Below are 56069 nucleotides of genomic sequence, written 5' to 3' on the forward strand. Positions count from 1 at the left end.
GAGGAGCGCACCGTCGAAGCCTGCTGGAAGCGCATCGGAACCCTCCTCGACTGCTTCGACCCCGTCGAATGCGCAAACTACCTCGCAAACAGCGGATATGCTTCAGTCTAAGATGATCATGCTCTAGCTCGTGGCCGAGGGGACGGCGCGCTCCGTCAGGGAATCGAGTTTCTCTCGACCTGCATCGCCCGCCGCTCTGAGCTCCAGTTGCGGATGTTCATGTTCCAGCAGCCGGTCTGGCCCCAGCTGCCGACGACCGAACAACTGTTCGGCCGCGTGTAACGGGTCGCTTCCTCCAGTTGGTCGAAGCGCGCGCCCCAGGCGACCGATCCGCGCTCGTCCTTGTTCTTCCGGAATTCCTTGGGAATGCGATAGCGTTCCGTCTCCGGCCGCCGGGCGCAGACCACGATCTCCTCTTCATCCTGGGCCTTGGGGCAAGGATCGTCGCCATAGACCACGAGGCTGGTGGCACGCTCGGGCAGATCTGGATCGGCATCCTGGGCGACGGCCGCGGCGGAGACGAGAAGAAGGGCGGCGGCAATTCCGAACGGCAGGCTCACGAAAATCCCTTCTCTCCACGTCGGCTCGATCCGATGGATCGATCTCCAGGCACCAGGCTCTTCAAGGAATCGCCTCGTTGGTGACAGTCTGTGTCGCCGTGGATGAACGTAGCCGGTCCGACGCGGTGCCACGGACAAACGGCAGTAACAAACAGAATTCGGGTCTTCTCTTCCGTGGGCGGGATCAATGGCGCCGGCATGGCCGCTTCATGCTACTCCCGCTTAGCCACGATTCTCTCCGATCGACGGAGTCCGACACAAAGCGTGTTCGGGGGACCTAGGGCCAGGGGAAAGCCTGACGAGAAGGATCCCTAAGCATATCTCCGTTCGGGCTGAGCTTGTCGAAGCCTTCTCTTTCACCCCTCCAGCAAAGGAACATGAGGGCTTCGACGGGCTCAGCCCGAACGGGGCTTCCGCTTGGTAGTCCGTGCTTTTTGGATGCGCACAAGAAGGGCCCCGGAGCAAAAGCTCCGGAGCCTCTCGCTTGCGGGCGGAAGACAGGGCGAGGGCAAGCCCGACCCGTCTGGCGCCCCTTCCTTGCGCCTCGATTTCGCATCCGTATCGCACCGCCTCGGCGGCGCCACGAACGCGCCACGCTCAGTCGTCGCCGCTGCCGGGCTCCGCCTGGGCACGGTGCATGGCGGCCGAAACGCCGCCTCCGAGCACGCTTGCGCCGGCGACCTGGAGCTTGTTCTTGAGGCCGTAGATGACGCTGCGGTCGCCCTTCATCAGCGCGTCGTAGCCGGTTTTTGCAACGTCGGCCGGGTCGTCCTTCTTCGCTTGACCGACCTTGGTGTCTTCCATGCCGGCGCGCTCGAAGAATTCGGTTTCGGTGGCGCCGGGCTTCAGACAGGTGACCGTGACATTGGTGTCCTTGAGCTCGTTGACGAGCGCGTCGGAGAAGCTGTCGATGAACGCCTTGGTGCCGTTATACACCGCCTGGAAGGCACCGGCGATGTGGCCGGCGATCGAACCGGTGATCAGGATACGGCCCTCGTCGCGCGCCACCATCTGTTTCGCCACCTTCTGGATCAGATAGACGGTGCCGGTGATGTTGGTGTCCACCACATGGCGCCATTCGGCCGGATCCTGATCGAGGAAGGCGTGGCCGAGGCCGTGCCCGGCATTGGCGAACAGCGCGTCCACCTGGCGGCCGCCGGTCGCGGCGAGCAGGCGGTCGACGCCTTCGAAGGTCGACAGATCGGCTTCGACATTCTGGACCTGGACGCCGTAGCCGCTCAAGGACGACGATGCGTCGACCAGCGGCGTGTCGGCGGCGATGACGAGGTCGTAGCCGTCCTGAGCTGCCAGTTTGGCGAGTTCTAGGCCGATGCCGGTCGAGGCGCCGGTGACGATGGCGAGCTTAGGCTGGCTCATGGATCTTCTCCTGCTGGGTTTGCACCGCGCCCTTTTCGAGGCCGGGTTTCAAGATGATCTTGGTGTAGGTGTCCTGGTGATCGTGCCAGTGACGGTACATGTCCGGCCCGTCTTCCAGGCTGGCATGGTGCGAGATCATGAAGGTCGTATCGATCTTTCCTTCCTCGATCATGCGCAGCAACTGGCCGGTATATTTCTGCACATGGGTCTGGCCGGTCTTCATCGTCAGCCCCTTTTCCATGAAGGCGCCGATCGGGAACTTGTCCATCATCCCGCCATAGACGCCCGGCACGGACACGCGGCCGCCCTTGCGGCACGACAGGATCGCCTGACGGAAGGCGGCCGGGCGATCGGTGCCGAGGAAGGTGTGCGCCTTCACGGTGTCCAGGATGTTGTCGATGCCGAGGCCGTGCGCCTCCATGCCGACGCAATCGATACAGGCATCCGGGCCGATTCCGCCCGTCATTTCCCACAAGGCTTCGCGGACGTTGACCTCGCGGAAATGCAGGATCTCGGCGCCGAGCTGCTTGGCAAGCTCCAGCCGCCGCGGGAAATGATCGATCGCAATCACCCGGTGCGCACCCATCAGGAACGCCGACTGGATCGCGAACAGGCCGACGGGGCCGCAGCCCCACACGGCGACGGTGTCGCCCGGCTCGATCTCGGCATTCTCGGCGGCCATCCACCCCGTGGGAAGGATGTCGGACAGGAACAGCACCTGATCGTCCGAAATGCCGTCCGGAATGACGACCGGGCCGACATCGGAATAGGGGACGCGCAGATATTCGGCCTGGCCGCCGGCATAGCCGCCGGTGAGGTGGGCGTAACCGAATGCGCCGCCCATCGGATAGCCGTAGAGCGTCTCCGACATGTCGGAGGTGGTGGCCGGGTTGGAATTGTCGCAGGCGGAGAATTGCTGCTTGCCGCAGAAATAGCAGCTGCCGCAGCTGACCGTGAACGGGATGACGACGCGCTGGCCCTTCTTCAGCGGGCTCTTGGCGCCGACCTCGACCACTTCGCCCATATTTTCATGGCCGAGAATGTCGCCGGCGCGCATCGTCGGAATGTAGCCGTCGAACAGATGGAGGTCCGATCCGCAGATCGCGGTCGAGGTGATCTTGATGATCACGTCGCGCGGATTGACGATCTCGGGATCGGGAACGGTGTCGACGCGGACGTCGTGGCGCCCATGCCAGGTGAGTGCACGCATGCGGGTCTGCTCCTGATTACAGATATTGCTTGGTCGGGTCTTCCGAGCGGCGGCCGGACGGGCTTGCGGAACTGGTGACCTCGCCGGTTTCCATCAGCTGCTTGAACCGGCGAAGGTCGCGGCGCGCCTGGACGTTCGGCTCCCGCTGCAGGACCTTGGCGACCGCACGCCCGATCGCGCCGGCCGGCGGATCGTAGGTGATCGTCGCGCGCACCATCGTGCCCCGGCCGGGCGCGGCATCGATGAACTCGATCCGGCCGGTGTTGCGAACGTCGGCGCCTTCCTCGGATTCCCAGGCGATCACGCGTCCGGGCTGATCCTCGGTGATCCGGCTGACGAACTTCACCTCGGTGCCCGCAGGGCCGGCGATCGTCCAGTGCGAGCGTCCGCCGTCGAGCGTCTCGACCGAGCGGACATTGTCCATGAACTGAGTCAGATTCTCGAAGTTTCGCCAGAAATCGTAGAGCTCCTGGGCGGAGCGGTTGATCGTCACCGTTCGTCCGACCAGCGCCGGATCCGGTTTGCGTCCGCCGCGAAGGGTGGACGCGGGTGCATCGCTGAGCAGCGGACCTTCGGGCGCCCCGCTGAGCTTGCGCCCAACATAGAGAGCGACGCCTGCCGCAGCGGCGACTGCAGCCGCACCGATCAGGGTGCGTTGCAAAGTATCGCCGTCACGTCCTTGATTGTCTCCGCTGAGTAGAAAGCCTGCCAATTGCTCCTCCTCATGTTCCTGGGATCGTTCATCACCACGGCCTTTGTGCTGTACGACTTCACATTTTCGGGCTGGTGCATGGTGTTGCGAAGTGAACCAAGGTGCGGCTGGTAGGTTCCTCTCCGGCGGACAGCATTTCGCCTCCGCACTTGTGATTGGCAGATGCAGACTCTTCAGCGCGCGATCCAGGGCCAGGTGCAACGACTGGTCGGTCCGACGGAAACCCAGGCGAGGCCCGCGCCGCCGCCGAGTGGCCCGTCCTTCCTTGCCCCGCACGCGGTGTCCCGCGAGGTGCACGGCGATTTCACCACTATGCTGGTGGGCGGCATATCGGGTCTGCTGCTGCAGATGCTGCACCCGGGCGCTCTCGCGGGCGTGTGGGACCATTCGAATTTCAGGGCCGACATGTCGGGCCGCCTGCGCCGCACCGCCCAGTTCATCTCGGTGACCACCTATGGCATGCAGAGTGAGGCCGAGCAGATGATCGGACGAATTCGGTTGATCCACGATCATGTGCATGGCCGATTGCCGGACGGTCGCACCTATTCTGCGAACGACCCCGATCTTCTCACCTGGGTCCACGTCGCCGGTGCGAGCAGCTTCCTTGCCGCTTATCTTCGCTACCGGAATCCCGGGATGTCCGGTGCCGCGCAGGATCTTTATTATGTCGAATCCGCGCGCACTGCGGAGCGCCTTGGCGCCGGGCATATCCCGCAAAGCCGGCGCGAGGTGGCGCGCTATCTCGAGCAGGTTCGGCCTCATCTGCTGTTCGATCACCGCACCGACGATGTCGCCAGGGCGATCCTCGGCCAGCCGGCGCCTTCCTTGGCGCTGGTGCCCTATCGTGAACTGGTCACCCGCGCGAGCATCGACCTGCTTCCGTCGTGGGCGGCGCGGATGCATCGGCTGTCCGTTCCGGAGCACCAGCGTCCCGCGGTGCGGGCGGGCCTTCGCAGCGTCGCCGCGATCACCCGCTGGGCGCTCGACAGCGGCCGCGAACCGCCGCGCAGCTGAGCGCCTGTTCGGCGGCCCGCACGCCGGCCTCGAAGGCGCCGTGCGCGGTGGAGAAATCTTCCGCCGAGCAGGCCTCGCCCGCGAAGAACAGGCGGTCGTCGACCGGCGCCGCAAGGATCGTGCGGGCGGCGGCATGGCCGGGCAAGGCATGGCTGTAGGAGCCGCAGGCAAGGCGCTCGGCGCCCCACGCCGACGCGGCAAGCGGTCGCAGCCGGGCGCCGAACCCGCTTCCGAACAGAGCCGTCAATTCCTCGACCGCAAAGGCGGCCATCGCGCGGCCGCGTCATCCTCGAGCGTCTCCGCGCCGACTCCGCCGTAAAAGGCTTCGATCAGCGGACGGCCGAACGGACGGAGATAATAGCTGCCGGTTTCCGCGCGGTGCGGGTTGCCGAGCAGGTGGCAATCCGCTGGAACGTCCTCGCTGCCGTCGAGGGCGAGAAACAATTTGTTGGCGAGGCCGAGCGGCAGGCGCGCGGCTGCGTCCAACATGTCGTCCAGCGCAGGAGCGAATGCAATGTCGCCCCGGGCGAGGATCGAGGTCGGTACTGCGACGATTGCGGCCCGGGCCGACAGGTCACCTCTGGACGTGGAAATGTGCAGGCGCGGCCCGCCGCGATCGATCCGGGTCACCGCAGTATCGAGAGCGATCGGAAGGTCCGCGGCGGCGCTCGCGATCAGAGTGGCGTAGCCGTCCGGCAGCCGCCAGTTCACGCCGGTGTCCGCGGCCTCGTAAGCGAGGTAATCGCTGACGGAGAGCCGGGCGAGGCCAACCCCGTTGATGTAGCCGCTGAGCGCCTCGATATAGGCGTTCCACGGACAGTCCGGGTCGAGTGCGTCCGCTGCGCAATCGCTCGCCGGCGGCGCTTCCCGGAGGCGACGGTCGAACGTTTCGAAGGCCGCGCCCGCCGCCTCCTGTTCGTGGGGCGTGAAGCCGAGATCGGCGAATTGGCGCCCCCAGGCGGAGGGCGTCCGGTCGATGACGGCGCCCCGGTCCTGCGCCAGGCGGGTCCACGGGTTGCGGTCTCCCGAATGGAGCCAACCACACCCCAGGTCGAGCCTCACTCCCTCCGCGTCTACGGTCAGCGCCCGCCCGCCGACCCGCGTGCCGGCCTCGGCGATCAGGAAATGCAGCCCGCTGCCCGCCAGCCGCCGCCCAGCCGCGATCCCCGAGGCACCCGCCCCGACGATCACCACATCCACTTCGTCCGTCACGCGCATCCTTTCCTCACGGTGCCGGCTCAACCGTCCGCCGTGCGTCAGGTTCATGCCGGCTTGGCGCGGGCACGCCACTCGGGACGGGCGGCGCGGCGGCACGCTGAAACGCTCATGCCCGGCAGGAGAGGAAGACCATCGCATAGGATCGCAAACCGGTTGCCGTGATTACCGGCGGATGCAGCGCAACAGGCCTTGGAACTCGCCCGCAATTCCGCTCGTGACGGCAATGATCTCGTCATTGGCGGTCAAGGCGAACGAAGCGCGCCGGAGTCGCGGCGAGCGCGCCGAGGTGGACGATCTCGGCCACCTCAGTCCGAGCGCGGGTCCCCGGTCGCTAAGGTCACAGCGTCTCGACGGCAGCGCGGCAGTCGCGGGCGGTCTCGCGGCACATCTCGGCGCAGAGCCGGCAATGCTCGTCCTCGTGGCGCGCGCACTCCTCGGCACAGATGTCGCAGGCGGTGATGCAGAGCTGGAGCATCTCGCGCAGCACGATCTCGTTGCTGCCGGTGCGCCGCGTCGCCACCCGGGCCGTGGCCGTGCAGATGTCGGCGCAATCGGAGCAGGTGCGGATGCACTGGCGCATGTGGGCGACCATCTCCTCGGCCGCGCAGGCATCGGCGCAGCTCGTGCAGATCGCCGAGCAGAACAAGGCGTGGCGCACCGCCAGCGCGAGCGGTTCGTTGACGTTGCCGCCGACATCGGGGTGCATCGAGATCATCTTGGCGATCGACATTGCGCTCTCCTGTTCGGGTGGTCGTTCAAGCGGCGTGGGCCATGCCGCCGCGCCTCAGCTTTGCGCGATGCGCCAGAGCTCGGTCGGGGTCGTCGGGCCTGCCTCCGGGTCGAACCACGCATTGTCCATGATGTGGGAGGAGGTGACGTAGATCGTCCCGTCGGGGCCCTGGGCGAAGCTGTCCGGCCAGCGCAGCCGCTCGTCCTGGACGACCGTCTCGATCGTTCCGTCGGGGAGCCGGCGCTTCACTGCGTCTTCCTCCGCCGCGGAGAGATAGAGCCGGCCCTCGGCATCCATCCAATAGCCGTCCGAGACTCCGGTCTTGCCCACTTCCTCCACCGCGTCGCCGAGCGCGTCCGGCGACAGCGCCCGATCGTCGAGCGCCGACGTCGCGATCCGGTAGAGCGTGTAGCCGGTCAGGGCCTGCCAGTAGACGTAGTCGCCGTCGGGAGAGAGCTCGATGCTGTCCGCCGCGAATTCCGCACCGCGTCCGTCAGAGCGGCGCAGCGGCCGCCCGTGATGGGTGACGACGATCTTCTCGGGCTGGGTGCTCGGATGGCCATGGAGAAGCCGGCGGGCGCTGCCGCTCTCAAGATCGAGCGCGATCAGCGCGCCGGTTGCGCCCGAATCGGTCAGATAGGCGCGCCGCCCGTCCGGGTGGAAGCGATGTCGTTGAGGTAGCTTCCCTCCGGTGCGATGTCGGTGCCGAAGGCAATGACCTGCGCGACCGTGTCCGTGTCGAGGTCGATGCGGACCAGCTTGGCCCCGCCGGGGACGAGATGAGCCGTCGCCGGAGCTGCGGGATCGAGCACCCACAGGGATCCACGCCCGTCGCAGACCACCGACTGGACGCAGACGAAATGGTCCTTCGGGCTGATCTCGTTCTTCCTGGCGTTGCGCCAGCTGTTCCACGCCGCGTCGGGATAGGGGCGAGGCTCGCCGTCGACCAGTTCCGCCACCGAGACCTCGTTATCCTCCGTCCAGCGCGGAAAGTTGACGAAGATCCGTCCGGTCTCCGCAACCGCGACTCCGGTGACCTGGTGTTCGAACCGCGCTACGAGTTCGAGCCGCGCCTGATCCGTCATGGGTGCCTCTCCCGAATGCTGTCGGGAGGGCTAACCGGAAAGCCGTCAGACTGTTCCGATCAGGGTCGTGCTATTCGAAAGCCCTTGATGCAGGTTGCGGAGTTGGCGCGAAGCGCTTCAGTGGCCGCGTGCCAGCACGGGTGCGCCGGGCGCGACCACTGGCTCCGCCCCTTCGGACAGCTGCTCGCGCGTCGAGACGATCAGCGGCACCAGGATCTGCCCGGCGACGTTGACCGCGGTCCGGCCCATGTCGAGGATCGGATCGATCGCGAGCAGAAGGCCGGCGCCTTCGAGCGGCAGGCCGAGCGTCGAAAGCGTGAGGGTCAGCATCACCGTCGCGCCGGTCACGCCGGCGGTGGCGGCGGAGCCGAGCACGGAGACGAGGGCGATCAGCAGATAGTCGGTCGGGCCAAGCGCGACGCCGTAGAATTGAGCGACGAACAATGCGGCGATCGCCGGATAGATCGCGGCGCAGCCGTCCATCTTGGTGGTCGCGCCGAGCGGCACTGCGAAGCTTGCATAAGCGCGGGGCACGCCGAGCCGTTCGATCGTCACCTCCTCGGTCACCGGCAGGGTGCCGATCGAGGAGCGGGTGACAAAGCCGAGCTGGATCGCGGGCCAGGCGGCAGCGAAGAAGCGGCGGATCGGGATGCCGTTCAGGCGCAGCAATGCCGGATAGACCGCGAACAGGACGAGGGCGAGGCCGAGATAGACGGCGAATGCGAACCAGCCGAGCCCGGCAAGCGCGGTCCAGCCGTAGCGTGCAACGGCGGTGCCGATGAGGCCGGCCGTGCCGACCGGGGTCAGGCGAATGATCCACCACAGGATCTTGCGGACGATGACGAGGGCCGACTGGACGAAGGCGAGGAACGGGGCGCCGGCCTCACCGCTCTTCACCGCCGCGAGGCCGATCGCGACCGAGATGACGAGCAGTTGGAGGACGTTGATGCCGAGCGTGGTCGTCGGGCCATGATCGCCGATGCTCGTCGTCGCAGTGAGGCCGAGGAAGTTGGCGGGCACGATCCCCTTCAGGAAGTCCGTCCAGCCGCCCTGGCTCGCGGGCGCGGCGGCAAGGCTGGCGGCGACCGCGGCGTGCTTGCCGGGCGCGATCAGGGTGCCGAGAAGGAGGCCGATCGCCACCGCGATCGCGGCGGTGATCGCGAACCAGAGCAGGGTCTTCCACGCAAGCCGCGCCGCGTCGGCGACCGCACGCAGATTGGCGATGCTCGCGACGATCGCCGTGAACACGAGCGGCGGCACGATCGCCTTGAGCAATTGCACGAAGATGGCGCCGATCGTCGCCAGCGTCTCCGTCAGCCACGGCGCGCCGGTGCTCCGCGCCGCGAGTCCCAGCGCCAGGCCGACGATCATGCCGAGCAGCACCTGGCCGCCGGTCGTGCCGATGCCGAGGCGCCAGGAGGCTGGAGCGTTGAGGGACGTGTCGTGCATCGATCGGTTCCTCAGAAGGCCGGAAGCACCGCGCCCTGGTACTTCTTTTCGATGAAGCTGCGGACATTCGGCGCGCGCAGCGCCGCGATCAGCTTCTGCACGCGCGGATCCTTTTCGCTGCCGGGGCGGCCGACGATGAAATTGGTGTAGGGCGAATTGCCGTCCTCGATGAACAAGGCGTCGCGCACGGGATTGAGCTTGGCGTCGAGCGCATAATTGGTGTTGATCAGCGCCAGGTCGACCTCGCCGAGCACGCGCGGAAGGGTCGCGGCCTCGAGTTCCTTGAACTTCAGCTGTCGCGGATTGGCCTTGATATCCTTGAGGCTGGCCAGCGGATTGGCCGGATCGGCAAGCTGGATCAGTCCCGCTTTCTGGAGCAGCAGCAGGGCACGGCCGCCATTGCTCGGCTCGTTGGGGATGGCGACGCTGGCGCCGGCCGGCAGTTCCTGGCCGCGCTTCCACCTGCGGGAATAGGCGCCGAGCGGCTCGACATGGACGCCGGCGATCGGGACCAGCTTCGTGCCCTGAGAGGCGTTGAATTCATCGAGATAGGGCTTGGTCTGGAAGAAATTGACGTCGATCTGCCCCTGATCGACCTGCCGGTTGGGCTGCACATAATCGTTGAACACCCGGATATCGAGCCGCAGCCCCTGCTCGGCGAGTTCGGGTTTCACGAATTCGAGGATCTCGGCATGGGGCACCGCGGTTGCGGCGATGCTGAGCGCGTTGGGATCGGCCTTGTCGTTGCCGCCGCCGCAAGCGGCGAGCAGGGCGCCGGAGGCGAGGGCGATCAGGGTGCGGCGGCTGAACATGATGAACCTCAACGATGATCGAAATGGCGGGCGAGACGATCGCCGGCGAACTGGATGAGCTGGACGAGCAGGACCATCAACGCGACGGTGACCAGCATCACGTCGGTCTGGAAGCGCTGATAGCCGTAGCGGATGGCGAGATCGCCGAGGCCGCCGGCGCCGACCACGCCGGCCATGGCGGTGAACGACACCAAAGCCACGGCGGTGACGGTCGCGCCCGCGATCAGCCCGGGCAGCGCTTCCGGAAGCAGCGCCTTGACGACGATCTGAAGCCTGGACGCGCCCATCGCCTGGGTCGCCTCGACGGTCACGCGCGGCACTTCGCGCAGCGCGCCTTCGACCAGCCGCGCGTAGAAGGGCGCGGCGCCGACGACCAATGGCGGGATCGCGCCGGCAACACCGAGCGACGTGCCCATCACCAGCAGGGTGAGCGGGATCATGACGATCAGCAGGATGACGAACGGCACCGAGCGCAGGACGTTGACCGCCATGCCGATCAGCCGATTGAGCAGCCGGCTCTCGGCGAGCTGCCCGGTGCCGGTGAGGAACAGCAGCACGCCGAGCGGGATGCCGAGCGCAATCGTCAGCGCCAGCGATGCACCCAGCATCACCAGCGTATCCAGCGTCGCCTGCCAGATATCGCTCCAGACGATGTTGGCGAACAATCCGCTCATCGGCCCGCCTCCCCGAGCAGGCGGAGCGTGGCGTCGTGGCGGGCGCCGCCGAACACGCTCGCCACCGGTCCGGTCTCGACGATCCGGCCGGCCTCGAGCACCGCGACCTGATCGCAGACCGCGCGTACCACCGCCATTTCATGGGTGATCAGCACGATCGTCAGCCCAAGCTCGCGATTGAGCGCGCCCAGCAGGGCCAGGATCGATCGGGTGGTCTCCGGATCGAGTGCGCTGGTCGCTTCGTCGCAGAGCAGGATGTCGGGCCGGGTGGCGAGCGCGCGGGCGATGCCGACCCGCTGGCGCTGGCCGCCCGAGAGGCGGCTCGGATAAGAGGCCGCCTTGTCGGACAGGCCGACCCGGGCAAGGAGCTCGGCGACCCTGACTTCCCGGTCCGCCCGCGGTACCCCGGCCAGCTCGAGCGGCAAGGCTACGTTGCCGGCGACGTCCCGGGAATCGAGCAGGCCGAAGGACTGGAAGATCATGCCGATGCGTCGCCGCAGCGAGCGTAGGCCGCCGTCGGAAAGGCCGGGCAGGGAGATGCCGTCGACCCGGACGTCGCCTTCGCTCGGCCGCTCCAGTCCGTTGATCAGGCGGAGCAAGGTCGACTTGCCCGCGCCGGACCGGCCGATGATGCCGAACGCGGCGCCGCGCGGCACCGTCAGCGACACGCGCTCGAGCGCGCGCGTTCCGTCGGCAAAGCGCTTGGTGACGTCGTCGAGCTCGATCATCAGGAAAGAAGCTTCATGGCCGGCGAAGCCGGAGCCGGCGCCCTGCAGGACTCGGGATACGGAGCGATGCGCATCGGCGGAATCTATTGTCTACTCGCCGGGTTGACAATCTACTCGGCTGCACCGGATCAATTAGCATCGTCCTTGCGGCACAGCTCTGCATCGGCGCAAGAACATGCTCCGAACGGCGCCACGCGGAGCAGGATTTTCCGTGAGCCTTCAACTCCCCATCCACGCCTTCGTGGAGGGGGCATGGGGCGGCCCTGCTTATTCCTTCGTCAACGCCTCCGGCTTGTGCGCGGCGCGCTTGCCTTCCTTGGTCTTGACGATGAACTGCGGGTTGTCCTTGGAGGCGGCCACCTTGTGACTCTTGATGTGGGTCTCGCTGGTCTGCTTCTTCTCGATGACACCGTGCGCTTCGCCGCCGTGGCTCTTCCACTTCACGTGGTCGCCGGTCTTCAGGTCCTTCGCCATGTCGCACTCCTTTCCGGTTCGACGGCATCAACCGCTCCGGTCCGGCACGCGTTCCTGATGCTTTGTGCCGGGTCAGGCGCCGAACCAGCCTCTGTCGCGCGCCTCCACCAGCCGCGGCACCATATAGGCCCAGAGCGCCGGGCAGCCCGCTTCGATCGGCGGTCCGATGCGGGCAACGACCCGAGCATATGAAATGCCGTTCTCCCGCCAGCTCTGGCCCTCGTTGGCGAGGTTGAGCAAGGCGGGCATCGCGCGATCGACGGCGTTGGCGAAGCGCGCTTCCGGAGTCTCGGCCGCCTCGAACTCGCGCCACAGTTCCAGAAAGCCGTCGCCGCCGCCATCGGGCAGGTGGCCGAAGATGCGGGTGACGGCGGCCTGTTCCGCCGCCTTGCGCTCTTCCCAGCCGCCTTCGGCGAAGACGATCGTATCGCCGGTGTCGATCTCGCCGATGTCGTGGACGAGCAGCATCCGGATGACCCGGTCGATGTCGACCGGCGCGTCTGCCAGCGGGGCGAGCGCGGCGGCGAGCAGGGCGATCTGCCAGCTATGCTCGGCACTGTTCTCGTAACGGTCGAGCCCCGTCGGCTTCACCTTGCGGGTGACAGCCTTCAGACGATCGAGCTCCATCACGAAATCGATGTACGGCTGCATGCTGTTCCTCCCGGCGCAGCGCTCTCCTAGCGAGCTTCGTGCCGTCGTTGAACCGGCAGCGAGGCTGCGGCGCGTCGGAAAATGGAGACGTGGTTACCGGCTGGTAGCCTTTGGCGCCTAGAAGGCGTCGCGGAAGGACCCGAGATGCAGGAAGCCGCACGTCCCATTGCCAGCGCCGTCGCCGTCGATGTCGCGATCGTTGCGGGCGTCCCGGACGAGATCGACCTTGCGGCCGCGCGCGCCGACTCCGCCCATCTGTTCCTCCGGCGCGCCTGGTACGAAGCCGCCGGACATTCCGGCGTGCGGACGGTGATCGCGGCGCGTCCCGACGGTGCGGTGATCGCCGCTCTGCCGACGGCTCCCACCCGGTGGCCAGGCATGCGCCTGGTGCCGGGCAGCTATTGGCCGTTCCGCAGCTTCCCGGTCGACGCCGATATCGCCGACTCGGAACTTGCCGCCATGCTGTCGTCCTCCGCCGTGCGAAAGGCGCTGGGGCCGGTCTGGCGTATGGGGCCGGTCTACGAGAATGATCCAACCCTGATCCGGCTGCTCCGTATCTGCGCGGGAAGCGGCTGGACGCCGTTGCCGCGCCGGATCGCACCGAGCTTCCTGCTCGACATCGATCGCCTGCAGGCGGATGGCAGCTGGCCGCGCGGATCGACCCTGCGCAAGAACCGCTTCCACGAAAAGCATCTCGCCACCCACGGCGATCTCGAATGGCGCTTCGTCTCCGGGGCGGGCTGGACATCCGAGGTCTTCGACGATCTCGCCGAGATCGAGCGGCGGAGCTGGGTCGCCGATCGGACCGACGGCAGCGACGCCAAGTTCATGGCCCCGCACCATCGGCGTGTCTGGGAAGGTGCTGCCGCCGATCCCGTGCTCGCCGAAGCGATGCGCGCGGCGATCCTCTATATCGGCGGCGCCCCTGCCGCTTTCTCCTTCGATCTCGATGCCGGCAGCATCAAATATGCGATCGCCAACAGCTATGACGAGCGTTTCGCCAAGCACAGCCCCGGCAAATGTCTTTATTATCGCAACCTGGTGGAGGCGATGGAGCGCGGCATTGCAATCGTCGACTGGGGCGCCGGCGACAGCGGCTACAAGCGCACCATCGGCGCCGACGAGGGGCCGGGGATCGTCGATCTGCTGTTCGTCGGGAATGCTGCACTGGCGCGGGTGATCGCGCCGATCTGGCGCCGGAGCGGCCGCAAGGGCTGAGATCGATCCCCGCTCTATCCGCGGGCGCGCGCTTCGACTAACGGGGCGCGATGTCCAGCCGATCCCTGTTCGCGACCCTGTTCTACGAGGGCGCGCTCGACGATGCGACCCTCGTCGCGGAGCTCGACGATGCCTGCCGCGCGCTTGCCGACGAGGATGATGCCGGCCGGCGCTGGTCGCGCGAGCACGGCTATCGCGGCTACACCTCCTATGCGTCGCTCAACGATCTTCCGGTTCGCGATCCGCGCTTCGCCGATCTGGTGCGGCTGCTCAACCGGCATGTCGCCGCCTTCGCCGCCGAATGCGCCTTCGATCTTCGCGGACGGCGCCTGAAGCTCGACAGCCTCTGGGTCAACGTCCTGAAGCCGGGCGGCGCGCATGGCGCGCACATCCATCCTCACAGCGTCGTCTCGGGCACCGTGTATGTCGCGGTTCCCGCCGGTGCGGGACCGCTGAAGCTCGAGGATCCCCGGCTGCCGATGATGATGGCGGCGCCGACCCGGCGCGAGGATGCGCCGGAGCCGCTCAAAACCTTCGTGACCGCCGCGCCGCAGCCCGGTACACTGTTCCTGTGGGAAAGCTGGCTGCGTCACGAGGTCGTGCCGGGCACCGGCAAGGAGCCACGAATTAGCATCAGCTTCAACTATCGCTGATGGCGATCGCGGTCAGTCATCCGCCGTTCATGGCGCAGGTGGGACTGGCGCGCACTTGGGGAGATTGGGGAATCGCATGAGTGCCGTGGAGCGCGCTCGCGACGAGATGGACGGGAGCCCCGGTGGGCTCGAGCAGGTCTACCTGGTGCACAGGCCGGCGCTGCTCCGTTTTCTGCGCGCGCGCGGGGCGGGGGATGATGCCGAGGATCTGCTGCAGGAAATGTGGATCAAGGCGTCGGCCGGCGCCTCTGGTCCGATCCGCGATCCGGTCCCCTATCTCTATCGCGCCGCCAACAATCTCATGCTCGACCGCCGCCGCGCGACGCAGCGCCAGGCCCGGCGCGACGCCGACTGGAGCGGCGCCGAACCCGGGATCGAGCCTGCCGACGACCGCCCCGATGCGGAACAGAGCGCTCTCGCCCGCGACGAGCTCGAGGCCGCGCAGGAAGCGCTCGCCCAGCTCGGCGACCGCACCGACACGATCTTCCGCCGCTTCCGTCTGAAGGGCGACAGCCAGCGCGAGATCGCGTCCGATCTCGGCATCAGCCTGAGCGCCGTCGAGAAGCATCTTCAGAAGGCCTATCGGGCGCTCGTCGATTTACGGAGACGGCTCGATGCGGGTTGAGCCTCGCGGCGGCGTCAGGGCATCGAGGTGAACCCGATGCTGAAGAGCCAGAGACAGATGGAAGACGAGGCGATCGGCTGGGTGATCCGGCTTCGCGACGGCGATGCCGAGGCGTGGGAGGCGTTCACGATCTGGCTCGAGGCCGATCCTGCGCATCTCGCCGCCTATGAAAGCGCGGCGCTGGTCGATGCCGATGCCGAAGCATTGCCCCCCGCGGCGCCGGCTCCGGCCTGGCAGCCTGCGCCCGCCGTCGCCAATCCCCGGCATTCCGGTCCTCGGCGCGCCTTTCTCGGCTGGGGCATCGCTGCCAGTCTTGCCTTGTTCGCGGGCTGGTACGGCATCGCCGGGTCGGGAAGCGCCTACAGCATCGAGACCGGCGCCGGCGAGCATCGCACGATCGCACTGGAAGACGGCACGCGCATCGAGCTCAACGGCGGCACAAGGGTGATGCTGGACCGGGATCGTCCCCGCTTCGCCGAGCTCGAGCATGGCGAGGCCCTGTTCCGGGTGGTGCATGACGAGGCGCGTCCGTTCGAGGTCGAAGCGGGTGGCGCGCTGCTTCGAGATCTCGGCACCGTGTTCAACGTCGTCGCGTCCGATCGCATGCTCGACGTTGCGGTCTCCGAGGGCGCGGTGCTGTTCGATCCGGACGGCGAGCGGAAGAATCTGTCGCCGGGCATGGCGCTGATCAAGGCCAAAGGCGCGCCCGCTCTGGTCTCGAAGGTGGACAATGATGCGGTCGGCGCGTGGCGCCAGGGACGGCTGGTCTATTCCGGAGCGCCGGTATCGCGCATCGCGACCGATCTGTCGCGCAACCTCGGTATTACGGTCACCGCCGCCGCCGATGCCGGTGCGCGGCCGTTCAGCGGCGTGATCATGCTGGATGGCGGGGACGAGGAGGTCCTGTCGCGTGCGGCCGCCTTGCTCGGGCTCACGGCCGATCGCTCCGGCGACGGGTGGATATTGAAGATGTCGACGGGTGCGGGCAGCTAGGGCCCTTGCCGCCACCGCAATCATCCTGTCGCTGAGCACCGCCGCCGAGGCTGCCCAGCGCCATCGCCTGCACTTGCCCGCGGGACGGCTCGGGGAGGCGGCCAATGCGCTCGGACGCCAGGCGGGTATCAGCATCGGGATCCGTGATCCGGCGCTCGCCGCGACTCCGGTGCCGGCGGTGCAGGGCAGGCTCTCGGTCGAGGATGCGCTGAAACGGATGCTCGTCCGCGCCGGTGCCCGTGCCGTGCCGCTCGGCCCGCGCACCTGGCTGATCGTCGCGGCGCCGGTGCAGGCGCCGCAACCGCGCACGACGCCGCAAAGGATCGCAAAGCGGGAACCCACCAAGCCGCGGCCAAGGCCCATGCGGCCCGTCGCCGCTGTCGAGACGGAGGCGGAGGAGATCGTCGTCACCGGCAGCAAGCGCCGGCTTGCGCTCGCCGATTACCCGGGCGTGGCGACGCTGATCGACGGCGACGATCCGGCGTTCGTCGGCTTGCGCGGATCGGAGGGGCTGGTCGAGCGGGTCTCTGCGGTCACGTCCACCCATCTCGGCCCCGGACGCAACAAATTGTTCCTGCGCGGCATCGCCGATTCGAGTTTCAACGGCCCCACCCAGGCGACCGTGGGCCAGTATCTCGGCGAGACGCGGCTCAACTACAATGCGCCCGATCCCGACCTCAAACTCCATGATGTCCAGCGGATCGAGATCCTGCCGGGGCCGCAGGGCACCCTCTACGGTGCCGGCTCGGTCGGCGGCATCATCCGGGTGCTGCCCAACGCGCCCAACCTTTACGATCTTGAGAACGCGGCCTCGGCCGGTGTTTCGGCCGTTCAGCATGGCGGCATCGGTGGGGATCTTGCGGGGCTGATCAACGTACCGATCGCGCCGGGACGGGCAGCGCTGCGCCTGTCCGGCTACGGCGAGAGCGAAGCCGGCTATATCGACGATCTCGGCCGTGGCCTCGACGACGTCAATCGCACCCGCACCATCGGTGGACGCGCCGCGTTGCGCCTGCGCTCGGGCAGCGGCTGGACGGTCGATCTCGGCCTCACCGGACAGCGCATCCGCGGCGAGGATGCGCAATTCGCCGAGCGGGACGGGCCGCCGCTCACCCGCCACAGCGTCGTGCCGCAGGATTTCCGCAACGGCTATGCGCTCGCCGATGTCGTGGTCAGCAAGCAATGGGATGATCTCCACTTCGTGACGGCGACCGGGCTGGTTCGCCAGACGCTGACCGAACATTATGATTCCACCCGCGGTAACGGCCCGCCGACTCAGTTCGAGCAGCGCACCGAGGTGACGATGCTCTCGGCCGACGCGCGTCTGTCGCGTGAGGCGCCGCAGGGGCGGGGCTGGCTGATAGGTGCGAGCATGATCAGCAATCGCTCGGAGCAGAGCCGCGCACTCGGCGCTCCCGGCGCGCTGAAGCCGATCACCGGAGTCCGCAACGGCATCGAGGAAGCGACGGTTTACGGGGAAGCGAGCGTCGGCCTCACCGACATGCTGACGCTGACCGGCGGCGCGCGAATTTCTCATTCCCGCCTGTCGGGCGCCGCGCTCGATGCGCCGATCGCCTTTGCGGCATTGCTGAGGACGATCGAGGCCAGCCGAAGCGAGACATCGTTCCTGCCGTCGATTGCGCTCTCCGGCGAGGCATCGCCGCGGCTGTCCTTCTTCCTGCGCTACCAGGAAGGCTTCCGTCCCGGCGGGCTGTCGGTCACCGGCATCCTGGTGCAGCGCTTCCGGAACGATCGCGTCGCGACGCTGGAGGGAGGCTTCCGGCTGCTCGGCGGCCCCGAACGCGATGTCGAGGCGGCGGCGTCCGTCTCCTACACGCGCTGGAGCGACATCCAGGCCGACATCATCGATTTCGACGGTCTGCCGACGACCACGAATATCGGCGATGGACGCATCTACACCCTCGACCTGCGGGCGGGATGGCGGCCGGCAAGCGGCCTCAGCTTCGATGTCGCCGCGGTGCTGAACGACAGCCGGGTCACCAATCCCGCGCCCAGCGTGATCATGACGCCGAGCGCACCTTTGCCCAACGTCGCCAAGGTCAACGCTCGCATCGGCGCCGAATATCATGCACCGCTCGGGCCGGACCTCGCGCTGCGCCTGACCGCGTCCGCACGCTATATCGGCCGATCGCGGCTCGGCATCGGTCCGATCCTCGGCGAGCCGCAGGGCGACTGGGTCGATACCCGTCTCGGTGCGCGGCTGGAGCGCGGCCGTCATGCCTGGTCACTGACCGTGTCGAACCTGCTCGACGAGGTGGGCAACCGCTTCGCCTTCGGCTCGCCGTTCACCCTGGCGGAGACGAGGCAGATCACGCCGATGCAGCCGCGGACCGTGCGGCTCGGCTGGGACGTGACATTCTAAAAAAATGAAATGACCGGGTGCGGGTTCGTTTCGGCCGCATCGTCTTGTCCTTCGAATGGGTGCTTCGCCGGTGGGGGCGGCGCCCTTGCCGACAGAAGGACTGAAATGCGTAACCTGCTTGCCTGCACCTGCCTGACTCCGCTCGCTTTGTTCGCGATCACCGGGACGTCCGCGCAGGCCGAAACGACGATCACGACCAAGGTCACCACCGCACAGAAGACTTCGACCATCAAGGCCGGTGCCGCCGACGATCTGCGGATCACCAGTGCGGGCTCGGTCGTGCCCACCGTGGCCGGGGCCGCCGTCACGCTCGACAGCAACAACAAGGTGACCAACGAAGGGCTGATCCAGACCAATGACGTGAACGACGTCACCGGCATTCTCGCCAATGCGGGAACGACCGGGACCATCACCAACAGCGGCAAGATCGAACTGCTCGAAAGCTACGCTCCAACCGACGGCGACAAGGACGGCGATCTCGATGGCGCCCTTGCCAGCGGCACCCGCCGCATCGGCATTCGCACCGCGCCGGGCGGGACCTTTACCGGCAACGTCGTCAACAGCGGCACGATCACCATCGAGGGCAATGACAGCGCCGGCATCGCGCTCGACGGCGCTCTCGCGGGATCGCTGACCCAGAGCGGCACGATCACCGTGGTCGGCGACCGCGCCGTCGGCGTCCGCGCCGGCGACGTGTCCGGCGACGTGCGCATCACCGGCAACACCGGGGCAACCGGGCTCAACGCGACGGCTGTGTCGCTGGACGGCAATGTCGGCGGCGCCTTCGTGATCCAGGCTTCGGTCGCCTCTACCGGATATCGCGCGACGACCGCGCCCAGCGACGTCTCGAAGCTCGACGCAGACGATCTTCTTCAGGGCGGCCCCGCAATCCGGGTCGGCGCCGATGTCGCCAAGGGCATCTTCTTCGACGTGCCGCCGAAGGACAGCAGCACCACCGACAATGACGAGGACAAGGACGGCGTCGAGGATGCCAAGGAAGGCAGCGCCGCTGTCACCTCCTTCGGCAGCGCTCCGGCCCTGCTGGTCGGCTCCGCGACCCGCACCGTCGCAATCGGCGCGGTGGCTGGCAACGCCAACGGCCACGGCATGGTGCTGAACGGCACCGTCACCGGGCGCGGCGTCTATGGCGGCGTCGACGCCAACGGCATCGTCATCGGCGGCCTCGGCCAGGCGGTGTCGGTTGCCGGCGGGATGACCGTCACCGGTGCGGTCGGCGCGGTCTCCAACGCGGCCAACGCCACCGGCATCCGCATCGGCAGCGGCGCCACCGTCAACGAGATCCGCGTTGCCGGCAGCGTTACCGCGCAAGGCGCATCGACCGCGACGACGATCTCGCGCGGCATCGTCGTCGATCAGGGCGCGACCGTCACCGCCATCCGCAACAGCGGCACGATCGGTGCTGCCGCGAGCGGTGCCGGCAGCGCGTCGGCGATCGTCGACAATAGCGGCAAGGTCTCGCTGGTCGAGAATAGCGGTGCGATCACCATCGCCACGCTCGGACTCGACACCGGCCGGGCGGTCGCCATCGATCTCAGAAGCAATAACGCTGGCGTGATCGTGCGCCAGACGCTGGTTGGACAGGGTGTCGCCGCCCCCTCGATTTCGGGCGACATTCTGTTCGGCGCCGGTGACGACCAGCTCGACCTTGCCGACGGCAAGGTACTGGGAACGAGCAGGTTCGGCACCGGCGCCAATCGCCTGACCATGTCCGGCGACGCGGAATATTCGGGGGGCGCCGTGTTCGGCGCGGGCGCGGATCGAATGACGCTTGGCGGAACCTCGGTGTTCAGCGGCAGCGCCGATTTCGGCGGCGGTGCGGACGTGCTGGCGTTGTCTGGCACCGCCCGCTTCAGCGGGACTCTGGTAAATGCGGGCAGCCTCGCGGTCGACGTGGCCGGCGGAACCCTGGAGCTCGCCAGCACCGGCACCGCCGCAATCGGATCGCTCACCGTCGGATCGGCGGGCGTGCTCGGCGTCACGCTCGATCCGGCAGCGGGCAAGAGCAGCCTCTACCAGGTCGCCGGAACCGCCAGTTTCGCGCAGGGCTCGAAGCTTCAGGTTCGTCTCAACAGCGTCTCGGGTTCGCTCGGCACCTACACGGTGCTCAAGGCCGGTACGCTCACCGGCACCGCGGGCCTCACCTCGACGTCGGTCCTGCTTCCCGCCTTCCTCAAGAGCAGCCTTACGGCAAGCGAGCAGGCCGGCGAAATCAAGGTTGCGATCACCCGCAAGAGCGCGTCCGAGATCGGATTGAACCGGTCGGAAGCAGGGGCTTGGGACGCCGTCTACTCGGTGCTCGACAAGGATGCCAAGGTCGCCGGCGCCTTCCTCCAGATGACCGAGACGGAGACGCTGCGGGATTCGATCCAGCAGCTTCTTCCGGAGCATGCCGGCGGCGTGTTCGAAACGGTGACTCAGGCATCGCGCACCACCGCGCGGATGCTGCGCGATCCGGGTGCCCCCTATGTCGATGCCGGGACCTGGGGTTTCTGGGTGCAGCAGGTGGCCTGGGGCACGTCAAAGGATCTTGGCGACACGTCGGAATATGACATTACCGGCTGGGGCGCCAACGGCGGTGCCGAGATCGCGCTCGGCGGTGCCGGCCGCATCGGTGCCTCGCTCTCCTATCTGAGCGGGCGCGATGAAGGGATCAACGACAGCGAAGTCCGCACCGATCAATATGAGCTTGCGGTTCACTGGCGGGGACAATGGGGCGGCTTCCGCTCCTTCGTCCGCGGATCGGCAGCCGCGATCAAGCTGGACGGCACCCGTCAGTTCAGCGCGACCGTTGGTGGTGAAGAGATCCGCCGCACCTCGAGCGGGGAGTGGGACGGGCGGCTCTATTCGGCCGCGGCCGGTATTTCCTACGAGGCCGAATTCGGGCGCCTGAGCCTGCGGCCGCTGCTTGCCATCGATTATTACCGCCTCACCGAGGACGGCTACACCGAAACCGGCGGCGGCAGCGCGATGGATCTCGTGGTCGACGATCGCAAGAGCGACGAATTTGCGGGCGAGGCATCCTTGACCCTCGGCTATGCCTTCAAGGCGCCATCGGGCAAGGATGACGGCTTCTTCCGTGCCGAGATCGAAGGCGGCCGCCGCCAGATCCTTGGCGGCGACATCGGTGCCACCACCGCGCGCTTCGCCGGCGGCACGCCCTTCACCCTGCTTCCGGAGAAGCGCACCGATGGCTGGACCGGCAAGCTCCGGCTGATCGGCGGCAGCGGCGACTTCTCCATCGGCGGCGAAGTCGGTGCCGAGGAGCAGCAGGGCCGTGCCGCGGTGTCCGGCCGCATCGCCCTCCAGATCGGCTTCTGATCGGGCTCGTCCTTCCGCGGGGCCCCTCCGCTGCGGAAGGACGTAGGGTCAGGGTCGGCGGCCCCACGCCGTCGACCCTGGCCCGTTTTGCATTGAAGCGATTCGTCGCCGGACGGCGCCGTCCGACGACTCGAAAAGCGCGGCGATCCCGGCAAGAGGCTGCGTGTCAGATCGCCAGCGAGGCCAGCATCATCGTGCCGACCAGGAATGCGGTACCGCTTGCGATCAGCACGGCGCCCGCTGCTGCGTCCTTCGCATCGCGGATCTGTTCGGCGAATTCGGGATGGAGCCGATCGATCGCATATTCCAGCGCTGCGTTGATCGCTTCGAGCGCGAGCACCAGACCCGTGCACGGGGCGACCATCGCAGTCCAGATCAGACCCGGCTGAAGCATGCAGACGCTGCCGATCGCACACACTCCGATGACGGATTGGACCCGAAAGCTTCGCTCCCGCCTCAGCACCACCCGCAACCCCGCCGACGCAAAACCAAGGCGTTCGCCAAACGGGCGGTTCTTGCAGCAGGCGGAAAATGCGGGATCGATGCTGTCCACGTCCGTCAGATTAGGAGCCGCCTCGGGCTCCGGCAAAAGGAGATACGGTCCTTTTGCCGTGCGGACTCCGTGCACCCTTGACCGCCGCCTTGCTCCCGCCGCAGGCGAGGCGGATGGCGATCACCGGGAATCACGCGGCTCTGGCCGCATTTGCGCAGACCTTGGCCGACACCGCGCGGGCCGAGACTCTCCACCGCTTCGAAATGGGCATTGGTGCCGAGGACAAGGGCGGCGCCGACGGCTTCGATCCGGTGACCGACGCCGATCGCGAGGCTGAACGCGCGATGCGGGCCGCGATCGAAGCCGCATTCCCCGATCATGGCATTGCCGGTGAGGAATTCCCGGAGCGTCCGGCCAACGGACCCTTCGTGTGGAGCCTGGATCCGGTCGACGGAACCCGGTCCTTCACCTGCGGCCTGCCCAATTGGGTGACCTTGATCGCTTTGCTGGAAGAGGGGCGGCCGATCCTGGGGCTGATCGACGTGCCCTGCCTCGGCGAACGCTATTGGGGCGGCGCCGGGGAGGGCGGCTTCGTTCGTTTCGGGCGCGAGGCGCCGCTGCGTGCCAGCGACCGCACCCGGCTTGACGAAGCCCGCCTTTCCACCACCGACCCCTATCTGTTTCCGGGCGCGGAGCGCGATGCGTTCGAGCGCGTGCGCAGCCGCGTCCGCACCAGCCGCTATGGGCATGACGGCTACGCTTATGCGCGGCTCGCCGCCGGCACGATCGATCTCGTCATCGAATCGCAGCTCAAGCCCTACGATTACAACGCCCTCATCCCCGTCGTCCGCGCGTCGGGCGGGATGATCGGCAACTGGACGGGTGGCGACGATTTCTCGCACGGCAGGGTGATCGCGGCGGCGACGCCGGCGCTGTTCGATCAGGCCGTGGCCCTGATGCGCGACGCAGTCTGACGCTCTAGGCCGCAGCCGCGGTCGGGCTTTCCTGCTGCCGCTGCTGCTCCCACCAGCAGCCGAACATCGCGATCGCATAAAGCATGCGTCCATGATTGGCGGTGCCGGCGCTGTGCTCCGCGAACAACGTGCCGACTCCTTCGGGATCGAGCAAGCCGCTCGCCCGCGCGCCGCTCTCATGCCACGCCTCGCGCGCGAACTGGCTGAAATCGCCCCTGAACCATTCGGCGAACGGGAGCTGGAAGCCGAGTTTGCGCAAGCCCAGCGAGCCTGTGGGCAGCCACGGCTCGACCGCCTTGCGGAGCGCGTATTTGCCCGTTCTGCCGCGCAGCTTCATCGCGTTCGGCATCGTCATCGTCCAGTCGACGAGGCCGTGCGAGAGGAACGGCACGCGCGCTTCCAGCGAATGCGCCATGCTGGTCTGGTCGAGCCGATTGAGGAGCGATGCCGGCATGTGCACGGTCAGATCGGCAAGCATGAATTGCTGCAGCGGATCGAGCGTCGCAAGCCCCGATCCGGGGAAATGCGCGTCCGCCAGCGCGGCGACGTCGCCGGCCGTTTCGTGGCGAGCGAGGAAGCCGGGCTCGAACAACCGGGCACGCAGCCACGGCGAGGAGATTTGGGTGCCTGCGAAGAAGCGCTGAACATTGCCGTCGAGCGTTGCGGCGTGCCGGAAACGCCGCGCATTCTGGCGGAGGTAATTCCACCGGCGCGACGACGTGGCGGGGAGACGATCGACCATGCCTGCGATCGGGCCGAGCGCCTTGAGGAGCGGCGCCCACCGCGCGGCGTTGAGCGCGGTGCGCTGGCGCTTGTAGCCGGCGAAGATCTCATCCGATCCCTCGCCGCACAGCACCACCTTCAGATGTTGCGCGGCGAGCTTCGAGAGATGCCAATGCGGAATCGCCGAAGTGGCGGCGCAGGGCTCGTCGAAGGCAGCCTGCACGGCCGGCAGCAGGGTTCCCGCAGCGTCCGGCTCCAGCGGCAGCAGGATATGCTCGCAGCCGAGATGACGCGCAATCCGGGTCGCCGCCGCGGTCTCGTCGATGCTGGTGTTCGGGAATCCGACGGTGAAAGCCTTGATCGGCGCACCGGACAACTCGGCCATGATTGCCGTGACCGCCGCCGAATCCACCCCGCCCGACAGGAAGGAGCCGACCGGCACGTCCGCGAGCATGTGCCGCTTCACGCTCGCGCGCAGCCGGCTGCGCGTCTCCTCGATCCACTCCTGCTCCGTCACGTCGGTGCGGATCCGGAATTCGGGCTTCCAGAAGGCATGGATCTGCGCATCGCGATCGGGGCCGATCCGCAGGCAATGGCCGGGCGGGAGACTGCGCACCTGCCGGAAGATCGTGCGCGGCCGCTGCACGTGGCCGTAGCCGAAGAAATCGTGAACGGCGCGTTCGTCGACATCGAAAACGTGGCCGGGAAGCGGCCGGAGCGCGCGGATTTCCGACGCGAAGGCAATGCCGCCTTGTTGCTCGGTCACGAACAGCGGCTTGATGCCGAGCGGATCGCGGGCGAGCGTCAGGTTGCGGGTCAGGCGATCCCAGATCGCCACCGCGTACATGCCGTCGAGCCGCGGCCATGCGTCGTCCTGCCAGTGCACGAATGCTGCAAGCAGGGTCTCGGTATCGCTGTTGGTGACGAAGCGCATACCGGCCTCTTCCAGCTCGGCACGAAGCTCGAGATGATTGTAGATCTCGCCGTTGAAGACGACCGCATAGCGGCGATCCGGGCTTGCGATCGGCTGGTGGCCTCCGGCGATGTCGATGATGCTGAGCCGGCGCATGCCGAACCCGAAATCGCCGTCGACGAGCGTGCCGAAATCGTTCGGTCCACGGTGGACGATCGTGTCGCACTGGCGCGCCACGATCTCCGGCGCGACCGGGCGGCCGCCGCGACGATACCATCCTGCGATACCGCACATGCTGCTGTGATCCTTTGGAGAGATGAGGGCGCGCCAGGCTCGGGAAGGCGCCGGCGGTACGGGCCGGCGCCTTCAGCCGCGAAAATCGAATGGTCCGGCCTTGTTTCAGTCGTCGCGGCTGCGGCGCGTGATCCGCAGCGTGTCGGGCGCCAGCTTCACGTCCCAGGTTTCACCATTGGCGAGGCGGGCATCGTCAATCTCCCAGCGGCGTCCGTCGTCCAGCTCGATATCGTCCCAGGCGACGAAGCCGTTGGCCTGCAGCACGCGCGCGATCGCCGCGCGTTCGGCCTCGGTCGGCTGCCGGTCAGGGCTGCTGGAGGCGGCGAATGCGGTGGCCGCGGCGACGGGGATCAGGCCGGCTGCGGCGATGAGGGAAAGCGTGCGAGTGCGCATGGTTCATGTCCTGTCGTGAGTCGCGGACGCGTTCGAGGCGGCCGATGGAGCGGAGAGCCGCTGTCCGGGCTTCGGCGCAGCGTTGCGCGTCGCCCAGACCAGGAACCGGAAGAGCGCGGCGGAAATCGGGCAATCCCGATCGTCCGATCGACCCGTCTCCGGTGTGTCCGATGCCTGTTCCATGGCGTGGTTCTGCGCCCGGTACCTGACGGGCCGATTGCCGAAACATTTGAAGTTCGTCAGGTTTGCCCGGAATCCTTGTTTCCGGCGCGCCGCTCTGGAAGACAGCGATGATGCACATCCTGCTTGTCGAGGACGATCCACGCGTCGCCGCCTATCTGTGCAAGGGGCTGGAGGAAGAGGGGCATGTCGTCGATCTGCGCGAGGATGGACGCTCCGGCCTGCTCCAGGCCTCGACCGAGCGCTACGATATCATCCTGCTCGATCGCATGCTGCCCCATGTCGATGGCCTCAAGATCCTGCAGACGCTGCGCGCCACCGGCGATGCGACTCCCGTGTTGATCCTGAGCGCACTCGGCGACGTGGACGAGCGGGTGAAGGGCCTCCGCGCCGGCGGCGACGATTATCTCGCCAAACCGGTGGCGATCTCCGAGCTGCTCGCCCGCGTCGAGGCGCTCGGCCGCCGCGGCACTCTCACCGAAGAGGTCGCGGAGCTGCGGGTCGGGGCTCTGGTCGTCGATCGGCTCGGCCACGCGGTCACCATCGAGGGCAGGCCGGTCGATCTCACCGCGCGCGAATACCAGATCCTGGAGCTGCTCGCCCGCCATGCCGGCCGCGTAGTCACCCGCTCGATGCTGCTCGAGCATGTCTGGAACTACCATTTCGATCCGCAGACCAACGTCATCGATCAGCATCTCAGCCGGCTGCGCCAAAAGCTCGCTCTGGTCTCGCCGGTGCCCCTCGTCCACACCGTGCGGGGCGCGGGCTACATGCTCCGGCCCGGCGAATGAAGCTTCTCAAGAGCTTCTCGTTCCGGCTTGCCGCGACCTACGCCTTGCTGTTCTCGGTGTCGTTGGCGCTCGTTCTCGGCACGTATCAGCTGGTCAGCATCACCTTGCCGCGCAACGCGGTGAAGGCTGCGATCGAGGCGGAAGCGGAGACGTTCGCCGCCGGCTATCGCGGCGATGCGCGTGCATTGGCCCGGCGGCTCGAAGCCCGCGCCGGGGCGCCCTCCCAGCTCGCCGGCTTCCACCTCCTCACTGATCCCGCGGGCCATGTCGTCAGCACCAACCTGCCGAGCTGGCCTGCCTTCGCCGGACGCCGCTGGTATTCGCTCGAGGCCGACATCTATCGGGACGGCGATGAAGACGATCACGAAGCGCTCGTGCTCGATCGCGGGCTCGCCGATGGATCGCGGCTGATGATCGGCCGCGACGTCGAGGAGCTGGACGATCTCGAGGAAGCGATCGGCTCGGCGGCGCTCTACCTGATCGCCGCAACCCTGCTTCTCGCCACGGCCGGCGCGCTGTTGATGAACTGGGCGATCGGACGCCGTCTCGACGCCGTCTCCGGCACCGCGCGGCGCGTGATTGGCGGCGATCTCGCCGGGCGCGTGCCGATCAATGGCAGCGGTGACGATTTCGATCGGCTCGCGGTCACGCTCAACCTGATGCTCGATCGGGTCGAAGCCGGAGTCGAAGCGGTGAGGACCGCATCGGACTCCGTCGCGCACGAGCTGCGGACGCCGCTCAGCCGCCTGCAGGCGAGCTTGAGAAAGGCGGCGCCTGGCGACGGCGCGGATGCGTCCGACCTGTACGACGCCATCGACGAGGCCGATCGGCTGCAATCCTTGTTCGACGCGGTGCTTCGGATCTCGCGGATCGAAAGCGGGCGGCACGAAGCGCACTTTGCCGACGTGAACCTCGCCGCGCTGATCGCCGACGCTGTGGATCTCTATGGCCCGGCGGCGGAAGACAAGGGTGTGAGTCTCGCGCAGTCGACAGGCGACGCCCCGATCGTCCGCGGCGATCGCGATCTCCTGTTTCAGCTCGTTGCCAATCTTCTCGACAACGCCATCAAGTTCACACCCACCGGCGGCACGATCCGTCTTGGCATCACGCACCAGGGGGTGGGTGTCCGGCTGATCGTCTCCGACAGCGGGCACGGCGTCCCTGCGGAGGCGATGGAGCGGCTGGGCGAGCGCTTCTTCCGGGGCGCGGCAGCGTCCGGCGCTCCCGGCGTCGGGCTCGGGCTCTCTCTGGTGCGCGCGATCGTGCGTCTGCACGACGCGAGCATCGTCTTTCGCGATGCTCGACCCGGGCTGGAGGTCGGCATTACCTTCCAGCCGCGCGGGGCTGCAGGCAGCGCCAAGGTCCGGGACGCCCGCTCCGGCCACCTGTGACCGGAGCGCGGTCTCGTCCTACTTCTGGAAGGCCGCCGAGATGTCGAGTTTGACGCTGTCGCCGACCATCGGAACCCCGAAGCCAAGTCCGAACTGGCTGCGCGTGATGGTGCCGGTTGCATGGAAACCGACATTCTCCTTGCCGCCCATCTGCTCCGGCATCTTGCCGGCACCGTAGAATTCGGCGTCGAGCGTCACCGGGCGGGTAACGCCGTTCAAGGTGAGATTGCCGGTGATCCGCGCTTTCTGTCCGGTCGCAACCACGGCCGTCGACACGAAGCGTGCGTCGGCGGGCGCTGCGCCGAAGAAGTCGGGCTTGCCGCCATCCTTGCCCGGGCGAAGCAGATGCTGGGTCAGCCCCGTGCTTGCGGTGACGACCTTGGAGACCGGAATGGTGACGGCGACCTTGGCCGAGTTGGGGGCTTTCGGATCCAGGGTGAGGCTGCCGGTCACCCCGCCGAAGAGACCGGTGTAGGGCGAGAAGCCCAGGTGATCGAGCGTCCAGGCCACCAATGTGTGGTCGGGATCGGCGGTATAGGTGCCGCCGGTGACCGCCGCGGGGTTGCCGCTGCCGGGCGCCGAGGTCGGCCCCTGTGCGATGGCGACGGTCGAGACGAGGGCAAAGGCGACAGCGTAAGCGATGCGCATGGGTGAACTCCGATAGGGGTTCATAACAGAAAGCACAGCCCGTGCTCCGAGGGAAGCGCTTCGCATCGGCCGAGGGTCTGCAATCGCCCACGCACTGGGAGGAGGATCTCGTGCGTTCGCCGGAAATCCGTACAGGAGACAGGGTCATCCATATGCCGGGACATGCGACAATGAGCCTGCAGCGTGGCAAAGTGGATTCGGAGGGCAAGTTGCAGCTGCCGGCCGAAATGCGGCGTGCTCTCTCGCTCTCAGACGGCGACACCTCCTGCTCGAGATGGTCGGAGGCGAGATACATGTCCAGCCACCACGCGATGCGGTGTCGCGTGTTCGCGCCCGTCTTTGGGATATGTGGCGCCCGACGTCAGCCTTTCCGAAGAATCGATCGCCGATCGCCGTGCCCAGCCCGGCGATGAGTGATCACCGCCATACGCTCGACGCATCCGATGAAGGTTGCACGCTGAGCCGCGCCGAAATCAACCTTCGGCGAGCAAGCCTCAGGCGCGATGCCGTTTCCGCAGCACGTCGACGACGTCCCCCCAGCCATAGCCCCGGGCCTCCATCAGCACCGTGAGGTGATAGAGCAGATCCGCCGTCTCCTCGGTGCAGCCCTGGGCATCGCGGGTGACTCCGGCGAGCGCGACTTCGACCCCTTCCTCGCCGATCTTCTGAGCGATCTTGGCGTTCCCTTCGGCGAGCAGGCGGCGCGTATAGCTCTTGTCGTCGCCCGAAGTGGCGCGATCGTGAACGATGCGGGAGAGTTCGGAAAGCCAGCCCGGGCCCTCGTCCTCGCCGCCGAAGCAGGAGGCGGTGCCGAGATGGCAGGTCGGCCCTTCCGGTATCGCGCGGACGAGCAGGGCGTCGGCGTCGCAATCCTCGTGGACGCTGCGAACGGCGAGCCGGTTGCCGCTGGTCTCGCCCTTCATCCACAGCCTGCTCTTGGAGCGGCTGTAGAAGGTGGCGAAGCCGGACGACAGCGTCGCGCCGAGCGCCTCCGCGTTCATGTAGCCGAGCATCAGCAGGCGGCCGGTGGCTGCGTCCTGCACGGCGGCGGGAAGCAGGCCGTCCATCTTCTCCCAGGCGAGGCCAGGGATGTCGGCCGCGTTCAGCGGCGCATTTCGATCCCGCATGTGCCGAGATACTCCTTCAGATCGGGGATCGCGATCAGGCGATCGTGGAATACGGTGGCGGCGAGCGCGCCGCTGGCGCCGGCGTCGACGAAGGCGTCGCGGAAATGCTCAAGCGCGCCGGCGCCGCCGGACGCGATCACCGGCACCGAGGCGGTTTCGACCACAGCACGGGTATGGGCGAGGTCATAGCCCGTGCGCACGCCGTCCCGGCGCATGCAGTTGAGCACGATCTCGCCCGCGCCGCGCTCGGTCGCTTCCTTGGCCCAATCGAGCGTGCGCCGGCCGGTATCGCGGGTCGCGTCGGGCGAGCCGGTATATTGCTTGACCCAGTAGTCGCCGTCGGCCTCGAAACTATCGACGCCCAGGACGACGCACTGGCTGCCGAAATCGCGGGCGAGTTCCTCGATCAAGGCCGGGCGTTCGAGCGCGGGCGAATTGATCGACACCTTGTCGGCCCCGGAATCGAGACAGGCGGCCGCCTGGTCGCGGGTGCGGACGCCCCCCGCGACCGCGAACGGAATGTCGATCACGCGCGCGATCCGCCGCACCCATTCGGGATCGAGGCTGCGGCCTTCGGCGCTCGCGGAGATGTCGTAGAAGACGAGCTCGTCGGCGCCTTCCTCGCGATAGCGCATCGCGCTTTCGACGATGTCGCCGACATCGCGGTGGTTGCGGAACTGGATGCCCTTGACGACACGGCCGTCCTTGACGTCGAGGCAGGGGATGATCCTACGCGCTGGCAAGGCTCACCGCCTCCTGAAGCGTGATCCGACCTTCCCACAGGGCCTTGCCGACGATCGCGCCGTCCGTTCTCAGCCGCTTCAGATCGTCGAGCGAGGAGACGCCGCCGCTCGCTTGGATGGCGAGATGCGGCAGCCGCGTGCCGGCTTCATGGAGCAGATCGAAATTGGGTCCGGCGAGCATGCCGTCGCGACCGATGTCGGTGAGCAGCAGGTGGCGCGCTTCGGGATAGAGGGCAGCGATGTCCCACAGCGATCGGCCGCTATCCTCGGTCCAGCCGACTGTTGCGACGAACGGCGTGTCATCGACGATGCGGACGTCGAGCGACAGGGTGATCCGGTCGCCGCCGAACTCGGCGAGGAAAGCCTGGACGAGCTCGGGTTGTTTGACTGCCAGGCTGCCGATCACGACCCGCCCGACCCCGGCGTCGAACATCCGCGCAATCTGTTCGCCGGTGCGGAAGCCGCCGGCGACCTGCAGGGTCAGCGGAGCGCTACGGGCGAGATCCGCGATCAGATCGTGCTGGACCGGGGCGCCCGCTTTGGCACCGTCCAGGTCGACGACGTGCGCCCAGCTTGCGCCGGCCGCGGCAAATTGGGCGAGCGCCTCGGCGGGCTCGGTCGCATAGGTGGTCGCCTCGTCGAAGCGGCCCTGCGCAAGGCGGACGACGCGTCCGCCCATCAGGTCCATGGCGGGATAGATGATCATGCGTTGAGGAAGCTCTCGAGAAAGCGCGCTCCGGCTTCGCCGGAACGCTCGGGGTGAAACTGGGCGCCGAGGAAGTTGCGGGCGCGCACAGCGGCGGGAATTTCGCGGCCGTAATCGGCGCTGGCGACGGTCGCCGGCCCGGCATCGACGGCGAAGCTGTGGGCGAAATAGACATAGTCGCCGGTGCGCAGGCCGATCCGGTCGTCGCGGACCTGGAGGCTGCTCCAACCCATGTGCGGTACCGGCATGCCGGGTGCCGGGCTGAGCTTGCGCACCCGGCCGGGGATGATGCCGAGACAGTCGGTGCCTTCCTCCTCGCTATGCTCGAACAGCATCTGCATGCCGAGGCAAATTCCGAGCACCGGCTGGGTGAGGCCGCGCAACGTGCCGGCGAGACCGCGCTTGACGATCTCCTCCATCGCGTAGCCGGCGGCGCCGACGCCGGGCAGGATGACCTTGTCGGCGGCCGCGATCGTTTCCGGATCGCCGCTGATCACGGGCGAGAGGCCGAACCGCTCGAAGGCGATCCCGACCGATCCGATATTGCCGCAGCCGACATCGACGATGACGAGATCCATCTGTTACCTCCCCGTGCCGGCGAGGACCTGGAGCACCCCCATCACAGCACCCCCTTCGTGCTCGGCATCGCATTCTTGTCGCCTTCGCGGCCGACCGCCTGGCGCAGGGCACGGCCAAAGGCCTTGAAGCAGGCCTCGGTCTTGTGGTGATCGTTCTCGCCCTCGACGCGGACATGGATCGCGGCGCCGAGGCTGTCGGCAAGTGAGCGGAAGACGTGGCGGGTCATCTCGGTCGGATAGTCGCCGATATGGCTCGCCTCGAAGCTACCCTCGAACACACTGTAGGGGCGCCCGGACAAATCGATCAGCACATGCGCTTCGGTTTCGTCCATCGGCAGAGAGAAGCCGAAGCGGCCGATGCCGCGACGGTCGGCGAGCGCCCGCGACAGAGCGGTGCCGAAGGCGATTGCGCAATCCTCGACGCTGTGATGGGCGTCGATCTCGAGATCGCCCTCGCACGACAGGATCAGGCTGAACCCGGCATGGGCGGCGATCTGATCGAGCATGTGATCGTAGAAGGGGATCCCGGTGTCGATCTTGCGGGGCGAGGCCCGGTCGAGATCGACGGCGACCGCGATCTTGGTCTCCTTGGTGTCGCGGACCACCTCGCCGCGGCGGCTCGGCGTATCGTTGGCCGGAACCCCGAAGGCGGCGAGGGCGGCGTCATTCTCGGCATCGGTGCCGACGGTCAGGCGCACGCCCCCGGGGGCCGCATTCGGCCGAAAGCGGGCGCGGATACCGAGGCCGTTCAGCTTTTTGGCGAGCGTGGCGGGGTCGTCGACTTCGAGAAACAGGAAGTTGCCGCCGCCGCTGCGCACCGTGTTGACGATCGGCGCACGTGCGAATTCTCCGGCGAGGCGCTCCCGGTCCGCCTTGATGCGCGCGATACGCTCGAGGTGGATCGGCCGGCGCGACGGCGACAAGGCGGAGAGAGCGGCTTCGATCGAGAGGCTCGGCAGCGGGTAAGGCGGCAGCGCCCGCGCTGCGATCGCGATCAGGTCCGCATTGCCGAGCAAAGCGCCGATGCGGGCACCGGCCAGGCCATAGGCCTTGCTGAGCGTCTTCAAGATGGCAAGGTTCGGCCGCCGGATCGCCTCCTCGGCAAGGCTCGGTGCCTCGGAGAATTCGAGATAGGCCTCGTCGAGTACGATCAGCGTGTCCGGCAGCGCATCCGCGACTCGAAGGACATCCGCAGCCGCGACGGTGTTTCCAGTCGGGTTGTTGGGTGCGCAGATGAAGGCGAGCTTCAGCGAAGGCTCGCTCCGCACCGTGGCCAGAAATGCGTCGGCATCGAAATCGAAATTCGCGTCCAGCTTCGCCTCGATCACCCTGGCGCCCTGCAACTTGGCGAAATGGGCATAAGCCGAGAAGGTCGGCATGCAGATCGAGATCGCGTCCGCCTGCGGGCGGCAGAAGGCGCGGACGAGGATGTCGATCGCGTCGTCGGCGCCGCGGGTGACGATCAGATTATCCGGTCCGACGCCGTAGAGCGCCGCCATCGCCTTCTTGAGCCGCGCGGGCTGCGGTTCGGGATAGCGGTTGAGCCCCGCCGCCAGCGCGCCTTCGCTGAGCGGCGCATAGGGATTTTCGTTGGCGTCGAGCTTGATCGCGTCCGGCCCGAACGCATCATTGGCCATTGCTGCAATGTCGAACGGAGGCAGTGCCAGGACTTCCGGCCGGGCGAGCCGCTCCGCGAACGCCAGGGCAGCGCCCGTCCCGCTTGCGGGATGGGTGGACGTCGCGATCGGATACAGGCGCGCATCGGCTGATCGTGCGTGCGCTTCCAGCCCCTCGAGCCGCGCCAGTGCCGCTGCCGGGCCGGCCACGCGGGCCGCCGCTTCCGACGTCACGGCCTGGACGCTCATCGCCTTGAGGAAGGTATAGACCGACACTCCGCTCCAGGCACGGGCGGCGCCGTCGGTAGGGAGGACATGGCTGGAGCCGGCCAGGTAATCGCCGAACGTCTCGGAGGCGAGGTGGCCGGCGAAGATCGCCCCGGCATTGCGGATCCGGGCAACGAGTTCGTCCGCCTGCGCGACCGCGAGCGACAGATGTTCGGGCGCGTAGAGATTGGCGACCTCGGCCGCCTCGCCGAGATCGGCGGTGACGACGATCCGGGCGTGCGCAAGCGAGGCCTGGGCGATCTCCGCGCGCGGCAGGGTCACGGCCTGCGCCTCGACCTCGCGCTGCACGGCGGTGGCGAGCGTCGTGGACGGAGTCGCGAGCAACACCTGGGCGGATGGATCGTGCTCGGCCTGGCTGAGCAGGTCGGCGGCGACGACGGCAGCGTCGGCACTGTCGTCGGCGATCACCATCAATTCGCTCGGCCCCGCCGGCATGTCGATCGCGATCCCACCCGGCAGCGACGCGACATAATTCTTGGCTTCCGCGACCCAGGCATTGCCGGGCCCGCAAATCTTGGACACCGACGGGATCTCGCCGGCGCCGAACGCAAGCGCGGCGATCGCCTGCGCGCCCCCGACGGTCCAGACGGCCTCGATTCCGCAAAGCTCAGCGGCAAGGGCAATCACCGGATCCAGTCCGCCCTCTGGCCGCGGGGGAGTCACCACGACGATTTCCCGCACGCCGGCGGCCCGCGCCGGAATGACGAGCATCAGCAGGGTGGAGAAGAGCGGCGTCTTCCCTCCAGGCACGTAGAGGCCGACCCGATCGATCGCGCGCCACACCTTGCGAACGGAAAGGCCGGGCACGGTCTCGACCGCATGTTCGGCGGGAAGGCTTTCGGCGTGGAAGCGCTCGATATTGCGGGCGGCGAGTTCGACCGCATCGATCTGCTCGGCCGAGAGGCTGTGCCGGGCCTCGGCGGCGATCGCCGCGACGGCAACGCGCTGCGGCGCCTCTCCGTCGAGACGCACGGCGTGCGCGACGAGCCCGTCCCAGCCGCGGCGTCGCACGTCCTCGACGATTTCGCGCACCGACGCCTGCAGAGCGGCGTCGCTACGCTGCTCGGGCCGGGCCAGGACATTGCGGCGGGCGGCCGCATCGAGACTGTTCCAGGTAAAGGTCTTCACAGCATCATCTTTTCGATAGGCAATACGAGGATCGCGGAGGCGCCGGCGTCTTTCAGTTTCTGGAGCGTCTCCCAGAAGACCGATTCCTGGCAGACGGCATGGACCGCGAAATGGCCGGGCCGGCCGTGCAGCGGCAGGATGGTCGGCGCCTCGGCGCCGGGCAGGATGTCGGTGATCTCGCGCAGCGCCTCGCTGGGCGCGTTGAGCATGATATATTTCGATTCCTTGGTGGCGAGCACGCCGTCGATCCGGCTGAGCAGCTTGGCGCCCTGGTCCACCTTGGCCTCGGCCATCGGCTTGCGCGTGCGGACCAGCACCGCCTCGCTGGTGAACACCGTCTCGACCGCACGCAGGCCGTTCGCCTCCAGGGTCGCGCCGGTCGAGACGAGATCACAGATGAAGGCCGCAATCTGCAGGCGCGGCGCGAGTTCGACTGCGCCGTTCATCTTCACCACCGTCGCGTCGATGCCGTTATCGTCGAGGAAGCGCTGCAGGATGCGCGGATAGGAGGTGGCGATGCGCGCGCCGCGCAGCGATTGGGGCCCCTCATAAGGCGATGCCTCGGGCGCGGCGATCTTCAGCGTGCATTTGCCGAAGCCCAGCTGGGCGACCACCTCGAAGCGCGGCGAATCCTCGCCGAGCGAGAATTCGCGCAACACATTTTCCCCGACGATTCCGAATTCGCAGACGCCGTCGCTGACGAAGATCGGAATGTCGTCGTCGCGCACGAACATCAGATCGGCGGGAAAATTGTCGACCCGCGCGGTCAGATCGTTCTTGCCGTTCTGGATCTTGAGGCCGGCATCGCGAAGCAGCCCGCGGCTGTAGTCGGACAGGCGACCCGACTTCTGGATGGCGATGTGGAGGCGGGTTTCGTCAACGAGCATTGGGATTTCCAAGAGTGTCTATGGCGCGCCGGTAGCCGAGATTCGGCTCCTGACGCAGAAAACGGGCGACGCGGACGATGGTTGTCGTGCTGACCCCGGTGGCCTCGTGAATGTCGCGGTACGAAAGGTCGGTGCCGTCGAGCAGTCGGGCGACGTGCCAGCGCTCGGCAAGGGTGCGGATCTCGGACGGGGTGCACAGGTCGCTGAGCAAACGGCCCATCTCGGCGACATCGGCGGGCGTCAGCAAGGCGGCGCAGAGGTCCGCCGTCAGCGCCTGGGCGTCGCGCGTCGCTTTGATCGGGGCGTCCTTCTCGGCCATCTTTGTTCCAACGTGTTAAAACAGTGGAACGGCAGATAGGAGTGTCGAACCGCGAAGGCAAGAGGCGCCGCACACGGGTGAAAAACTGGCGCGGACGTCGACGCGGCGAGGAGGTTGCCTAGGCCGGGCTCTGCGCGAGGGCGGCGCCGAGGCTCTCATTGACGGCGCGTTGCCGGGCCACTGACAGGATGAGGAGCAGGTTCAGCACGGTCGCTTCCCAGAGGAAGAACCACAGGGGGTTGCCGAGCGCCATGCTAAGTCCGAGTAGCAGGGTCCGGCGGTTAGGCCCGAGCCAGGCCTGATAGGCGAGTGCGTGGCGGCCGATCTGCTTGCATACCGTGCGGACCCGCTCCCGGGTATCCGGGTTCGTCTCCAGGCTTTCTACGAGCGTGTCGGTACGGGCGCTGTGCGGGATGAGCTTGCCGGCAAGCCACACGTACAGGCGCGCAAGGCTGCCGAGGACGATCCCGACGAGCCCCTTGCGCTCTGCGACCCGCTCCTTGGACTGGCGAAGCCACGGCACGCCGTAAGCGCGCCAGAGATATGTGCGGCGCACGCTCTCGATATGGTTGGCCTGCAGGATTCGCGACACGGCAGCGGCGGAGGCCGCGGCCCAGATCCAGCCGCCGACATGCCAGGCAAGTGCAGTGTAGAGGACGACGTGGCCGATATAATCGGCAAGCCCGTCGATCATCTCGCCGAGCGGCGATGTCTTGCCGGTCAGGCGGGCAAGGTCACCGTCGGCGCCGTCGAAAATGTGCCAAAGGATGTGAAAGACGAGGCCGATCGCAACGCCGGTCGGGCCGGGCACGGACGTGTAGCAATAGGCTGCGGCGACGATCGACAGGCCGCTGGTCACCGAGATCATGTTGGGCGTGACCGGCGTGTGCTGCAGAATCAGAGCAAGGCGCCGCGACAGCGGGTGGTAGATGGCGCGATTGAGTCCATCCTCCAACTCCGCCGGTCTTGCCTTGAACACGGTCTGCGCCTTGGGCTCCGTCGTCGTCTTCATACCCCCTGCGCGTGCCATCCTGCTCTTTTCCGCTCGTCTCGGCTGTGTCTCTCGTTCTAAAGGCGCGCGATGAAAAGCAAAAAGCGCGAAGCCCGGTGAAGTGCCTGATCATTGCGGCGGGGCAGGGGACGAGGCTCCGCTCGATGGCCGCGTCCAAGCCGCTCGCGACCGTCGCCGGCGCACCGCTGATCGAACATGTCATCCGGCTCGCCGCCGCTGGCGGCGCGACCGAATTCGTCGTCGTCACGGGCTATCAGGCGGAAGGGCTGGAGGCATTTCTCGGCGGACTGCAGGCGCGAACCGGCTTTGCAGTCACCTGCGTGCGCAATCCGGATTGGGAGAGGCCCAACGGTGTTTCGGTGCTCAGCGCCGCCGATGTCCTCGGTGATGCGCCGTTCATGCTGCTCATGTCCGACCATCTCTTCGATCCCGACATCCTGCGCCGGCTGCTCGCCGGTCTTCGTCCCGACGCGGCGCTGACGCTCGGCGCCGATTACCGGATCGACCGCCCCGATCTCGATCTCGACGATGCGACCAAGCTCAAGCTCGGGGACGAGAATCGAATCGTCGGAATCGGCAAGGCACTCGACGATTATGATGCGGTGGATACGGGCATCTTCGTCGCCGGGCCGGAACTGCTCGCCGCCTTGCTGCTCGCGATTGAAGCCGGCGGCGCCGGCAGCCTGTCCGAAGGAGTCCAGCGTCTGGCGCTCGCGGGCGCCGCTTTCACCTTCGACATCGGCGACGGCTGGTGGGTGGATGTCGATGACGAGCCTGCGTTTCGGCGCGCCGAGCGCGAACTGCCCGAACGGCTTGCGGCGCTGGAGGCGCAATCGGACAAGCGGGCGGTCGCCGGTCGGGCCTGATCCACCGCTCCAGATCACCTTTCCGCATCCTCAACTCGTCGCGCCATGGCTCGTACATGCTGCTGAAATCCGGTAGTTTCCAAGCTTGGTGGGAGGAGTGAAACGATGGCGACGGCGCTGAACAGCGAGACCGACGAATATGAGCCGGCCGACATCCTGCGCGGCCTCTACGGCGACGGCATCATCGGCCTGAAGGGCGCTTTCCCGCGCGACTGGGCGCAGCGGATGCGCGAGGAGATCGACCGCCTGTTCGCCGAGGCGCAGGCGGTACCGGGCGGCGCGCTGCCGCGCGGGCCGCAACGCTGGTATGTCGAAGTGCCGCCGGAGCGGATCAGCGGCTTCGTCGACATTGCCACCCATCCTTGGTTCGTCGCGGTGAGCGAAGCGGTGCTCGGGCCCGATTACCGCATCGTCGAGGTCGGCTTCGACATTCCCTTCCCCGGCGCCGCCGATCAGCCTTGGCACCGCGATTTCGCCGTGCCCGAGGCAACCACGCGAGGGCGCCGCCTCAACTCGCTTGCCTTCAACCTCACCGCCGTCGACACGATCCCGGAAATGGGCCCGTTCGAAGTCGCGCCGGGGACGCAGTGGGACCAGTTCGAAGGCTGCGACAAGGGCATGTTCCCGCCTCGCGAGCGTTGGCCGCGCTACATCGCCCGTGCCCAGCAGAAGCTGCCCCAGATGGGCGACATGTCGGCGCGATCCGCCTTGACCATCCACCGCGGCACCGCGAACCGGTCCGATCAGCCGCGGCCGGTGCTCGTCGTCGGCGTCGACGCACCCGACGCGACCAACGCCGCCCATCACGACCTGCAGGTCACGCCCGCCTGTCTCGAGCGCCTGCCCGCCCGGGTCCGCGAGCATCTCACCTACCGCGTGGTGGATCGGCTGGAAACGGTGGTCCAGAACCACGTCATCGATGGCCTGCTGAAGCCGGCGTACTGAGGCGCGATCAGCCTCGGAAAGCAACCAACCTCCTTTCGGCTGAGCCTGTCCAAGCCCTCTTTTCCTTTCTGAAGTGGAGAAGGAAAGGGCTTGGACAGGCTCAGTCCGAACGGTTTTTGCTCGTTGGATCAGATCAGACGGGGAGTCACGTCCACGCGCATCGTCAGGCTCATGCTTTCGCCGGGGTCGAGGATCTCGATGCCGAGCTCCGGCCACAGACCCTCGGGCTCGTTCAGCGCCGCATTGGCGTGGGTGACCGGTTCGGCGACGAAGATGCCGCCTTCCGCGGGCGAATAGACCTGGAAGAATTTGGCGTCGTCGGAGCGGATTTGGATCCGGAAGGGCAAGGACGGATCCTCGATCCGCGCGACCCCGCCCCAGCCGCCGAAACCGTGGTCGAGATCCTGGCCGCAGACCAGTCGGTTGCGCAGATCATATCGCCCCTCCGCCCAGACCTTCTCGATCGGCAGCACCTTGTCGTCGATCGTCCAGACGCTCTCGACCTCGGTGTCGAGCCGGGTCTCGGCGGTGCAGGGGAAATAGGGATGGTGGCCGAGCCCGCACGGCATCGGCTCGTCGGAGCGGTTGGTGCAGCTCAAGGTCATGGTGAGACCGGCATCGTCGAGCGCGAAGATCTGCCGCGCTTCATAGGCCCAGGGCCACTCGCCCGGTTCGTGCCGGAAGACGAGCTCCGCCTCCCCGTCCTCGAGCCGGACCACCTCCCATGCGGACGTCCAGCCCTGGCCGTGGAGCGGGCTCGCATCGCCCGGCAGGTTCAGGCTCAAGCTGATTTCGCGGCCTCGGAAGCTGAACCTCCCGTCGCGAATCCGGTTCACGAACGGCACGAGGGGGAAGTTGCCGTAGGCCAGAATGCTTTGTTCGTCGGCGTCAAGTCCGCGAAACACCGGTATGTCGCCTGAATCGGGACTGCGGTAATCGAAGCGTGCGATGCTGCCACCCTTGGAGGGCGCCAGCACCAGCGTGAGGGTGCCGGAGGAGAGGGTCGGGGAATCATCGGTCATATTTCAGCTCGCTTACGGATGCGTTCAGCGGATTGAAACTCTCTTGTGGATAAAGTTGCAACTTGGCCTTGCGAGCGGAATCCGCTCCGGGTTATTTTCGGGCCCAGGAGTAATCCGGGGAGGGGTAAGTCCAATGAGTAAGCTTGTTAAAGATTTTCTTGAAATCAAGGATCAGGGCACGCTCGACGCGCTGATCGAGCGTCTCGTCCAGGTGCGCGACAGCGTCCCGCAGGGCGGCGAAGCGCAGGTCAAGATGCGGGGCGACGACGTGTTCGGCCGTCACCTCTGCGTCAGCTTCATGCGCCCGCAGACGGCCGAGGAAGCCGAGTGCGACGCCCGCTATGCCGAAGCCTATCGGGAATCGCGCGAGCGCGAGACCAGCCGTCTGCAGGACGAGCTCGGTTTCTGCGCCGTGTCGAACCGCCCGACCCGTCAGCTGCGCATCGTCGCCTGACCAATAGCGAGGCGCTGCTTCAGCCGGGGGGCGGAAGCAGCATCTCGTGAAGGCACGCCGGATGGCACTCACCATTCGGCGAAGCTTCCATCCTTCTGGCGCCAGATCGGGTTGCGCCAGCGGTGGCGATCCTTGTGCGCCTCACGCACGGCCTCTTCGTCGATGGTGACGCCGAGGCCCGGCTTTTCCGGGATGGGCAGATAGCCGTCGACCGGGCTCAGAACCTCCTTGTCGGTAATGAATTCGAGCAGATCGTGGCCCACATTATAGTGGATGCCGAGCGACATCTCCTGGATCGCGACATTGGGCGCGTTCGCGGCAAGCTGCAGGCAGGCGGCCAGCGCAAGCGGCCCGAGCGGGCAATGCGGCGCCACCGCGACGTCATAGGCTTCCGCCATCGATGCGATCCGGCGGCATTCGCTGAGGCCGCCGGCATGGCTGAGATCGGGCTGGATGATGTCGACCGCGCCCCGTTCGAAGAACGGCTTGAAGTCCCAGCGTGAGAACAGCCGTTCGCCGAGCGCGATCGGGGTCGAGACCAAAGCGGCGATGTCGGCGAGACCTTCCGGATTCTCCGACAGCAAGGGCTCCTCGATGAACAGCAGGCCGAGTGGCTCGAGCACCTTGGCGAGCTGCTTGGCCATCGGCCGGTGGACACGGCCATGGAAATCGAGGCCGACGTCCATGCCGGCGCCCTGCGCCGCCTCGACCCTGGCGATGACCTCGTCGAACAGTTTGGGCGTGCCGATCCAGTCGAGCTCGGCGGTCGCGTTCATTTTCACCGCCGAGAAGCCCTGGCTCTTGCGAACTTCGCAGGCGCTGGCCACGTCGTCCGGCCGGTCGCCGCCGATCCAGGCATAGGCCCGGATGCGGTCGCGCACCCGGCCGCCCATCATCTGCCATGCGGGCAGGCCGACCGCCTTGCCCTTCAGATCCCACAATGCCTGATCGAGCCCGGACAAGGCCGACATCAGCACCGGCCCGCCGCGGTAGAAGCCGCCGCGATAGCCGATCTGCCAGATATCCTCGATGCGATAGGGATCGTGGCCGATGAAACGGTCCTTCAGCGCCTCGAAGGCGCCGTCGACCGCCTCGGCCCAGCCTTCGAGGCTGGCCTCGCCCCAGCCGACCGCACCGTCATCGCTCTCGACACGGACGAACAGCCAGCGCGGCGGCACGTGGAAGGTTTCGATGCGGGCAATCTTCATGCTTCATTCTCCGGCAAGGCGGATTCGGTGGCGAGCGCGGGCCAGCGGCGGGCGTCGGCCTGCTGCTCGCGCTCCGGTTCCCGGCCCCATTGGCTTGGCGGCACGATCGGCACGGTCAGGCACAGGCTGGAGGCCGGGAGCACGTCGCCCCAATCCTGGATCAGCTTCTTGTAGGCCTTGCCGACGTTGCGGATGTTGCGGTCGAGATCGAACAGCCCGAGCGGATTGACGTTGCCGTTCTGCTCGCGGAGCGCCGTGTCCCAGTCGACCTGGTCGGTCAGCGAATACCAGGTGAATCCGACCGTCGGGATGCCGACGTTGCGGATACGCAGGACGTTGGCCCATTCCTTCCACAGCCAGTGGACCGCTTCGTCGCCCTTCGGGCCTTCCTTCAAATTGGTCTCGGTGTGCATCACCGGCAGATTGTAGCGGTTGTAATATTGGCGCGTGATCTCGCTATAGCCGAACACCTCGCCGCTTGCCTCGGTATGGCCGTCCGCGAACACGCGATGCTCGTTGGTCCAGTAATAGTCGTTGCCGAGGATGCAATGCTGCTTCAGCCGCTGGCCGAGGAAGAAGTGATATTCCTCGCGAGTCATCCCGCAATCCATCAGGAACTCGTACATCTCGCTGTCGACCCGGCGGCCGTAATTGAGGTCGAGGGTCAGGAAACGCTTCGAGTTCATGATCTCGGCCGGGCCGATCGCCGCCGGGCTGTCGGCATGGAAATATTCCGAGCTTTCCGACTGGATGAAGATCGCATCGGTCCGCCGCTTCAGGATCTCGATCATGGCGAGGACGTTCGCCTTGACGATATGCTTGAGCGCGGTGACGAACGAGCGGTCGTCGGTCGCCTGCTCGTTCCACCAGCCATATTTGGCCGAGAAGACCGCGCAGATGAACATCTCATTCACCGGTGTGTAGAGCTGCACCCAGGGATAGCGGTCGGCGAAGGCGCCGGCATAAGTGGCGAAAAGCTGCGGGAAATCCGGGTTCTGGAAATTGCCGATCCAGTCGGGGAGGCCGAAATGGCAGAGGTCGACGATCGGCGTGATGTTGCGGCGCTTCAGGTCCGCAAAGGTGATGTCCGAGAATTCCCAGTCGTAATGGCCGGGGGCGAGGAAGGTGCGGTGGATCGGCGGTCCGTAGCGCAGGTAATGGATCCCGACCTCCTCGACGCAGTCGAAGTCGGTGCGCCAATGCCGATAATGGCCGCACACCTCCATCTGGTCGACGCGAGTCCGGCCGTTGTTGATCGTCGGGATGGAATTCTCGATCCCGGTGGCGAACATGAAGTTGGCGATGGATCCCTCCCTTGGCCTCTGTGTCGCCGTCTGCCGGTAGCGGCGGCGGCCGGCTGCGGCTAGCGCGATGCAGCCGGTTGCGCCTAAAAAAGGGCGGGACGCCGGAAAGTTGCACATCCGGCATCATTCCCCCTTCCGCGCCTTGTCGCTCCGGCGCCGAAATGTCATCCTTTGGTCGGGTCGAAGGTCGGGAACGCACGCAAGCACGGACGAGAGCACGATCGAGGTTCCGACGACGGAAGGAAGGGATCCCATGGGCGACGATCGGACGGGGACGGCAGCTTTAGGCGCGCAGCCTATCGATGATCGCCGCGCCTATGTGCTCGAGCGGACGAGCAGCGAGGTCCACCTTCTCCTCGACAATCTCTCGGCAAGTCCGGACACCACCATCTCCGCTCTGGCGGCGACCCAGCCGCCGGCGGGCCTCGGCGCCGACTGGCTCGATCAGCTCTGCCGCATCACCTGGCCGCCCGACGCGCAGGGCGGAACCGCGCAGGCCGAGCAGGCGGCGTTGCTGATCCGTGCCAAGGATTATCTCAACAGCCTCGCCAAGCCGGCCAGCGGCGCCACCATCGCCTTCACCCTGATGGTCACCCAGGACGAGGATCCCGGCGAGCCGAGCGTGATCGGCGGCCTGCTGGGTGCCGGCGCGGCCCCGAGCCATTCGCGAAGCTCGCTTGCGCGGGAGGCCTATCCCGATCTCCAGCAGAAAGCGCGCGAGTTCCGGCGCTGGCTCCGCGTCATGGGCATGGTGCTCGTCGCCATCCTCGCGCTCACCTGCCTGCTGTCCTGGTATGCAGCGCTCGGCAATGCCGCGCTTGCCGACATGGCGACGGCCGACCGCGCGGTCCAGGCGGCCGAACTGCGGGTAAGCAGCGCCGGATCCTCGGTGTCGCAGCGCGGCGCCGCGGCGGCGCCGGCGACGGTGAATTGTGCGCTTGCGGAAGGACCGACCGAGCGCAACGGCGCGCTCGTCGAGGCCTGCGCGGCGCTGACCGAGGCCCGCCGCGTGCGCGGCCAGGCACGGGAAGGGCTCGACACCTGGGCGCTGTTCTGGGGCAACGAGACCACCGCCCGTTGGACGCTCAACACTCTCGCCACCGCGGTGCTGCCGGTCTTCTACGGCCTGATCGGTGCGGCCGCGGCGATCGTCCGCTCGCTCTCGCGCAAGATGAAGGGCAGTTTGCTCAGCCCGCGCGACCGACAGCTGTCGCTGCAGCAGCTCGCGCTCGGCGCGGTGCTCGGCGCGTGTATCGGATTGTTCATCGCCGGACCCAATGACAAGGGCGGCACTGATCTCGCTCTGCTCGGACCGGTGGCGCTGTCGAGCTCGGCAATCTCGTTCGTCGCCGGCTTCGGGGTGGAGGCGGTGTTCAATGCGCTCGAAGCGCTGATCGGACGCATCTTCAACGTCACGCCGCTCGCGGTGCCGGCGCCGGTTGCCGCCGTGCCGGTCAACACCGACGTGCCGGTCGGCCCGGCAGCGCCCGTGGTCCGGCCCCCCGCTGTGCCATCCCGACCCGACGGCATCTGACCTATTCGCCCTTGCCTTGCGACCCATTCGACGCTTCAGCGTTGGACGGCTGATCGAAAGGAATTGGATGCGCTGGGCTGAGAATTTCATCGCTGTCGACTGGGGAACGACCAATCGGCGTGGCTATCGCGTCGGACCGGGCGGAGCGCTCGAGGACGAGATGGAGGACGATCGCGGCATCCTCTCGGTGGAGGCAGGAGGCTTCGATCAGGCCGTTGCCGAGATCCGCGCCCGGCTCGGCGACCTGCCGATGCTGATGGCGGGGATGATCGGCTCCAATCGCGGCTGGGTGGAGGCGCCTTATGTGCCATGCCCCGCCGGGCTGCCGGAGCTGGCGCAGAATCTGAAATGGGTCGAGCCCGGCCGCACCGCGATCGTGCCCGGCGTCTGCTTCTCCGACGACGACGATGCCGACGTGATGCGGGGCGAGGAGGTGCAGATCCTTGGCGCCTATGCGCAGGGGCTGGTGCCGGCGGACGCGATCGTCTGCCATCCCGGCACGCACAATAAGTGGATCCGGCTCAAGGACGGGCGGATCTGCAGCTTCCGCACGGTCATGACCGGCGAGCTGTTCAACCTGCTCAAGGGCCATTCCATTCTCGCCGACCTGCTGGCGCTGCCCGCCGGGATCAATGCGGCGTTCGAGGTGGGGGTGCGGCGCGGGCTCGAGACGCCCCACATCACCGCCGAACTGTTCTCGGTCCGCGCCCGGGTGCTGCTCGGCAAGACGGCCCGCGAGGACGCGTCGTCGTTCATCAGCGGCTTGCTCATCGGCGCCGACGTGCGCGCCGGCCTCGCGCTCGCCGCGGAGGCGGAGGTGGTTGCGATGGGCCGTCCCGAACTTACTTCCCTGTTTGCGGCCGCGCTCCGGATTGCCGGGCGGACGGCGCGCGAGGTCGACGGCGAGGCGGCGTTCCTCGGCGGCGCTCGACATTTGGCGGAGCTTGTACAATGACCGATGCCCACGAATTGCTGAAGGCGAAGCTCGCCGAAAGCCCGCTCGTCGCGATCATCCGCGGCGTCACTCCCGCCGAGGTGGAGGCGATCGGCGCCGCCATCTTCGAGGCGGGGATCAAGATCATCGAAGTGCCGCTCAACTCGCCCGATCCGTTCGACAGCATCGGCCGGCTGGTCAAGACGCTCGGCCCCGATGCGCTGATCGGCGCCGGCACCGTGCTGGAGCCCGACGACGTCCGCCGGGTCCAGGAAGTCGGCGGCAGGGTGATCGTCTCCCCCAACACCCATGCGCCGGTCATCGAGGCGACTGCGCGCGCGGGCCTCGTCTCGCTGCCCGGCTATTTCACCCCCTCCGAGGCGTTCGACGCGCTGCGGGCCGGGGCCACCGGCCTCAAGCTGTTCCCGGCGGAAACGGCGACACCGGCGGTGATCAAGGCGCAGAAGGCGGTGCTGCCCAAGCACGTGCCGGTGCTGGTCGTCGGCGGCGTCACCCCGGGCAACATGCAGCCCTGGATCGACGCCGGCGCCGAAGGCTTCGGCCTTGGCTCGGGTCTCTACAGGCCCGGCCAGTCTGCGGCCGAGACCGCCGAAAAGGCACGCGCCTATGTTGCGGGAGCGCGCGGCTGATGGACCGGATCCGGATCGCGATCGTCGGCTACGGCAAGATCGCCCAGGACCAGCACGTGCCCTCGATTGCCGGCAACGACCGCTTCGAGCTGGTTGCGACGGTCAGCCGCTCGGCGGGCGCACCCGACGGCATCGCCAGTTTCGGCAGCGTCGAGGAGCTGCTCGCCGCCGGCATCAAGGTCGATGCGGTTGCGATCTGCACGCCGCCCTCGGTCCGCTACGACATCGCCCGCACCTGCCTGGACGCCGGGCTGCACAGCCTGCTCGAGAAGCCGCCGGGTGTGACGCTGGGCGAATGCGAGGAGCTGGTGCGGATCGCGCAGGCGAAGGGCGTCACCCTGTTCACCACCTGGCACGCCCAGTATAACCCGGCGGTCGAAGCCGCGGCCGAACGGCTCGCCGGCAAGGACATCGGGACGATGCGGATCGTCTGGCACGAGGATGTGCGCAAATGGCATCCGGGCCAGGAGTGGATCTGGGCACCGGGCGGCTTCGGCGTGTTCGATCCCGGAATCAACGCGCTGTCCATCGCCAGCAAGATTTTCCCCGGCACGTTGATCCTGCGCGGCGCCGAGCTGCTGTTCCCGGCCAATTGCGAGACTCCGATCGCCGCGCGGCTGGAGTTGACGAGCCCGGCGGCATCAGGCGCGATCAGCGCCGACTTCGACTGGCGGCACAGCGGCGGCGAAGCCTGGAACATCGAGGTGCGGACGGCGGAAGGCGAGACCCTCCTGCTCAGCGAAGGCGGCTCGCGGCTCAGCGTCGACGGGGCGGAGATCGTCTCGCCCGGCCATGGCGAGTATCCCGGCATCTATGCCCATTTCGCCGCGCTGGTCGACGGCGGCACCAGCCATGTCGACCTGGCGCCTCTGCGGCTGACGGCCGACGCCTTCCTGCTCGGCAAGCGCGTCCAGGTGGAACCGTTCGAGAGCTGAACACGGGGGCGAGGGGGGTGAAGGAGAGCGAACCTCTCAGCGCGGCATCTTGCCGGCGGCGCGTTCGCGCACCACGCGCATATAGCCGTCGACCAGTTCCTGGTTGACCTCGTCCCAGCCGAAGCGGCGGCTCGCCTCGCAACCGGAGCGCCCCGCGTCGCGGCGCGCGTCGGGATGGTCGCAGAAGTAAGCGAGAGCGTCGGCGAAATTGTCGATCTCGCCGGCCGGGATGAGGCGGCCGGTGACCTTGTCCTCGACTAGGCTGGCGCTGCCGGTGGCGATCGCCGCGACGACCGGAAGGCCGGCGGCCATTGCCTCCAGCGTGACGTTGCCGAACGTCTCGGTAACCGAGGGATTGAACAGCATGTCCATCGAGGCGACCGCGCGGCCGAGATCCGGGCCTTCCTGGAAGCCGGCGAAGACGGCGGACGGCAGGCGCTCCTGGAACCATGTATCGGCCGGGCCCTTGCCGACGACCAGCACCTTGTGGCGGACGCCGCGCGCCTCGAGCTGGGCGACCGCGTCGGAGAAGACGTCGAGGCCCTTTTCCATGACGAGGCGGCCGACGAAACCGATCACCGGCATGTCGTCCTCGATCCCGAAGCTGCGCCGCCAGTCGAGGTCGCGGCGGCTGGGATTGAACACGGCACGGTCGATGCCGCGGGTCCAGATGCCGACATTGTAGTTCATCCGCTGCTTGAGCAGCAGCTGCGCCATCGAGTCGGACGGCGCGAAGATCGCATCGCAGCGGCGATAGAAGCGGCGCAGCATCGCCTCGATTACCGGCTCGACGAAGCCGAGGCCGTAATAGCGGGCATAGGTTTCGAAGCGTGTGTGGACCGACGCCACCGCGGGCTTGCCGAGCCGGCGGGCGAACTTGACCGCATCGTGGCCGAGCATGTCGGGGCTGGCGATGTGGAAGATGTTGGGCGCGAACGCCTCGATATCGGTCTTGGCCCTGCGCGGGATCGGCAGCGGGAAGCGATATTCGGGCCGGCCGGGGATGGCGAAGGAGGGGATCGAGACGATGTCCCCCATCGGCGGCAGTGCCGGTTCGGCGACCGTCGGCGAATAGATGCGCACCGCCGCGCCCTGGCGGAGAAGATATTCGACCAGCCGGTTCAAGGCCTGGTTCGCGCCGTCGCGCACATAATTGTAATTGCCGCTGAACAGCGCAATCCGGAGGCCAGTCACATCCATTGCGGGGCGAATAGCCGCTAAAGCGGGGAAGGGGAACCGTCTCGGGATCGTCATCGGCGGGTCTGCAGACCGGGCGGTGATGTTCATCGAAACCTTAGGTGGGGAACGGTCTGGTCCCAGTCGGCCGGAGGTGGGACTGGGGCGGCGAGGGGGCGGCAGCGAAGCGCCGCGGACGGGTGGGGGCGCCGCACCCCTCCGCCATGCTGCCCATGGTCCCCCTCCCAGAGCAAGCTCGGGGAGGATCCTAGGGGCGCGGCTCCGCATCCTCCGCCTTCGCGCGGGCGGGGAGGATCTGGGGCGCATGGTCTGCGTCGGCGGTCCGGGGGGAACGCCTCCCGCGGTCCAGCTTGATGCGGATGCGGGCCATGGCCGGGAGGATCATCACGGCGAGGATGAGCAGGGCGATAGCGATCTTCATGGCGTCTCTCCGAGGCAGGCCCGTGACCCTCCGGATCCGCGGAGGCCTCGCCCAAGTCTTTGTCTTGCAGCCGAAACATATCGTCCGCCCGGGTCCGCTCCGGGGCCCTCGGCGGGGCCCCAAGCGCGGCAAAGAAAAGGCCCCGCCGGATCGCTCCGACGGGGCTTTTCTCAGTCAGGCAGGGCCGAAAGCTCAGCTCTGCAGATATTCGCCGGCATCGGCGTCGGTGCCGTGGCCGCTCGGGGTCACGTCGCCGAGCGGATCGTTGCCGATCGCGGCTTCCGGGCCCTGGGCGAGCTCGGCGGCATGCTCCTCGGCGGCGCTGTTGGGCGCGTAGAGGCTCTCCTGCAGCGAGCGATGCTGCGCGCGAAGCGCGGCGTCGCGGCTGGTGGCGGCGATCCGGTAGCGGTTCATGCCCGCGCCGGTACCCGCCGGGATCAGGCGGCCGACGATGACATTCTCCTTGAGCCCGTCGAGCGTGTCGATCTTGCCCTGGACCGACGCCTCGGTGAGCACCCGGGTCGTCTCCTGGAAGGAGGCGGCCGAGATGAAGCTGCGGGTCTGCAGCGACGCCTTGGTGATCCCGAGCAGGACCGGCTTGCCTTCGGCCGGCCGCTGCTTGGGATTGAGCTTGGCGTTGAGCTCCCGCATCTCCTGGTGATCGACCTGCTCGCCGGCGAGCAGGGTGGTGTCCCCGCCGTCGGTGATCTCGACCTTCTGCAGCATCTGGCGAACGATCGTCTCGATGTGCTTGTCGTTGATCTTCACGCCCTGGAGTCGATAGACTTCCTGGATTTCCGAGACGAGATATTCGGCCAGAGCGACCACGCCGAGCACCTCGAGGATGTCGTGCGGATCGGGGCTGCCGCCGATCAGGTTGTCGCCGCGCTTGACGAAATCGCCTTCCTGCACGTCGATGACCTTCGACTTGGGCACCAGATACTCGACCGGATCCGACCCGTCGTCCGGGATGATCGCGATCTTGCGCTTGGCCTTATAGTCCTTGCCGAACGCGACCCGGCCCGAGACCTTGGCGATGATCGCATTCTCCTTCGGCTTGCGGGCCTCGAAGAGCTCGGCGACCCGCGGCAGACCGCCGGTGATGTCGCGGGTCTTGGCGGCTTCGCGCGAGACGCGGGCGAGCACTTCGCCGCCCTGCACGCGCTGGCCGTCCTCGACCGACATCATCGCACCCGGTGCCAGCATGTAGCGGGCAGCCTCGCCGCTCTGCTCGTCGAGAAGGGTGATGCGCGGACGCAGATCCTCCTTCGAACGGGCCGAGCCGCGGAACTCGGTGACGATCCGCTGGGCGATGCCGGTGGCTTCGTCGGTCTGCTCGGCGAGCGTCTTGCCCTCGATCAGATCCTGGAACTTCACGATACCGCCCTTTTCGGTGATGACCGGCATCATGAACGGATCCCACTCGGCGATCCGGTCACCCTTGTTCACGATATGCCCGTGATCGACCATCAGGTGCGCACCGTAGGGGATACGGTGTGACGAGCGCTCGCGGCCGTCCATGTCGACGATCGCCAGCTCGCCGTTGCGCGCCATGGCGACGCGGCGGCCGCGCGGATCGACGATCGTCGGAAGATCGCGAAGCTCGATCGTGCCGTCCACCGAAGCCTCGAGGTTCGAGGTCTCGTTGAGCTGGGCGGCACCGCCGATGTGGAAGGTACGCATGGTGAGCTGCGTGCCCGGCTCGCCGATCGACTGGGCGGCGATGACGCCGACCGCCTCGCCGATATTGACCGGCGTACCGCGGGCGAGATCGCGTCCGTAGCATTTGCCGCAGACGCCATGCTCGCTTTCGCAGATCAGCGGCGAGCGGATCTTGACCGCCTGCACGCCGAGCTCGTCGATCTTCAAGGCCCCGGCCTCGTCGATCAGCTCGCCTTCCTTGGCCAGCACGGTGCCGGTCTTCTCGTCGACGATATCCGCGGACGGGGTGCGTCCGAGGATACGCTCGCCGAGCGAGGCGATGACCGCGCCGCCCTGGACGATGGCGCGCATCTCGAGCGCGTTCTCGGTCCCGCAATCCTCCTCGACGATGACGCAATCCTGGCTGACGTCGACCAGACGGCGGGTCAGGTAACCCGAATTCGCCGTCTTGAGCGCGGTGTCGGCCAGACCCTTGCGGGCGCCGTGGGTGGAATTGAAATATTCAAGGACGGTGAGGCCTTCCTTGAAGTTCGAGATGATCGGCGTTTCGATGATCTCGCCGGAAGGTTTCGCCATGAGACCACGCATGCCGGCAAGCTGCTTCATCTGCGCCTGCGAACCACGGGCACCAGAATGCGCCATCATGTAGATGGAGTTGATCTGGGCCATGCGGCCATTCTCGTCCTTGGGCTGCGCCTTGATCTTTTCCATCATGGCGTTGGCCACCTGGTCGCCGCAACGGCTCCAGGCGTCGATCACCTTGTTGTACTTTTCCTGCTGGGTGATCAGGCCGTCCTGGTACTGCTGCTCGTAATCCTTCACCAGCGCCCGGGTCTCGTCGACCAGAGCCACCTTCTCGTGCGGGATGATCATGTCGTCCTTGCCGAACGAGATGCCGGCGCGGAAGGCGTGACGGAAACCGAGGCCCATGATCGCGTCGGCGAACAGCACCGTCTCCTTCTGGCCGGTGTGGCGATAGACGGTGTCGATGACGTCGCCGATCTCCTTCTTGGTCAGCAGGCGGTTGACGGTTTCGAACGGCACCTTGTGGCTCTTCGGGAGCGTCTCGCCGAGCAGCATGCGGCCCGGCGTCGTCTCGAAGCGCTTCATATACTGCTTGCCCTGCTCGTCGGTCTGCGGAACGCGGCTGACGATCTTGGTGTGCAGGGTGACCGCCCCGGCGTTGAGCGCCTGGTGGACTTCCTGCATGTCGGACAGCAATGCGCCTTCGCCCGGCTCCCCCTCACGCTCGAGCGAGAGGTAATAGAGGCCGAGGACCATGTCCTGCGACGGAACGATGATCGGCTTGCCGTTGGCCGGCGAGAGGATGTTGTTGGTCGACATCATCAGCACGCGCGCTTCGAGCTGGGCCTCGAGGCTCAGCGGAACGTGCACTGCCATCTGATCGCCGTCGAAGTCGGCGTTGAACGCGGCGCAGACCAGCGGGTGAAGCTGGATCGCCTTGCCCTCGATCAGCACCGGCTCGAACGCCTGGATGCCCAGGCGGTGGAGCGTCGGCGCGCGGTTGAGCAGGACTGGGTGTTCCCGGATGACTTCATCGAGAATGTCCCAGACTTCCTTGCGCTCCTTCTCGACCCACTTCTTCGCCTGCTTCAGGGTCATCGACAGACCCTTGGCATCGAGACGCGAGTAGATGAACGGCTTGAACAGCTCGAGCGCCATCTTCTTGGGCAGGCCGCACTGGTGGAGCTTGAGCTCCGGACCGGTGACGATGACCGAACGGCCGGAATAGTCGACGCGCTTGCCGAGAAGGTTCTGACGGAAGCGGCCCTGCTTGCCCTTGAGCATGTCGGACAGCGACTTCAAGGGACGCTTGTTGGCACCGGTGATGGTGCGGCCGCGGCGGCCGTTGTCGAACAGAGCGTCGACGGCTTCCTGCAGCATGCGCTTTTCGTTGCGGACGATGATGTCCGGCGCGCGCAGTTCCATCAGCCGCTTCAGACGGTTGTTGCGGTTGATCACGCGGCGATAGAGATCGTTCAAGTCCGAGGTCGCGAAGCGGCCGCCGTCCAGCGGCACCAGTGGGCGCAGCTCGGGCGGGATCACCGGAACGACGTCGAGGATCATCCATTCCGGGCGGTTGCCGGAATCGAGGAAGCTTTCGACGACCTTGAGGCGCTTGATGATCTTCTTGGGCTTGAGCTCCGACTTGGTCTCGGCAAGATCCTTGAGCAGGATCTCACGCTCGCCCTCGAGATCGAGGTCGATCAGCATCTGCTTGACCGCTTCGGCGCCGATGCCGGCCGAGAAGGCGTCCTCGCCATGCTCGTCCTGCGCCTCGATCAGCTCGTCCTCGGTCAGGAGCTGATACTTTTCGAGCGGGGTCAGGCCCGGCTCGATGACGACGTAGGATTCGAAATAGAGGATCCGCTCGAGCTGCTTCAGCTGCATGTCGAGCAGCAGGCCGATGCGCGACGGCAGCGACTTCAGGAACCAGATGTGGGCGACCGGCGCGGCCAGCTCGATATGGCCCATGCGCTCGCGGCGGACCTTCGAGACGGTCACTTCCACGCCGCACTTCTCGCAGACGATGCCCTTGTACTTCATGCGCTTGTACTTGCCGCACAGGCATTCGTAATCCTTGATCGGACCGAAGATGCGGGCGCAGAACAGGCCGTCACGCTCGGGCTTGAACGTGCGGTAGTTGATCGTCTCGGGCTTCTTGATCTCGCCGAACGACCACGAACGGATGCGCTCGGGGGAGGCGATGCCGATCTTGATCTGGTCGAACGTCTCCGGTTTGGCCACCGGATTGGCGAAGTTGGTCAGTTCGTTCATGCTCTTTTCCTTCAAACCCTCTCCCCTTCAGGGGAGAGGAAGAGCCGCCGCAGGCGGCGAAGGAGAGGGGAAGACAGTGCCGCTTGCCGACTGCCCCTCTCCCCGGCCCTCTCCCCTGGCAGGGCCCCATCAAAGTACTACTTTGATGGGGGCCCATGGGGAGAGGGAGAATTATTCCGCTGCCTCGGCGAGGCCGTCTTCGTCGGTGTTGCTGTTCAGCTCGACGTTGAGACCCAGCGAGCGCATTTCCTTGACGAGCACGTTGAAGCTCTCCGGAATGCCGGCCTCGAAAGTATCGTCGCCCTTGACGATCGCTTCGTAGACCTTGGTGCGGCCGATGACGTCGTCCGACTTCACGGTCAGCATTTCCTGCAGCGTGTAGGCGGCGCCGTAGGCCTGGAGCGCCCAGACCTCCATCTCACCGAAGCGCTGCCCGCCGAACTGGGCCTTACCGCCCAGCGGCTGCTGGGTGACGAGGCTGTAGGGTCCGATCGACCGGGCGTGGATCTTGTCGTCGACGAGGTGGTGCAGCTTCAGCATGTAGATGTAGCCGACGGTGACCTTGCGGTCGAACGCCTCGCCGGTGCGGCCGTCGAACAAGGTCACCTGACCCGAGGGATCGAGGCCTGCCTTGACCAGCATCGCCGACACGTCCGCCTCGCGGGCGCCGTCGAACACCGGGGTGCCCATCGGGACGCCGGCGACGAGGATCGAGGCCATTTCCATGATCTCGTCGTCTTCGCGGCTGTCGATCTCGGCATCGTAATTCTTGCCGTAGATGTCCTTCAGCTTGGCGCGGACCTGGCCCGCGTCGTTCGCGTCGAACTTCTCGGCCCGATGCCGGATGTCTTCCAGCATCTCCGAGATCTGCTTGCCGAGGCCGCGGGCGGCCCAGCCAAGGTGGGTCTCGAAAATCTGTCCGACGTTCATGCGCGAGGGCACGCCGAGCGGGTTCAGCACGATGTCGACCGGGGTCCCGTCCTCCAGGAACGGCATGTCCTCGTTCGGCAGGATGCGGCTGATCACGCCCTTGTTGCCGTGACGGCCGGCCATCTTGTCGCCCGGCTGCAGCTTGCGCTTCACCGCGACGAACACCTTGACCATCTTCAAGACGCCCGGCGGCAGCTCGTCGCCGCGCTCGAGCTTCTCGATACGGTCCTCGAGCCGGCGACGGATCGCGGCTTCGGCGTCGTCATATTGCGCCTTCACCGCTTCCAGATCGGCCTGGACGCGGTCGTCCTTGACCGCGAACTTCCACCATTCGTGACGCTCGACGCTGTCGAGGGTCTCGAGGTCGATGTCGCCGCCCTTCTTGACGCCCTTCGGCGCCGCAGTGGCGTTCTGGCCGAGCAGCATCTCGCGAAGACGCGAATAGGTGGCGCGCTTCAGGATGGTGCGCTCGTCGTCGGCGTCCTTGCGAAGGCGATCCTTCTCCTCCGCCTGGATGGCGCGGGTACGGTCGTCGATGTCGATGCCGTGACGGTTGAAGACGCGGACCTCGACCACGGTTCCGGCCACGCCCGGGGGCAGGCGGAGCGAGGTGTCGCGGACGTCGGAGGCCTTCTCGCCGAAGATGGCGCGGAGGAGCTTTTCCTCCGGAGTCATCGGGCTTTCGCCCTTCGGCGTGATCTTGCCGACCAGGATGTCGCCCGGCTCCACTTCGGCGCCGATATAGACGATACCGGCCTCGTCGAGGTTGCGGAGCGCCTCCTCGCCAACGTTGGGGATGTCGCGGGTGATGTCTTCCGGCCCGAGCTTGGTGTCGCGGGCCATGACCTCGAATTCCTCGATGTGGATCGAGGTGAAGACGTCGTCCTTGACGATCCGCTCGGAGATCAGGATCGAATCTTCGTAATTGTAGCCGTTCCACGGCATGAACGCGACCAGCACGTTCCGGCCGAGGGCGAGCTCGCCCATCTCGGTCGAGGGACCGTCGGCGATGACGTCGCCGGCGTTGACCACGTCACCGACCTTCACCAGCGGACGCTGGTTGATGCAGGTATTCTGGTTCGAACGCTGGAACTTCATCAAGGTGTAGATGTCGACGCCGGACTTGCCGGCCTCGATCTCGCCGGTGGCCCGGACGACGATACGGGTCGCATCGACCTGATCGACGATGCCCGAGCGGCGGGCGGCGATCGCGGTGCCGGAATCGCGGGCGACCGTTTCTTCCATGCCGGTGCCGACGAACGGCGCCTCGGCACGAACCAGCGGCACCGCCTGGCGCTGCATGTTCGAGCCCATGAGGGCGCGGTTGGCGTCGTCATTTTCCAGGAACGGAATCAGCGAGGCGGCGACCGAGACCAGCTGCTTCGGCGACACGTCCATCAGGGTGATGATGTCGCGCGGCGCCATCAGGAACTCGCCGGCCTGGCGGGCCGAGATGAGATCCTCGATCAGATTGCCGTTCGCGTCGATCTCGGCATTGGCCTGGGCGATCGTGTGCTTACCCTCTTCCATCGCGGAGAGGTAGACCACGTCGTTGGTGACATGGCCGTCGTTCACCTTGCGGTACGGAGTCTCGATGAAGCCGTATTTGTTCACCCGGCTGAAGCTGGCGAGCGAGTTGATCAGGCCGATGTTCGGCCCTTCCGGAGTCTCGATCGGGCAGATTCGGCCATAATGGGTCGGGTGGACGTCGCGGACTTCGAAGCCTGCGCGCTCGCGGGTGAGACCGCCGGGCCCGAGCGCCGACACGCGACGCTTGTGCGTCACTTCGGAAAGCGGGTTGGTCTGATCCATGAACTGCGACAGCTGCGAGGAGCCGAAGAATTCACGCACCGCAGCCACCGCCGGCTTGGCGTTGATGAGATCGTTCGGCATCACCGTGGAGACGTCGACCGAGCTCATCCGCTCCTTCACTGCGCGCTCCATGCGGAGCAGGCCGACGCGATACTGGTTCTCGAGCAGCTCGCCGACCGAACGCACGCGGCGGTTGCCGAGATTGTCGATGTCGTCGATGTCGCCCTTGCCGTCCTTAAGGTCGACCAGGGTCTTCACCACCGCGATGATGTCTTCCTTGCGGAGCG

The 56069-nt window shown here is 66.9% G+C and carries 51 protein-coding genes and 1 pseudogene (1 of these 52 running past the window's edge); 18 read left to right on the top strand and 34 right to left on the bottom strand.

What is annotated here, in order from left to right:
* Positions 1 to 111: pseudogene (locus C7I55_RS28595) on the top strand (IS630 family transposase); the annotation flags it as partial.
* Between the two features lie 44 nt (positions 112 to 155).
* Here C7I55_RS28595 and C7I55_RS25550 read toward each other — a convergent pair.
* The 4 genes from C7I55_RS25550 to C7I55_RS25565 all read right to left on the bottom strand — a co-directional run bounded on the left by C7I55_RS25550 (position 156) and on the right by C7I55_RS25565 (position 3712).
* On the bottom strand, positions 156 to 560 hold the full coding sequence (locus C7I55_RS25550; protein WP_233222413.1) for a hypothetical protein: 405 nt from the start codon (positions 558 to 560) through the stop codon (positions 156 to 158).
* A 597-nt stretch (positions 561 to 1157) separates the two neighbouring features.
* On the bottom strand, positions 1158 to 1937 hold the full coding sequence (locus tag C7I55_RS25555; protein ID WP_106515892.1) for an SDR family NAD(P)-dependent oxidoreductase: 780 nt from the start codon (positions 1935 to 1937) through the stop codon (positions 1158 to 1160).
* Complete coding sequence (locus tag C7I55_RS25560) at positions 1924 to 3147, bottom strand: zinc-dependent alcohol dehydrogenase (protein WP_106515893.1); 1224 nt, start codon at positions 3145 to 3147, stop codon at positions 1924 to 1926. The genes C7I55_RS25555 and C7I55_RS25560 overlap by 14 nt, the downstream gene beginning before the upstream one ends.
* A 16-nt stretch (positions 3148 to 3163) precedes the next feature.
* Positions 3164 to 3712 carry an SRPBCC family protein gene (locus C7I55_RS25565; protein WP_106516014.1) on the bottom strand — a complete coding sequence of 183 codons (549 nt, stop codon included), beginning with the start codon at positions 3710 to 3712 and terminating at the stop codon, positions 3164 to 3166.
* A gap of 309 nt (positions 3713 to 4021) precedes the next feature.
* On the opposite strand from C7I55_RS25565, the gene C7I55_RS25570 reads away from it, so the two are divergent.
* Complete coding sequence (locus C7I55_RS25570) at positions 4022 to 4873, top strand: oxygenase MpaB family protein (RefSeq protein ID WP_106515894.1); 852 nt, start codon at positions 4022 to 4024, stop codon at positions 4871 to 4873.
* On the opposite strand, the gene C7I55_RS29075 is transcribed toward C7I55_RS25570, so the two are convergent.
* The 11 genes from C7I55_RS29075 to C7I55_RS25615 all read right to left on the bottom strand — a co-directional run bounded on the left by C7I55_RS29075 (position 4827) and on the right by C7I55_RS25615 (position 12694).
* Positions 4827 to 5144, bottom strand: coding sequence for an FAD-dependent oxidoreductase (locus C7I55_RS29075; RefSeq protein ID WP_233222414.1), 318 nt, complete (start codon positions 5142 to 5144; stop codon positions 4827 to 4829). The two genes, C7I55_RS25570 and C7I55_RS29075, sit on opposite strands and share 47 nt — an antisense overlap.
* Positions 5117 to 6085 (bottom strand): flavin monoamine oxidase family protein, encoded by a 969-nt coding sequence (locus tag C7I55_RS25575; RefSeq protein WP_233222415.1) that lies wholly within the window; start codon positions 6083 to 6085, stop codon positions 5117 to 5119. Before C7I55_RS25575 ends, C7I55_RS29075 begins: the two co-directional genes overlap by 28 nt.
* 343 nt (positions 6086 to 6428) lie before the next feature.
* Positions 6429 to 6821, bottom strand: a complete 393-nt coding sequence (locus C7I55_RS25580) for a four-helix bundle copper-binding protein (protein ID WP_106515895.1) — start codon at positions 6819 to 6821, stop codon at positions 6429 to 6431.
* A gap of 54 nt (positions 6822 to 6875) precedes the next feature.
* Positions 6876 to 7457, bottom strand: coding sequence for an SMP-30/gluconolactonase/LRE family protein (locus C7I55_RS25585; RefSeq protein WP_233222426.1), 582 nt, complete (start codon positions 7455 to 7457; stop codon positions 6876 to 6878).
* Positions 7454 to 7906 (bottom strand): major royal jelly family protein, encoded by a 453-nt coding sequence (locus C7I55_RS29080; RefSeq protein ID WP_233222416.1) that lies wholly within the window; start codon positions 7904 to 7906, stop codon positions 7454 to 7456. The genes C7I55_RS25585 and C7I55_RS29080 overlap by 4 nt, the downstream gene beginning before the upstream one ends.
* Positions 7907 to 8023: 117 nt before the next feature.
* Positions 8024 to 9355 carry a dicarboxylate/amino acid:cation symporter gene (locus C7I55_RS25590; RefSeq protein ID WP_199193080.1) on the bottom strand — a complete coding sequence of 444 codons (1332 nt, stop codon included), beginning with the start codon at positions 9353 to 9355 and terminating at the stop codon, positions 8024 to 8026.
* 11 nt (positions 9356 to 9366) lie between these two features.
* On the bottom strand, positions 9367 to 10167 hold the full coding sequence (locus C7I55_RS25595; RefSeq protein ID WP_106515896.1) for a MetQ/NlpA family ABC transporter substrate-binding protein: 801 nt from the start codon (positions 10165 to 10167) through the stop codon (positions 9367 to 9369).
* An 8-nt stretch (positions 10168 to 10175) separates the two neighbouring features.
* The gene (locus C7I55_RS25600; protein WP_106515897.1) at positions 10176 to 10841 is read right to left on the bottom strand and encodes a methionine ABC transporter permease; all 666 of its coding nucleotides are present in this window, start codon (positions 10839 to 10841) and stop codon (positions 10176 to 10178) included.
* Positions 10838 to 11569 (bottom strand): methionine ABC transporter ATP-binding protein, encoded by a 732-nt coding sequence (locus C7I55_RS25605; protein ID WP_106515898.1) that lies wholly within the window; start codon positions 11567 to 11569, stop codon positions 10838 to 10840. The genes C7I55_RS25600 and C7I55_RS25605 overlap by 4 nt, the downstream gene beginning before the upstream one ends.
* Before the next feature lie 267 nt (positions 11570 to 11836).
* Positions 11837 to 12043 carry a hypervirulence associated TUDOR domain-containing protein gene (locus tag C7I55_RS25610; protein ID WP_106515899.1) on the bottom strand — a complete coding sequence of 69 codons (207 nt, stop codon included), beginning with the start codon at positions 12041 to 12043 and terminating at the stop codon, positions 11837 to 11839.
* Positions 12044 to 12115: 72 nt separating this feature from the next.
* Positions 12116 to 12694: an HD domain-containing protein gene (locus C7I55_RS25615; protein ID WP_106515900.1), complete on the bottom strand. Its 579-nt coding sequence runs from the start codon at positions 12692 to 12694 to the stop codon at positions 12116 to 12118.
* A 144-nt stretch (positions 12695 to 12838) separates the two neighbouring features.
* Between C7I55_RS25615 and C7I55_RS25620 the strand changes: the two genes are divergently transcribed.
* The 6 genes from C7I55_RS25620 (at position 12839) to C7I55_RS25645 (ending at position 21905) form a co-directional block, all read left to right on the top strand.
* On the top strand, positions 12839 to 13912 hold the full coding sequence (locus C7I55_RS25620) for a GNAT family N-acetyltransferase (protein WP_158266591.1): 1074 nt from the start codon (positions 12839 to 12841) through the stop codon (positions 13910 to 13912).
* Positions 13913 to 13962: 50 nt separating this feature from the next.
* The gene (locus C7I55_RS25625; RefSeq protein WP_106515902.1) at positions 13963 to 14565 is read left to right on the top strand and encodes a TIGR02466 family protein; all 603 of its coding nucleotides are present in this window, start codon (positions 13963 to 13965) and stop codon (positions 14563 to 14565) included.
* A gap of 76 nt (positions 14566 to 14641) precedes the next feature.
* Positions 14642 to 15190, top strand: coding sequence for an RNA polymerase sigma factor (locus tag C7I55_RS25630; protein WP_233222417.1), 549 nt, complete (start codon positions 14642 to 14644; stop codon positions 15188 to 15190).
* 36 nt (positions 15191 to 15226) lie between these two features.
* Entirely contained in the window at positions 15227 to 16183 is a 957-nt protein-coding gene (locus C7I55_RS25635) for a FecR family protein (RefSeq protein WP_106515903.1), read from the top strand.
* A complete protein-coding gene (locus C7I55_RS25640) occupies positions 16170 to 18566 on the top strand; it encodes a TonB-dependent receptor (RefSeq protein ID WP_106515904.1) in 2397 nt (798 codons plus the stop codon). Before C7I55_RS25635 ends, C7I55_RS25640 begins: the two co-directional genes overlap by 14 nt.
* Positions 18567 to 18671: 105 nt before the next feature.
* Positions 18672 to 21905 (top strand): autotransporter outer membrane beta-barrel domain-containing protein, encoded by a 3234-nt coding sequence (locus C7I55_RS25645; RefSeq protein ID WP_158266592.1) that lies wholly within the window; start codon positions 18672 to 18674, stop codon positions 21903 to 21905.
* Between the two features lie 166 nt (positions 21906 to 22071).
* Here C7I55_RS25645 and C7I55_RS25650 read toward each other — a convergent pair whose 3' ends face one another.
* The gene (locus C7I55_RS25650; protein ID WP_106515905.1) at positions 22072 to 22533 is read right to left on the bottom strand and encodes a diacylglycerol kinase; all 462 of its coding nucleotides are present in this window, start codon (positions 22531 to 22533) and stop codon (positions 22072 to 22074) included.
* Between the two features lie 38 nt (positions 22534 to 22571).
* On the opposite strand from C7I55_RS25650, the gene C7I55_RS25655 reads away from it, so the two are divergent.
* Positions 22572 to 23372 carry an inositol monophosphatase family protein gene (locus tag C7I55_RS25655; protein WP_106515906.1) on the top strand — a complete coding sequence of 267 codons (801 nt, stop codon included), beginning with the start codon at positions 22572 to 22574 and terminating at the stop codon, positions 23370 to 23372.
* A gap of 4 nt (positions 23373 to 23376) precedes the next feature.
* Here C7I55_RS25655 and asnB read toward each other — a convergent pair whose 3' ends face one another.
* Together asnB and C7I55_RS25665 are read right to left on the bottom strand one after the other, a co-directional pair.
* Positions 23377 to 25302, bottom strand: a complete 1926-nt coding sequence (asnB, locus tag C7I55_RS25660) for an asparagine synthase (glutamine-hydrolyzing) (RefSeq protein ID WP_106515907.1) — start codon at positions 25300 to 25302, stop codon at positions 23377 to 23379.
* 105 nt (positions 25303 to 25407) lie between these two features.
* On the bottom strand, positions 25408 to 25695 hold the full coding sequence (locus tag C7I55_RS25665; RefSeq protein WP_106515908.1) for a PepSY domain-containing protein: 288 nt from the start codon (positions 25693 to 25695) through the stop codon (positions 25408 to 25410).
* A gap of 293 nt (positions 25696 to 25988) precedes the next feature.
* Here C7I55_RS25665 and C7I55_RS25670 point away from each other — a divergent pair, with 293 nt between their 5' ends.
* Complete coding sequence (locus C7I55_RS25670; protein ID WP_106516018.1) at positions 25989 to 26666, top strand: response regulator transcription factor; 678 nt, start codon at positions 25989 to 25991, stop codon at positions 26664 to 26666.
* Positions 26663 to 28057, top strand: a complete 1395-nt coding sequence (locus C7I55_RS25675) for a sensor histidine kinase (protein WP_106515909.1) — start codon at positions 26663 to 26665, stop codon at positions 28055 to 28057. The genes C7I55_RS25670 and C7I55_RS25675 overlap by 4 nt, the downstream gene beginning before the upstream one ends.
* An 18-nt stretch (positions 28058 to 28075) precedes the next feature.
* On the opposite strand, the gene C7I55_RS25680 is transcribed toward C7I55_RS25675, so the two are convergent.
* The 9 genes from C7I55_RS25680 to C7I55_RS25720 form a co-directional block, all read right to left on the bottom strand.
* Positions 28076 to 28705 (bottom strand): YceI family protein, encoded by a 630-nt coding sequence (locus tag C7I55_RS25680; RefSeq protein ID WP_106515910.1) that lies wholly within the window; start codon positions 28703 to 28705, stop codon positions 28076 to 28078.
* 494 nt (positions 28706 to 29199) lie between these two features.
* Positions 29200 to 29832: a bifunctional phosphoribosyl-AMP cyclohydrolase/phosphoribosyl-ATP diphosphatase HisIE gene (gene hisIE / locus C7I55_RS25685; RefSeq protein WP_106515911.1), complete on the bottom strand. Its 633-nt coding sequence runs from the start codon at positions 29830 to 29832 to the stop codon at positions 29200 to 29202.
* The gene (gene hisF, locus C7I55_RS25690) at positions 29808 to 30575 is read right to left on the bottom strand and encodes an imidazole glycerol phosphate synthase subunit HisF (RefSeq protein WP_106515912.1); all 768 of its coding nucleotides are present in this window, start codon (positions 30573 to 30575) and stop codon (positions 29808 to 29810) included. Before hisF ends, hisIE begins: the two co-directional genes overlap by 25 nt.
* Complete coding sequence (locus C7I55_RS25695) at positions 30562 to 31281, bottom strand: 1-(5-phosphoribosyl)-5-[(5-phosphoribosylamino)methylideneamino] imidazole-4-carboxamide isomerase (RefSeq protein ID WP_106515913.1); 720 nt, start codon at positions 31279 to 31281, stop codon at positions 30562 to 30564. Before C7I55_RS25695 ends, hisF begins: the two co-directional genes overlap by 14 nt.
* The gene (gene hisH / locus C7I55_RS25700; protein WP_106515914.1) at positions 31278 to 31859 is read right to left on the bottom strand and encodes an imidazole glycerol phosphate synthase subunit HisH; all 582 of its coding nucleotides are present in this window, start codon (positions 31857 to 31859) and stop codon (positions 31278 to 31280) included. Before hisH ends, C7I55_RS25695 begins: the two co-directional genes overlap by 4 nt.
* Before the next feature lie 41 nt (positions 31860 to 31900).
* Complete coding sequence (gene hisD, locus C7I55_RS25705) at positions 31901 to 34891, bottom strand: histidinol dehydrogenase (protein WP_106515915.1); 2991 nt, start codon at positions 34889 to 34891, stop codon at positions 31901 to 31903.
* On the bottom strand, positions 34888 to 35778 hold the full coding sequence (gene hisG / locus C7I55_RS25710) for an ATP phosphoribosyltransferase (RefSeq protein ID WP_106515916.1): 891 nt from the start codon (positions 35776 to 35778) through the stop codon (positions 34888 to 34890). The genes hisD and hisG overlap by 4 nt, the downstream gene beginning before the upstream one ends.
* Positions 35768 to 36097: a YerC/YecD family TrpR-related protein gene (locus C7I55_RS25715; protein ID WP_106515917.1), complete on the bottom strand. Its 330-nt coding sequence runs from the start codon at positions 36095 to 36097 to the stop codon at positions 35768 to 35770. The genes hisG and C7I55_RS25715 overlap by 11 nt, the downstream gene beginning before the upstream one ends.
* Before the next feature lie 118 nt (positions 36098 to 36215).
* Positions 36216 to 37109 (bottom strand): CDP-alcohol phosphatidyltransferase family protein, encoded by an 894-nt coding sequence (locus tag C7I55_RS25720; protein WP_158266594.1) that lies wholly within the window; start codon positions 37107 to 37109, stop codon positions 36216 to 36218.
* A 95-nt stretch (positions 37110 to 37204) separates the two neighbouring features.
* Between C7I55_RS25720 and C7I55_RS25725 the strand changes: the two genes are divergently transcribed.
* Positions 37205 to 37975 carry a phosphocholine cytidylyltransferase family protein gene (locus tag C7I55_RS25725; RefSeq protein WP_158266595.1) on the top strand — a complete coding sequence of 257 codons (771 nt, stop codon included), beginning with the start codon at positions 37205 to 37207 and terminating at the stop codon, positions 37973 to 37975.
* Between the two features lie 105 nt (positions 37976 to 38080).
* Positions 38081 to 38920 carry a phytanoyl-CoA dioxygenase family protein gene (locus C7I55_RS25730; protein WP_106515920.1) on the top strand — a complete coding sequence of 280 codons (840 nt, stop codon included), beginning with the start codon at positions 38081 to 38083 and terminating at the stop codon, positions 38918 to 38920.
* Positions 38921 to 39048: 128 nt separating this feature from the next.
* On the opposite strand, the gene C7I55_RS25735 is transcribed toward C7I55_RS25730, so the two are convergent.
* Positions 39049 to 39942, bottom strand: coding sequence for an aldose 1-epimerase (locus C7I55_RS25735; RefSeq protein WP_106515921.1), 894 nt, complete (start codon positions 39940 to 39942; stop codon positions 39049 to 39051).
* A 133-nt stretch (positions 39943 to 40075) separates the two neighbouring features.
* Between C7I55_RS25735 and C7I55_RS25740 the strand changes: the two genes are divergently transcribed.
* A complete protein-coding gene (locus tag C7I55_RS25740) occupies positions 40076 to 40396 on the top strand; it encodes a hypothetical protein (protein ID WP_106515922.1) in 321 nt (106 codons plus the stop codon).
* A 68-nt stretch (positions 40397 to 40464) separates the two neighbouring features.
* On the opposite strand, the gene dgoD is transcribed toward C7I55_RS25740, so the two are convergent.
* Together dgoD and C7I55_RS25750 are read right to left on the bottom strand one after the other, a co-directional pair.
* Positions 40465 to 41604 carry a galactonate dehydratase gene (gene dgoD / locus C7I55_RS25745; RefSeq protein WP_106515923.1) on the bottom strand — a complete coding sequence of 380 codons (1140 nt, stop codon included), beginning with the start codon at positions 41602 to 41604 and terminating at the stop codon, positions 40465 to 40467.
* The gene (locus tag C7I55_RS25750) at positions 41601 to 42896 is read right to left on the bottom strand and encodes a family 1 glycosylhydrolase (RefSeq protein WP_106515924.1); all 1296 of its coding nucleotides are present in this window, start codon (positions 42894 to 42896) and stop codon (positions 41601 to 41603) included. The genes dgoD and C7I55_RS25750 overlap by 4 nt, the downstream gene beginning before the upstream one ends.
* 265 nt (positions 42897 to 43161) lie before the next feature.
* On the opposite strand from C7I55_RS25750, the gene C7I55_RS25755 reads away from it, so the two are divergent.
* The 4 genes from C7I55_RS25755 to C7I55_RS25770 all read left to right on the top strand — a co-directional run bounded on the left by C7I55_RS25755 (position 43162) and on the right by C7I55_RS25770 (position 46961).
* Positions 43162 to 44442, top strand: a complete 1281-nt coding sequence (locus tag C7I55_RS25755) for a hypothetical protein (protein ID WP_106515925.1) — start codon at positions 43162 to 43164, stop codon at positions 44440 to 44442.
* 67 nt (positions 44443 to 44509) lie between these two features.
* Positions 44510 to 45397 (top strand): 2-dehydro-3-deoxygalactonokinase, encoded by an 888-nt coding sequence (locus tag C7I55_RS25760; protein WP_106515926.1) that lies wholly within the window; start codon positions 44510 to 44512, stop codon positions 45395 to 45397.
* Complete coding sequence (locus C7I55_RS25765) at positions 45394 to 46026, top strand: 2-dehydro-3-deoxy-6-phosphogalactonate aldolase (RefSeq protein WP_106515927.1); 633 nt, start codon at positions 45394 to 45396, stop codon at positions 46024 to 46026. The genes C7I55_RS25760 and C7I55_RS25765 overlap by 4 nt, the downstream gene beginning before the upstream one ends.
* The gene (locus C7I55_RS25770) at positions 46026 to 46961 is read left to right on the top strand and encodes a Gfo/Idh/MocA family protein (RefSeq protein WP_106515928.1); all 936 of its coding nucleotides are present in this window, start codon (positions 46026 to 46028) and stop codon (positions 46959 to 46961) included. Before C7I55_RS25765 ends, C7I55_RS25770 begins: the two co-directional genes overlap by 1 nt.
* A gap of 36 nt (positions 46962 to 46997) precedes the next feature.
* Here the strand turns inward: C7I55_RS25770 and C7I55_RS25775 are convergent, their stop codons facing one another.
* From C7I55_RS25775 to rpoB, 4 genes are all read right to left on the bottom strand, one after another.
* On the bottom strand, positions 46998 to 48161 hold the full coding sequence (locus C7I55_RS25775; RefSeq protein ID WP_106515929.1) for a glycosyltransferase family 4 protein: 1164 nt from the start codon (positions 48159 to 48161) through the stop codon (positions 46998 to 47000).
* A gap of 244 nt (positions 48162 to 48405) precedes the next feature.
* Positions 48406 to 48579, bottom strand: a complete 174-nt coding sequence (locus C7I55_RS28365; protein ID WP_158266596.1) for a hypothetical protein — start codon at positions 48577 to 48579, stop codon at positions 48406 to 48408.
* Positions 48580 to 48771: 192 nt separating this feature from the next.
* Positions 48772 to 53040 (bottom strand): DNA-directed RNA polymerase subunit beta', encoded by a 4269-nt coding sequence (gene rpoC, locus C7I55_RS25780; protein ID WP_106515930.1) that lies wholly within the window; start codon positions 53038 to 53040, stop codon positions 48772 to 48774.
* 171 nt (positions 53041 to 53211) lie between these two features.
* Positions 53212 to 56069: the 3' portion of a DNA-directed RNA polymerase subunit beta gene (gene rpoB / locus C7I55_RS25785; RefSeq protein WP_106515931.1), read on the bottom strand. The gene runs 1297 nt beyond the window's last position; only the last 2858 of its 4155 coding nucleotides appear in the window; its start codon lies beyond the right edge, outside the window — the gene reads right to left on this strand; its stop codon occupies positions 53212 to 53214.

The organism is Allosphingosinicella deserti, assembly GCF_003012735.1.
GTDB lineage: Bacteria > Pseudomonadota > Alphaproteobacteria > Sphingomonadales > Sphingomonadaceae > Allosphingosinicella > Allosphingosinicella deserti.

Excerpts from the sequence above, each read along its gene's own strand:
- C7I55_RS25630 (WP_233222417.1), top strand. The coding sequence starts at position 14,642 with ATGAGTGCCGTGGAGCGCGCTCGCGACGAGATGGACGGGAGCCCCGGT.
- C7I55_RS25610 (WP_106515899.1), bottom strand. The coding sequence starts at position 12,043 with ATGGCGAAGGACCTGAAGACCGGCGACCACGTGAAGTGGAAGAGCCAC.
- C7I55_RS25555 (WP_106515892.1), bottom strand. The coding sequence starts at position 1,937 with ATGAGCCAGCCTAAGCTCGCCATCGTCACCGGCGCCTCGACCGGCATC.
- C7I55_RS25760 (WP_106515926.1), top strand. The coding sequence starts at position 44,510 with ATGCGCTGGGCTGAGAATTTCATCGCTGTCGACTGGGGAACGACCAAT.
- rpoC (WP_106515930.1), bottom strand. The coding sequence starts at position 53,040 with ATGAACGAACTGACCAACTTCGCCAATCCGGTGGCCAAACCGGAGACG.
- C7I55_RS25665 (WP_106515908.1), bottom strand. The coding sequence starts at position 25,695 with ATGCGCACTCGCACGCTTTCCCTCATCGCCGCAGCCGGCCTGATCCCC.
- C7I55_RS25655 (WP_106515906.1), top strand. The coding sequence starts at position 22,572 with ATGGCGATCACCGGGAATCACGCGGCTCTGGCCGCATTTGCGCAGACC.
- C7I55_RS25620 (WP_158266591.1), top strand. The coding sequence starts at position 12,839 with ATGCAGGAAGCCGCACGTCCCATTGCCAGCGCCGTCGCCGTCGATGTC.
- C7I55_RS25595 (WP_106515896.1), bottom strand. The coding sequence starts at position 10,167 with ATGTTCAGCCGCCGCACCCTGATCGCCCTCGCCTCCGGCGCCCTGCTC.
- C7I55_RS25570 (WP_106515894.1), top strand. The coding sequence starts at position 4,022 with ATGCAGACTCTTCAGCGCGCGATCCAGGGCCAGGTGCAACGACTGGTC.
- C7I55_RS29075 (WP_233222414.1), bottom strand. The coding sequence starts at position 5,144 with ATGGCCGCCTTTGCGGTCGAGGAATTGACGGCTCTGTTCGGAAGCGGG.
- C7I55_RS25580 (WP_106515895.1), bottom strand. The coding sequence starts at position 6,821 with ATGTCGATCGCCAAGATGATCTCGATGCACCCCGATGTCGGCGGCAAC.
- C7I55_RS25720 (WP_158266594.1), bottom strand. The coding sequence starts at position 37,109 with ATGAAGACGACGACGGAGCCCAAGGCGCAGACCGTGTTCAAGGCAAGA.
- C7I55_RS25695 (WP_106515913.1), bottom strand. The coding sequence starts at position 31,281 with ATGATCATCTATCCCGCCATGGACCTGATGGGCGGACGCGTCGTCCGC.
- C7I55_RS25600 (WP_106515897.1), bottom strand. The coding sequence starts at position 10,841 with ATGAGCGGATTGTTCGCCAACATCGTCTGGAGCGATATCTGGCAGGCG.
- C7I55_RS25740 (WP_106515922.1), top strand. The coding sequence starts at position 40,076 with ATGAGTAAGCTTGTTAAAGATTTTCTTGAAATCAAGGATCAGGGCACG.
- hisH (WP_106515914.1), bottom strand. The coding sequence starts at position 31,859 with ATGGATCTCGTCATCGTCGATGTCGGCTGCGGCAATATCGGATCGGTC.
- C7I55_RS25765 (WP_106515927.1), top strand. The coding sequence starts at position 45,394 with ATGACCGATGCCCACGAATTGCTGAAGGCGAAGCTCGCCGAAAGCCCG.
- C7I55_RS25635 (WP_106515903.1), top strand. The coding sequence starts at position 15,227 with ATGCTGAAGAGCCAGAGACAGATGGAAGACGAGGCGATCGGCTGGGTG.
- C7I55_RS25645 (WP_158266592.1), top strand. The coding sequence starts at position 18,672 with ATGCGTAACCTGCTTGCCTGCACCTGCCTGACTCCGCTCGCTTTGTTC.
- C7I55_RS25670 (WP_106516018.1), top strand. The coding sequence starts at position 25,989 with ATGCACATCCTGCTTGTCGAGGACGATCCACGCGTCGCCGCCTATCTG.
- C7I55_RS25715 (WP_106515917.1), bottom strand. The coding sequence starts at position 36,097 with ATGGCCGAGAAGGACGCCCCGATCAAAGCGACGCGCGACGCCCAGGCG.
- dgoD (WP_106515923.1), bottom strand. The coding sequence starts at position 41,604 with ATGAAGATTGCCCGCATCGAAACCTTCCACGTGCCGCCGCGCTGGCTG.
- C7I55_RS25605 (WP_106515898.1), bottom strand. The coding sequence starts at position 11,569 with ATGATCGAGCTCGACGACGTCACCAAGCGCTTTGCCGACGGAACGCGC.
- C7I55_RS25775 (WP_106515929.1), bottom strand. The coding sequence starts at position 48,161 with ATGGATGTGACTGGCCTCCGGATTGCGCTGTTCAGCGGCAATTACAAT.
- C7I55_RS25750 (WP_106515924.1), bottom strand. The coding sequence starts at position 42,896 with ATGTTCGCCACCGGGATCGAGAATTCCATCCCGACGATCAACAACGGC.
- C7I55_RS25755 (WP_106515925.1), top strand. The coding sequence starts at position 43,162 with ATGGGCGACGATCGGACGGGGACGGCAGCTTTAGGCGCGCAGCCTATC.
- hisIE (WP_106515911.1), bottom strand. The coding sequence starts at position 29,832 with ATGCGGGATCGAAATGCGCCGCTGAACGCGGCCGACATCCCTGGCCTC.
- C7I55_RS28365 (WP_158266596.1), bottom strand. The coding sequence starts at position 48,579 with ATGAAGATCGCTATCGCCCTGCTCATCCTCGCCGTGATGATCCTCCCG.
- C7I55_RS25680 (WP_106515910.1), bottom strand. The coding sequence starts at position 28,705 with ATGCGCATCGCTTACGCTGTCGCCTTTGCCCTCGTCTCGACCGTCGCC.
- C7I55_RS25615 (WP_106515900.1), bottom strand. The coding sequence starts at position 12,694 with ATGCAGCCGTACATCGATTTCGTGATGGAGCTCGATCGTCTGAAGGCT.
- C7I55_RS25560 (WP_106515893.1), bottom strand. The coding sequence starts at position 3,147 with ATGCGTGCACTCACCTGGCATGGGCGCCACGACGTCCGCGTCGACACC.
- C7I55_RS25675 (WP_106515909.1), top strand. The coding sequence starts at position 26,663 with ATGAAGCTTCTCAAGAGCTTCTCGTTCCGGCTTGCCGCGACCTACGCC.
- C7I55_RS25625 (WP_106515902.1), top strand. The coding sequence starts at position 13,963 with ATGTCCAGCCGATCCCTGTTCGCGACCCTGTTCTACGAGGGCGCGCTC.
- C7I55_RS29080 (WP_233222416.1), bottom strand. The coding sequence starts at position 7,906 with ATGACGGATCAGGCGCGGCTCGAACTCGTAGCGCGGTTCGAACACCAG.
- C7I55_RS25590 (WP_199193080.1), bottom strand. The coding sequence starts at position 9,355 with ATGCACGACACGTCCCTCAACGCTCCAGCCTCCTGGCGCCTCGGCATC.
- hisG (WP_106515916.1), bottom strand. The coding sequence starts at position 35,778 with ATGCTCGTTGACGAAACCCGCCTCCACATCGCCATCCAGAAGTCGGGT.
- asnB (WP_106515907.1), bottom strand. The coding sequence starts at position 25,302 with ATGTGCGGTATCGCAGGATGGTATCGTCGCGGCGGCCGCCCGGTCGCG.
- C7I55_RS25730 (WP_106515920.1), top strand. The coding sequence starts at position 38,081 with ATGGCGACGGCGCTGAACAGCGAGACCGACGAATATGAGCCGGCCGAC.
- C7I55_RS25735 (WP_106515921.1), bottom strand. The coding sequence starts at position 39,942 with ATGACCGATGATTCCCCGACCCTCTCCTCCGGCACCCTCACGCTGGTG.
- C7I55_RS25770 (WP_106515928.1), top strand. The coding sequence starts at position 46,026 with ATGGACCGGATCCGGATCGCGATCGTCGGCTACGGCAAGATCGCCCAG.